Source organism: Pseudomonas putida (genome assembly GCF_022627325.1).
GTDB classification, from domain to species: domain Bacteria; phylum Pseudomonadota; class Gammaproteobacteria; order Pseudomonadales; family Pseudomonadaceae; genus Aquipseudomonas; species Aquipseudomonas putida_X.
On record NZ_JAETZZ010000008.1, the window covers coordinates 57,395 to 113,332 of the forward strand.

Annotated in this window: 55 protein-coding genes and 3 pseudogenes (2 of these 58 only partly in view); 24 read left to right on the forward strand and 34 right to left on the reverse strand. The window is 58.9% G+C overall.

Going from position 1 to position 55,938, the window contains the following annotated elements; all coding sequences use genetic code 11:
- The 8 genes from JNA92_RS13955 to JNA92_RS13990 form a co-directional block, all read right to left on the reverse strand.
- Window positions 1-89, reverse strand: partial view of a DUF4381 domain-containing protein gene (locus JNA92_RS13955; RefSeq protein WP_241805242.1) — the start only. 421 nt of this gene lie to the left of the window's left edge; 89 of the gene's 510 nt are visible here — the first part of the coding sequence; its start codon is at window positions 87-89; the stop codon falls past the left edge of the window.
- On the reverse strand, window positions 86-1,027 hold the full coding sequence (locus tag JNA92_RS13960; RefSeq protein ID WP_241805243.1) for a DUF58 domain-containing protein: 942 nt from the start codon (window positions 1,025-1,027) through the stop codon (window positions 86-88). The genes JNA92_RS13955 and JNA92_RS13960 overlap by 4 nt, the downstream gene beginning before the upstream one ends.
- A 13-nt stretch (window positions 1,028-1,040) precedes the next feature.
- A complete protein-coding gene (locus JNA92_RS13965; protein WP_241805244.1) occupies window positions 1,041-2,015 on the reverse strand; it encodes an AAA family ATPase in 975 nt (324 codons plus the stop codon).
- A gap of 105 nt (window positions 2,016-2,120) precedes the next feature.
- A complete protein-coding gene (locus JNA92_RS13970; protein WP_241805245.1) occupies window positions 2,121-4,475 on the reverse strand; it encodes a tetratricopeptide repeat protein in 2,355 nt (784 codons plus the stop codon).
- Window positions 4,476-4,551: 76 nt separating this feature from the next.
- A complete protein-coding gene (locus JNA92_RS13975; RefSeq protein ID WP_241805444.1) occupies window positions 4,552-5,319 on the reverse strand; it encodes a transporter in 768 nt (255 codons plus the stop codon).
- Between the two features lie 91 nt (window positions 5,320-5,410).
- Window positions 5,411-5,944 carry a hypothetical protein gene (locus JNA92_RS13980; protein WP_241805246.1) on the reverse strand — a complete coding sequence of 178 codons (534 nt, stop codon included), beginning with the start codon at window positions 5,942-5,944 and terminating at the stop codon, window positions 5,411-5,413.
- Window positions 5,945-6,022: 78 nt separating this feature from the next.
- Complete coding sequence (locus JNA92_RS13985; RefSeq protein WP_241805247.1) at window positions 6,023-6,691, reverse strand: DUF3313 domain-containing protein; 669 nt, start codon at window positions 6,689-6,691, stop codon at window positions 6,023-6,025.
- Between the two features lie 46 nt (window positions 6,692-6,737).
- A complete protein-coding gene (locus JNA92_RS13990; RefSeq protein ID WP_241805445.1) occupies window positions 6,738-8,000 on the reverse strand; it encodes an OmpP1/FadL family transporter in 1,263 nt (420 codons plus the stop codon).
- Between the two features lie 508 nt (window positions 8,001-8,508).
- Between JNA92_RS13990 and JNA92_RS13995 the strand changes: the two genes are divergently transcribed.
- The 4 genes from JNA92_RS13995 to arsH are packed head-to-tail and all read left to right on the forward strand — an operon-like array spanning window position 8,509 to window position 11,373.
- A complete protein-coding gene (locus JNA92_RS13995) occupies window positions 8,509-8,856 on the forward strand; it encodes a metalloregulator ArsR/SmtB family transcription factor (protein WP_241805248.1) in 348 nt (115 codons plus the stop codon).
- A gap of 21 nt (window positions 8,857-8,877) precedes the next feature.
- Entirely contained in the window at window positions 8,878-10,161 is a 1,284-nt protein-coding gene (locus JNA92_RS14000; RefSeq protein ID WP_241805249.1) for an arsenic transporter, read from the forward strand.
- Window positions 10,162-10,188: 27 nt separating this feature from the next.
- A complete protein-coding gene (locus JNA92_RS14005; RefSeq protein ID WP_241805250.1) occupies window positions 10,189-10,659 on the forward strand; it encodes an arsenate reductase ArsC in 471 nt (156 codons plus the stop codon).
- A 12-nt stretch (window positions 10,660-10,671) separates the two neighbouring features.
- The gene (gene arsH, locus JNA92_RS14010) at window positions 10,672-11,373 is read left to right on the forward strand and encodes an arsenical resistance protein ArsH (protein WP_241805251.1); all 702 of its coding nucleotides are present in this window, start codon (window positions 10,672-10,674) and stop codon (window positions 11,371-11,373) included.
- Window positions 11,374-11,808: 435 nt separating this feature from the next.
- On the opposite strand, the gene JNA92_RS14015 is transcribed toward arsH, so the two are convergent.
- From JNA92_RS14015 to gcvA, 5 genes are all read right to left on the reverse strand, one after another.
- The gene (locus JNA92_RS14015) at window positions 11,809-13,446 is read right to left on the reverse strand and encodes a BCCT family transporter (protein WP_241805252.1); all 1,638 of its coding nucleotides are present in this window, start codon (window positions 13,444-13,446) and stop codon (window positions 11,809-11,811) included.
- Window positions 13,447-13,758: 312 nt separating this feature from the next.
- The gene (locus JNA92_RS14020; RefSeq protein ID WP_241805253.1) at window positions 13,759-15,255 is read right to left on the reverse strand and encodes a CoA-acylating methylmalonate-semialdehyde dehydrogenase; all 1,497 of its coding nucleotides are present in this window, start codon (window positions 15,253-15,255) and stop codon (window positions 13,759-13,761) included.
- A gap of 45 nt (window positions 15,256-15,300) precedes the next feature.
- Window positions 15,301-16,458: an iron-containing alcohol dehydrogenase gene (locus JNA92_RS14025; protein WP_241805254.1), complete on the reverse strand. Its 1,158-nt coding sequence runs from the start codon at window positions 16,456-16,458 to the stop codon at window positions 15,301-15,303.
- Window positions 16,459-16,583: 125 nt separating this feature from the next.
- Window positions 16,584-19,082: a CoA transferase gene (locus JNA92_RS14030; protein ID WP_241805255.1), complete on the reverse strand. Its 2,499-nt coding sequence runs from the start codon at window positions 19,080-19,082 to the stop codon at window positions 16,584-16,586.
- Window positions 19,083-19,288: 206 nt separating this feature from the next.
- Window positions 19,289-20,218: a transcriptional regulator GcvA gene (gene gcvA, locus JNA92_RS14035; protein WP_241805256.1), complete on the reverse strand. Its 930-nt coding sequence runs from the start codon at window positions 20,216-20,218 to the stop codon at window positions 19,289-19,291.
- A 173-nt stretch (window positions 20,219-20,391) separates the two neighbouring features.
- Here gcvA and JNA92_RS14040 point away from each other — a divergent pair, with 173 nt between their 5' ends.
- A complete protein-coding gene (locus JNA92_RS14040; RefSeq protein ID WP_241805257.1) occupies window positions 20,392-20,931 on the forward strand; it encodes a TetR/AcrR family transcriptional regulator in 540 nt (179 codons plus the stop codon).
- 47 nt (window positions 20,932-20,978) lie between these two features.
- Window positions 20,979-21,962, forward strand: coding sequence for an MDR family oxidoreductase (locus JNA92_RS14045; protein ID WP_241805258.1), 984 nt, complete (start codon window positions 20,979-20,981; stop codon window positions 21,960-21,962).
- A gap of 336 nt (window positions 21,963-22,298) precedes the next feature.
- On the opposite strand, the gene JNA92_RS14050 is transcribed toward JNA92_RS14045, so the two are convergent.
- Together JNA92_RS14050 and JNA92_RS14055 are read right to left on the reverse strand one after the other, a co-directional pair.
- A complete protein-coding gene (locus JNA92_RS14050; protein ID WP_241805259.1) occupies window positions 22,299-22,928 on the reverse strand; it encodes a LysR substrate-binding domain-containing protein in 630 nt (209 codons plus the stop codon).
- A complete protein-coding gene (locus tag JNA92_RS14055; RefSeq protein WP_347269621.1) occupies window positions 22,810-23,208 on the reverse strand; it encodes a helix-turn-helix domain-containing protein in 399 nt (132 codons plus the stop codon). Before JNA92_RS14055 ends, JNA92_RS14050 begins: the two co-directional genes overlap by 119 nt.
- On the opposite strand from JNA92_RS14055, the gene JNA92_RS14060 reads away from it, so the two are divergent.
- Entirely contained in the window at window positions 23,207-24,754 is a 1,548-nt protein-coding gene (locus JNA92_RS14060) for an amidohydrolase family protein (protein WP_241805260.1), read from the forward strand. The two genes, JNA92_RS14055 and JNA92_RS14060, sit on opposite strands and share 2 nt — an antisense overlap.
- A gap of 11 nt (window positions 24,755-24,765) precedes the next feature.
- Window positions 24,766-25,239: a DMT family transporter gene (locus tag JNA92_RS14065; RefSeq protein ID WP_241805261.1), complete on the forward strand. Its 474-nt coding sequence runs from the start codon at window positions 24,766-24,768 to the stop codon at window positions 25,237-25,239.
- A 418-nt stretch (window positions 25,240-25,657) separates the two neighbouring features.
- Here the strand turns inward: JNA92_RS14065 and aroQ are convergent, their stop codons facing one another.
- The 6 genes from aroQ to JNA92_RS14095 are packed head-to-tail and all read right to left on the reverse strand — an operon-like array spanning window position 25,658 to window position 29,938.
- Window positions 25,658-26,095, reverse strand: coding sequence for a type II 3-dehydroquinate dehydratase (aroQ, locus tag JNA92_RS14070; protein WP_241805262.1), 438 nt, complete (start codon window positions 26,093-26,095; stop codon window positions 25,658-25,660).
- A 4-nt stretch (window positions 26,096-26,099) separates the two neighbouring features.
- Entirely contained in the window at window positions 26,100-26,918 is an 819-nt protein-coding gene (gene aroE / locus JNA92_RS14075) for a shikimate dehydrogenase (RefSeq protein ID WP_241805263.1), read from the reverse strand.
- On the reverse strand, window positions 26,915-28,147 hold the full coding sequence (locus tag JNA92_RS14080; RefSeq protein WP_241805264.1) for a CaiB/BaiF CoA transferase family protein: 1,233 nt from the start codon (window positions 28,145-28,147) through the stop codon (window positions 26,915-26,917). The genes aroE and JNA92_RS14080 overlap by 4 nt, the downstream gene beginning before the upstream one ends.
- Window positions 28,144-28,599: a MaoC family dehydratase gene (locus JNA92_RS14085; RefSeq protein ID WP_241805265.1), complete on the reverse strand. Its 456-nt coding sequence runs from the start codon at window positions 28,597-28,599 to the stop codon at window positions 28,144-28,146. The genes JNA92_RS14080 and JNA92_RS14085 overlap by 4 nt, the downstream gene beginning before the upstream one ends.
- The gene (locus JNA92_RS14090; RefSeq protein WP_241805266.1) at window positions 28,596-28,994 is read right to left on the reverse strand and encodes a VOC family protein; all 399 of its coding nucleotides are present in this window, start codon (window positions 28,992-28,994) and stop codon (window positions 28,596-28,598) included. Before JNA92_RS14090 ends, JNA92_RS14085 begins: the two co-directional genes overlap by 4 nt.
- Complete coding sequence (locus JNA92_RS14095; protein WP_241805267.1) at window positions 28,991-29,938, reverse strand: ketopantoate reductase family protein; 948 nt, start codon at window positions 29,936-29,938, stop codon at window positions 28,991-28,993. Before JNA92_RS14095 ends, JNA92_RS14090 begins: the two co-directional genes overlap by 4 nt.
- 93 nt (window positions 29,939-30,031) lie before the next feature.
- Between JNA92_RS14095 and JNA92_RS14100 the strand changes: the two genes are divergently transcribed.
- The 3 genes and pseudogenes from JNA92_RS14100 (at window position 30,032) to JNA92_RS14110 (ending at window position 32,265) form a co-directional block, all read left to right on the forward strand.
- Window positions 30,032-30,946, forward strand: coding sequence for a LysR family transcriptional regulator (locus tag JNA92_RS14100; RefSeq protein WP_241805268.1), 915 nt, complete (start codon window positions 30,032-30,034; stop codon window positions 30,944-30,946).
- A gap of 236 nt (window positions 30,947-31,182) precedes the next feature.
- Window positions 31,183-31,605: a hypothetical protein gene (locus JNA92_RS14105; protein ID WP_241805269.1), complete on the forward strand. Its 423-nt coding sequence runs from the start codon at window positions 31,183-31,185 to the stop codon at window positions 31,603-31,605.
- Between the two features lie 222 nt (window positions 31,606-31,827).
- Window positions 31,828-32,265: pseudogene (locus JNA92_RS14110) on the forward strand (GNAT family N-acetyltransferase).
- A gap of 105 nt (window positions 32,266-32,370) precedes the next feature.
- Here JNA92_RS14110 and JNA92_RS14115 read toward each other — a convergent pair.
- Window positions 32,371-33,024, reverse strand: a complete 654-nt coding sequence (locus tag JNA92_RS14115) for an NADPH-dependent F420 reductase (protein WP_241805270.1) — start codon at window positions 33,022-33,024, stop codon at window positions 32,371-32,373.
- Between the two features lie 137 nt (window positions 33,025-33,161).
- Here JNA92_RS14115 and JNA92_RS14120 point away from each other — a divergent pair, with 137 nt between their 5' ends.
- Entirely contained in the window at window positions 33,162-34,070 is a 909-nt protein-coding gene (locus tag JNA92_RS14120) for a LysR family transcriptional regulator (protein WP_241805447.1), read from the forward strand.
- A 608-nt stretch (window positions 34,071-34,678) separates the two neighbouring features.
- On the opposite strand, the gene JNA92_RS14125 is transcribed toward JNA92_RS14120, so the two are convergent.
- Complete coding sequence (locus JNA92_RS14125) at window positions 34,679-35,380, reverse strand: type 1 glutamine amidotransferase domain-containing protein (protein WP_241805271.1); 702 nt, start codon at window positions 35,378-35,380, stop codon at window positions 34,679-34,681.
- Window positions 35,381-35,474: 94 nt separating this feature from the next.
- Window positions 35,475-36,095 carry a TetR/AcrR family transcriptional regulator gene (locus JNA92_RS14130; RefSeq protein WP_241805272.1) on the reverse strand — a complete coding sequence of 207 codons (621 nt, stop codon included), beginning with the start codon at window positions 36,093-36,095 and terminating at the stop codon, window positions 35,475-35,477.
- Window positions 36,096-36,197: 102 nt separating this feature from the next.
- On the opposite strand from JNA92_RS14130, the gene JNA92_RS14135 reads away from it, so the two are divergent.
- Window positions 36,198-37,634 carry a coniferyl aldehyde dehydrogenase gene (locus tag JNA92_RS14135; RefSeq protein ID WP_241805273.1) on the forward strand — a complete coding sequence of 479 codons (1,437 nt, stop codon included), beginning with the start codon at window positions 36,198-36,200 and terminating at the stop codon, window positions 37,632-37,634.
- Between the two features lie 160 nt (window positions 37,635-37,794).
- Window positions 37,795-38,802, forward strand: coding sequence for an acetoacetate decarboxylase (ADC) (locus tag JNA92_RS14140; protein ID WP_431312462.1), 1,008 nt, complete (start codon window positions 37,795-37,797; stop codon window positions 38,800-38,802).
- A gap of 61 nt (window positions 38,803-38,863) precedes the next feature.
- On the opposite strand, the gene JNA92_RS14145 is transcribed toward JNA92_RS14140, so the two are convergent.
- Window positions 38,864-39,304 (reverse strand): MerR family transcriptional regulator, encoded by a 441-nt coding sequence (locus JNA92_RS14145; RefSeq protein WP_241805274.1) that lies wholly within the window; start codon window positions 39,302-39,304, stop codon window positions 38,864-38,866.
- A 329-nt stretch (window positions 39,305-39,633) separates the two neighbouring features.
- On the opposite strand from JNA92_RS14145, the gene JNA92_RS14150 reads away from it, so the two are divergent.
- Window positions 39,634-40,566, forward strand: coding sequence for an NAD-dependent epimerase/dehydratase family protein (locus JNA92_RS14150; protein ID WP_241805275.1), 933 nt, complete (start codon window positions 39,634-39,636; stop codon window positions 40,564-40,566).
- Window positions 40,567-40,604: 38 nt separating this feature from the next.
- Here the strand turns inward: JNA92_RS14150 and JNA92_RS14155 are convergent, their stop codons facing one another.
- Window positions 40,605-41,684, reverse strand: coding sequence for a saccharopine dehydrogenase family protein (locus JNA92_RS14155; RefSeq protein ID WP_241805276.1), 1,080 nt, complete (start codon window positions 41,682-41,684; stop codon window positions 40,605-40,607).
- 403 nt (window positions 41,685-42,087) lie between these two features.
- On the opposite strand from JNA92_RS14155, the pseudogene JNA92_RS14160 reads away from it, so the two are divergent.
- Window positions 42,088-42,345, forward strand: a pseudogene (locus tag JNA92_RS14160) (aldehyde dehydrogenase family protein); the annotation flags it as partial.
- 227 nt (window positions 42,346-42,572) lie between these two features.
- Window positions 42,573-43,428 (forward strand): annotated as a pseudogene (locus tag JNA92_RS14165) (IS1182 family transposase); the annotation flags it as partial.
- Here JNA92_RS14165 and JNA92_RS14170 read toward each other — a convergent pair.
- Window positions 43,383-43,535, reverse strand: coding sequence for a hypothetical protein (locus JNA92_RS14170; protein WP_241805459.1), 153 nt, complete (start codon window positions 43,533-43,535; stop codon window positions 43,383-43,385). The pseudogene JNA92_RS14165 and the gene JNA92_RS14170 overlap by 46 nt on opposite strands.
- 91 nt (window positions 43,536-43,626) lie before the next feature.
- Here JNA92_RS14170 and JNA92_RS14175 point away from each other — a divergent pair, with 91 nt between their 5' ends.
- The 3 genes from JNA92_RS14175 (at window position 43,627) to JNA92_RS14190 (ending at window position 45,063) form a co-directional block, all read left to right on the forward strand.
- Window positions 43,627-43,911, forward strand: a complete 285-nt coding sequence (locus tag JNA92_RS14175) for a hypothetical protein (protein WP_241805277.1) — start codon at window positions 43,627-43,629, stop codon at window positions 43,909-43,911.
- 501 nt (window positions 43,912-44,412) lie between these two features.
- Window positions 44,413-44,655, forward strand: coding sequence for a hypothetical protein (locus JNA92_RS14185; protein WP_241805278.1), 243 nt, complete (start codon window positions 44,413-44,415; stop codon window positions 44,653-44,655).
- A 144-nt stretch (window positions 44,656-44,799) separates the two neighbouring features.
- Window positions 44,800-45,063 (forward strand): DUF3077 domain-containing protein, encoded by a 264-nt coding sequence (locus JNA92_RS14190; protein WP_241805279.1) that lies wholly within the window; start codon window positions 44,800-44,802, stop codon window positions 45,061-45,063.
- Between the two features lie 422 nt (window positions 45,064-45,485).
- Here the strand turns inward: JNA92_RS14190 and trbK are convergent, their stop codons facing one another.
- The gene (gene trbK / locus JNA92_RS14195; protein ID WP_241805280.1) at window positions 45,486-45,731 is read right to left on the reverse strand and encodes an entry exclusion lipoprotein TrbK; all 246 of its coding nucleotides are present in this window, start codon (window positions 45,729-45,731) and stop codon (window positions 45,486-45,488) included.
- A 915-nt stretch (window positions 45,732-46,646) separates the two neighbouring features.
- Here trbK and JNA92_RS14200 point away from each other — a divergent pair.
- From JNA92_RS14200 to JNA92_RS14210, 3 genes are all read left to right on the forward strand, one after another.
- Window positions 46,647-46,889 (forward strand): hypothetical protein, encoded by a 243-nt coding sequence (locus JNA92_RS14200; RefSeq protein ID WP_241805281.1) that lies wholly within the window; start codon window positions 46,647-46,649, stop codon window positions 46,887-46,889.
- A 145-nt stretch (window positions 46,890-47,034) separates the two neighbouring features.
- A complete protein-coding gene (locus tag JNA92_RS14205; RefSeq protein WP_241805282.1) occupies window positions 47,035-47,298 on the forward strand; it encodes a DUF3077 domain-containing protein in 264 nt (87 codons plus the stop codon).
- A gap of 419 nt (window positions 47,299-47,717) precedes the next feature.
- Window positions 47,718-49,106, forward strand: coding sequence for an FAD-binding oxidoreductase (locus JNA92_RS14210; RefSeq protein ID WP_241805283.1), 1,389 nt, complete (start codon window positions 47,718-47,720; stop codon window positions 49,104-49,106).
- Between the two features lie 36 nt (window positions 49,107-49,142).
- On the opposite strand, the gene JNA92_RS14215 is transcribed toward JNA92_RS14210, so the two are convergent.
- The 3 genes from JNA92_RS14215 to JNA92_RS14225 all read right to left on the reverse strand — a co-directional run bounded on the left by JNA92_RS14215 (window position 49,143) and on the right by JNA92_RS14225 (window position 53,329).
- Window positions 49,143-50,399, reverse strand: a complete 1,257-nt coding sequence (locus tag JNA92_RS14215) for an NADH:flavin oxidoreductase/NADH oxidase family protein (protein WP_241805284.1) — start codon at window positions 50,397-50,399, stop codon at window positions 49,143-49,145.
- Window positions 50,400-50,586: 187 nt separating this feature from the next.
- Window positions 50,587-51,066, reverse strand: a complete 480-nt coding sequence (locus JNA92_RS14220; protein WP_241805285.1) for a MerR family transcriptional regulator — start codon at window positions 51,064-51,066, stop codon at window positions 50,587-50,589.
- Between the two features lie 211 nt (window positions 51,067-51,277).
- A complete protein-coding gene (locus JNA92_RS14225; RefSeq protein WP_241805286.1) occupies window positions 51,278-53,329 on the reverse strand; it encodes a TonB-dependent receptor in 2,052 nt (683 codons plus the stop codon).
- Between the two features lie 471 nt (window positions 53,330-53,800).
- On the opposite strand from JNA92_RS14225, the gene JNA92_RS14230 reads away from it, so the two are divergent.
- Window positions 53,801-54,838 (forward strand): GGDEF domain-containing protein, encoded by a 1,038-nt coding sequence (locus JNA92_RS14230; RefSeq protein ID WP_241805287.1) that lies wholly within the window; start codon window positions 53,801-53,803, stop codon window positions 54,836-54,838.
- Window positions 54,839-54,927: 89 nt separating this feature from the next.
- Here JNA92_RS14230 and JNA92_RS14235 read toward each other — a convergent pair whose 3' ends face one another.
- The 3 genes from JNA92_RS14235 to JNA92_RS14245 form a co-directional block, all read right to left on the reverse strand.
- On the reverse strand, window positions 54,928-55,347 hold the full coding sequence (locus tag JNA92_RS14235) for a DUF6691 family protein (protein ID WP_241805288.1): 420 nt from the start codon (window positions 55,345-55,347) through the stop codon (window positions 54,928-54,930).
- A gap of 2 nt (window positions 55,348-55,349) precedes the next feature.
- Window positions 55,350-55,784 carry a YeeE/YedE family protein gene (locus tag JNA92_RS14240; RefSeq protein WP_241805289.1) on the reverse strand — a complete coding sequence of 145 codons (435 nt, stop codon included), beginning with the start codon at window positions 55,782-55,784 and terminating at the stop codon, window positions 55,350-55,352.
- Between the two features lie 94 nt (window positions 55,785-55,878).
- On the reverse strand, window positions 55,879-55,938 hold the final stretch of the coding sequence (locus JNA92_RS14245) for a serine hydrolase domain-containing protein (protein WP_241805290.1). It continues 1,260 nt past the right edge of the window; 60 of the gene's 1,320 nt are visible here — the last part of the coding sequence; its start codon lies beyond the right edge, outside the window — the gene reads right to left on this strand; it ends in the stop codon at window positions 55,879-55,881.

The window sequence follows — 55,938 nt, forward strand, 5'->3', positions numbered from 1 at the left end:
CAGGTTTGCGGGGCATAACTGAACGGTGGCACCGGCAACGGCAGCTCCTTGAGCTGGTCGATGGCGGCAGGCGACGGCCGGGCGCTCATCGGCCACTGCCCCCAAGCCGCCCCAGTTCACGCTGCACCTGGCCCAACACCTCATCGCCGGTACTGATCATCATCAGCGGTATCTGGCTGCGGCGCAGCAACTGCGCCACTTGCTCAAGGCGCCCGGAGAGAAAATCGCCCAGCGGCCGGTGCACCTGGCGCCGCCCGATTTCAAGGTCGATCTGCATCTCGCCCTGGGTCACGCTCAAACGCCCCTTGTCGGGGACATCCAGCGCGATAGGGTCATACACCTGCATGGCGATCACGTCATTGTGCGCGCCCAGTTGCCGCAACAGCTTCAAGGTCTGTTCCGTCACCCCGGCAAAGTCACTGATGATGCACACCAGCGCATCATGCCCGGCCAGGCCGATGACGTTGCGCAGCGCAGTGTCGAGTTGCCCCTCTCGCTCGCTGTCCGGGCCTGACGCGCTAAGGCGGTTGTTGCTGCGCACCACTGCCGCGCACAGGGCCTGCACCCGTGCGCGGCTGCGCAGCGGCCTGATGTGCACCACTTGCTGATCATCGAATACCAGCCCGCCCACCCGATCACCGGCCTGCAGGGCTATCCATGCCGACAATGCGGCAAGCTCGGCAGCGGTGACTGACTTGAAACTGCGCCTGGAGCCGAAATACATGTTCATGCGTTGATCGACCAGCAGCAGTGTCGGCCGGTCGCGCTCTTCGGTGAAGGTGCGCACGAACGGCTTGCCGTAGCGTAACGATGCGCGCCAGTCGAGGTGGCGCAGATCATCGCCAGGTATGTAACGGCGCAGCTCGTCGAAGCTCAAGCCGCGGCCACGCAGGCGTGAGGCGTGATTGCCCGCCAGGATGCTTGCCAGCGGCTGACGCGCCAGGAAGCTCAAGCCGCGCACGCGGTATTCGAACGCCATCAGCTGGCTGAGCGAGGCGTAGACGAAACCATCCTGGGTCGGTTGCATGGGCTCGCTCCGTTCAGGCCGGGATGGCGACCGTGTCCAGCAGCCGGTCGATCACCTGGTCGGCGCCGATGCCATCGGCAACCGCGTCGTAGGAGAGCTGCAATCGGTGGCGCAACACCGGATGGACCACTGCTCGTACATTGTCCGGGGTGACGTACCCCTGCCCGGCCAGCCATGCGTGGGCACGCGCCACTCTGTCCAGGCTGATCCCGCCACGTGGGCTGGCGCCGATCTTGATCCACCGCGCAAGGTCCGGATCATGCTCGACCGGGTGGCGGGTGGCGTTGATCAAGTCGATCAGGTAACGATCGATCGCCGGCGACACTTCAATGCCCGCGATCGCACTGCGTGCGGCGAACACCACGTCCTGGGGCAGACGCCCAGGCGCCTGGTGCGGGTGGCCTGCCTGTTGTTCCTCGTTGCGCACCAGGCGCAGCACCAGGGTTTCATCCTCCACCTTGGGATAGTCCAGTTGCAGCTTCATCAGGAACCTGTCCATCTGCGCCTCGGGCAACGGGTAGGTACCCTCTTGCTCGATGGGGTTCTGGGTCGCCAGCACCATGAACAGGTTTGACATCGGGTAGCTCTGACCGGCCACGGTAATCTGGCGCTCCTCCATGGCTTCAAGCAGGGCCGCCTGAACCTTGGCCGGGGCGCGGTTGATCTCATCGGCAAGAATCACGTTGCCGAACAGCGGCCCGGGTTGAAACTTGATCTCGTTGCCCTGTGCGGTCTGCTGGAGGATTTCGCCACCAGTGATGTCCGACGGCAGCAGGTCGGGGGTGAACTGGATGCGCCGCATGCTGGCCTCCAGGTGGGTGGCCAGCGCCTTGACGGTACGCGTTTTGGCCAACCCCGGCAGGCTTTCCAGCAATACGTGACCATTGGCCAGCAAGCCAAGAATCACATGCCGGATGGTGTCGGCCTGGCCCAGCACGCTCTGCGCCACACTGGCTTCGAGTTCAGCAATCTGCTCGCGTATATCCACTGCTCGGTCCTTGTCAGTCGGAGCATCGACACGAGGCCCCACGGATGTTCGCAACTGCTCGAAGGCGACGAGGTAAATCTAGCCGCTCACAGCGCCATCGCCAGCTCAGTTGGTGCTTTCGTACTTTTGCCAGTAAGGCTCTATGCCTTGCAGGCGTGAATCGTCAGGGGCCGCTTTGCGCATCCGTTGCACATAGGCATAGGCTTCGCTGCGTTCACCGGCCAAGGCATGCAGGTAGATCAACGAGTACAGAAGGTCGGCGTTATCCGGTGCCTGCTCAAGGCCACGCTCCAGCGCCGCCAAGGCCTCATCGCGACGGTTCATGCGCGACAGCAGCAAACCTTGGTTGTAGCGAATCCGCGCATTGCCTGGCAGCGCGACCGCTGCCGACTCCATCAAGCCCACGGCCTCTTCGGGCTGGCGTCGTTCCACCAGCAGCAGGGCCAGCATGTACGCCAGGTTGCCGTGATCGGTCGCCGGCATCTTTTCCAGCGCCAGGCCTGCGCGCAGTACGTTTTCCGCTTCATCGAGCTGGTGCTCGGCTGTGGCGAGATTGGCCAGGTTGACCCGCGCCGGCACAAAGTAAGGGTCAAGGCGCAGTGCCTGACGGTACTGCTCCATGGCTTCTTGCTGACGCCCCTGGCGGCTCAACAGAACGGCCAGGTTCAAGCGCCCGCCTGGCAGGTCTGCATTGCCACGCAGGCGCGCCTCGTAGTCTGCCAGCGCGGTGCTGAACGCCTCCTTCGCCTGGGCCGGCAACTGCGTGCTGGGCACATCCGCAAGCGCCCGCACTGCCTCATCGCGCACCGCCAGGTAGGGGTCTTCGAGCAGGGGCAACAGTGGCTTGAGGCGCTGCTCTGGCGGCACGCTCGAGAACCCAGACGTGGCATAGGCACGCACCAATGGGCTTGGATCGTTCAACGCCCAGCCCAGGCTGATGAGGGCTTGAGGGCCCAGGTCAGCCATCTGTTCGGCGGCAGTGGCGCGCACGATGCTTGGCTTGGTCTTGTCTGCCAGCACCGTGCCCAAAAGGCTCAATGGGATACCTTGGCCATTGCGCACCGCCTGGAACGCCTCGCCAAACAAAACCGGGCGCTGCGGCTTGCCAAACCACTGCTCGATCGCCTTGGCGGCCCAAGCCGGTTGCTGGTCTTGGTGGCAAGCCGTGCAGGCATCGGGGCTGTCGACCTTGCTGGCGAGGTCCGGACGCGGGATCCGCAAGCTGTGGTCGCGCCGGGGGTCGACGACCATGTAGGTCTTGGTCGGCATGTGGCAACTGACACACTGGGCGCCAGGGCTGCCGGCGACGTGGTGATGGTGCGCGGGCGTATCATAGTCCTTGGCCTGCAGGGTGGCGAAGCGGGCTACCGGTGGGTTGCCGTTGTGGCATTGCAGGCACAGCCCGTTGCCTTCGACCTTGACCTTGGCGGTATGAGGGTTGTGGCAGTCGGTGCAGCCCACCCCTGCGTTGTACATCTTGCTTTGCGTAAAGGAGCCGTACTCGTACACCTCACCGTCGATCTGGCCGTCTGCGTGATAAAGCCCCGCGCGCAATGTTGCCGGCAGGCTCTGGTCGAGCTGCGGATGACCGGGTAGCTGGCCCACGCCAAGGGTCTGCCGCCGGCTGTGGCAGAACGCACACTGCTCGACCAGGCCCTGACTGCCCAACGCCTTGTAATCGACAGCCAGGCCCATGTCCTTGGCCGACGCATCGGCTTGCTCAGCGGATGTGGCGTTGTTCGCCCAATCGACATGGGCCTGGCCAGGCCCATGACAGCTCTGGCAGCCAACGTTCTGCTCTTTCCAGGTGGACGCAAAGCTGTCCTGGCGATCGTCGTAGTGCTTGATCAAACGCGTGGAATGGCAATCGGCGCACATGCCGTTCCAGTTCTGGTAGCGACCGGTCCAGTGCAAAGGGTCATCGGGTGCAAAACGTTGCCCAGGGTAGAGCGAGAACCAGCGTTGCCCGCCCTCGCCCTTGGCTCTGCTGTCCCAGGCGATGGTCAACGCCTGCAGGCGGCCCCTGGGCAGTGCAACCAGGTACTGCTGCAGCGGATAGTGGCCGAAGGTGTAGATGATTTTAAAGTCTGCCGGCTGGCCATCCTCACCTTCGGTATTGACGTAAAAGCCGCCGTGCCTGCGAAAGAAACGCGCCGAGACCCCGGCCTCGTCGAAGCGCGCGTCGTTGAAATTGCCAAGCACATTGGCCTCGTTGGCGTCGCGCATCGCCCAACCGTGATCCGAGTCCTTCCAGGCCTTGGCCTGGTCAACGTGACAGCCAAGGCAAGTAGCGGCAGCCACATAGCCTTCGGATTCGGTCGAAAAGGCGGGTGCAGCCCCCGCCTGCTCGGCACACAGCGCAGTGCCCACTGAGCCAACCAGGCAGGTGATCAAAACTGCAGACCAGGACAAGGCCTTCAATGCCAAGCCCAGAATATTGCCTTTGTCGCGACGCCCCATCCTTAGCTCCGTGATCAATAGAATCAGCAACCCTTGCGGGTTGTTCTTGCAGGCGTATGAGCGATGCCGGCGTGCATTACCTTGGGAAAAGCAGCGTTACAGCAAACCGAAAGCCCCAGCCTTCGGGGCCATTATCCGGTGAGTCGAGCCAATAACGCGGGCCCGCCTGGACGGTAATGGGGTGCCCACCCACTTTTAGTAGTTGGGTCACCATCAGGTTGATTGGAATTGACCATTGTTTGGATTGCCAGTCGTAGGTCGACTCACTGTTGATGCCAAATGTGGTCAAGGCGCTGTTCGTGTAGGAAAGAAACGGCTGCATGAACGTCTGGTTGACCTTCTCCTTGCCATCTGCAGGGCTGCCCTCCAGCCCCCAGATATGGTTCGCCAGTATCCCGTGCGTCCACCCGTTGGCTTGCTTCAAGGCTACCGCTGTCGGTCCGAGCCCCCACTGTTCACTGCTCAGCACATCGTTGCTGCCTGTTGGTATCAACAGCGCCGGCCCTGCGCCCAGTATCCAGCCACTGGCCGTGGGTTGTTTCGGTGAGAAGAAAAAGCTTTGGGTCACATCGCCCACACCGGAGGTGTCCGCCGCGCCACCCAAACCGTGTTGATCGACGACGGGCAGGATGGTCCTGGAGATCAGGTTCCAGTCATCATTCAGGCTGAACGGCAGCACGGGCTGGATATTGGTCAGGCTGCGCTTGCCCTCGCCATTGGGGCCCAGTTTCTGGTCCCAGTTATATTGCACCGGCAAGCTGTACATGGCCGCAACCGGGTTCAGCGCCTTCTTGGCAAGCTCTGCCGAATCCTCTGCTTGGCCTTGGCCGGTGTGCGCCAACAAAGCAAGCGCGTAAAGCGGGTAAACGTTCTTTTTCAACGCGGTGTCTCCCGTCAACGGCAAGCCTAGTGGCCAAACCGGATCCGTCGTTCGGCTATCCGCTGTGTTTCGGCATGTCGGGCTGCTTTGGCGGCAGCGGACCAATGAACATGCGTTTAAGGCGCTCGCGACCAATAACGCGCGCCAGTTCAGCGATGACGCAATACATGAATATCAAGGTGATCAACAGGATCTGAACCGCCCAGAAGCGAGGCCAGTTAATGGATGACCACAACAGCGCATTGGCATCCATCACGCCAGCCGCCTCTTTCCAATACTCGTACAGACGCTCCAGGTAATGGACGATCAGCGCGACCAAGGCATACATGCAGGTCTTCCAGGCGACGTTCCAGATCAGCGGCTTGTCGGGAAAGCGATTGATGAAAGGCAGCATATCGGCCACCAGCACAGACTTGCCCAATATCAGCGCGGCGATCAGGACCGACGCTGAAACAGGCAGTTCCACCCCTGACCCTTTGATCATCAGCGCACGAATCAGCGCAACGATGTGCAGGATCACGAAAAAAAACACGGTGGGAGGAAGCACTTTAAGGAATTCATGTTTGAGCTTGAGCATGACCGTTTTCATGGGGGCATCCTTGAAACTTCGAGTCCGTGCATCAAATGCCGATGCCCCTGCCGCAGCCACGGCAGGGGAACATTCGGGCTACTTTTTCAGGGCCTTGAATGAACTGACCATGTCCTTGGCCCAGCCATCGAGCACGGCACGTGCGTCCGTGGCCTGCATGACCTGCGAGGAGTTCTCCAATTCAGTACCTGCTCCTTTGCGTACCACCTGGGCCACCACCTCATTGGAATTTCCGTCAATGAATGCGGCCTCGGTGGCCACGCTGGTGTCTTGATCGCGGATCCCCGTCGCCGTGCTGATGCCGGCGGCCACCAACGCGATCGGGATAACTTCATACGGGCGCAGCCCCTTGGTTTTAGCGCTTACCCCAGTGATCGCTGGGCGCACCACCAGCACACCTGGCCCAGGGCTGGTCGCCAGCGGCAGCACGGTGGAAAACTGGTTTTTCAGCGCCTGATCGTAGTATTGGGTAATGCCTTGCAAGGTTTGCTGCGGAATTTTCGCAGTGGGTTGCGGCTTGGGATAAAACTGGCTGGGTTCGATATAGACGCTGGTAAATTGGTTGGCAGTGATGCCCGGCTTGATCCAGCGCATAACCTCCGCACCTGACGGTGATTTTTCCTCTTTGAGTTTGCTGTAGTCCTTCAGAAACCCGGAGTAATCATCAGGCTCCACGTATTTGCTCGCACAGCCATGCAGCAACAGCGATGCGAGGCACACGGTTGCAATAAGCGACCTACTTTTCATGCAACTTCTCCTTCCACGTTGAAGCGGTTATCGAGGATGAAATCCATCAGAATCGCCACGTTGCACCGCCGCCGATGACGTGCAAGGCGGCGTTATCGAAACTGCCTGACAACGTATCGCCGGAGCGTGCCTTGGTCTGCTCCACGTCCATATCGCCGAGCCAGACCAGCGTGTAGGCCAGGTGCAGGTCCAAGCCTTCTTCAACCTGATAGTTCACCCCGGTCGCGAAGCGCCACGTCTCGCCCATCGGGTTGTCCACGGTGCGGTCCTTGTCATCGACGGCCGAGCTGTCATACCCCACCCCAACGCTCCAGCGCAGCTGGCGGGTCATTTGGTACTGCGCGCCGAGTGAGGCGTGCCAGGTATCCTTGTACTTGCGATCGACCGTGCGGCTGACACCGGCGGCATTGGCATCGACCTCCACGCCGATATCCCCGAAATCGCTCCAGTCCTGCCAACCCACGCTGCCAAGCAACGTCCATTGCTCGTCCAACTGGTGGGCCATGCTGAACGTCGCGGTCTGCGGCACGTTCATGTCCAATTCCAGGGTGTCCACCGCCAAGCGGTTGAGCGCGGCGTTGATGAGGGGGTTGTTGATGCCGCTGACATGCGGGCTGTCCTCGAACTCCAGCTTCACCTTGCTGGTGTAGGCCAGGCCAATACGCGTGCGGGGGTCGACCTGGTAGAGCACGCCCAGGTTCACACCCATGCCGAAGTCGGTGTCCTTGTATTCGAGTTGGCCATCGGGCCGCTCGACCAAACCCAGCAGGCTGTTGTTGATGGCCACCTCAGTGCGGTAATAGCCCAGCATCATGCGAGGGCCGATGCCGACAGTGAGGTCATCGGTGAACTTGTAGGCAAAGGTGGGTTGAAACGAGACGCCGATCACAGCCGCTTCCTGGGTGAAGTACCGCCCTGCCCAGTCGTCGTCGTAGTTCAGTGCCAAGCCGAAGTTGCCGTACAGGCCGAATCCGATCGCCGAACGGTCATCGAGTTGGTGGCTGATGAACAGGCTGGCGCCCGGTAGATACTGCAGAGCATTGCCGCCCTCGTTGCCGTCGAACTGGTTGTTGCTGTCGCGTGAGTAACGCAGGTCGCCGAGGATGACCTGTGCGTTGGCGCTGACCTGCGTGCCGGGCAGCAAGGCGATGCCTGCCGGGTTGCTCATCAACACGCTGGGGTCTGTGGCGAGCGCCGCCGAGCCCGCGTTGGCCAGGCCGTTACTTTCCTGGCCGGCCTCATAGATGAAGATGCCTCCCGCTGACACGCCACTACTGTGCAAAGCCAATACCGTTATCGCCGCGGGCATCCACCCTTTCGCGTGCGCGATACGATTCGAAGTGGTCATCGTTCCTTGCTCCACACTTGGAATGGAACAGGACACCGATTGCTCAGTGCCCCGCCTGGCGCAGTCTGCGTCAACAGAGCAATCAGGGCGTCAAGGTCGGAAACCAGCTGTCTGGGTCTCTCATGCGTTATTTGAGAACAGCCATTTCCAGTCCCTTTTGACCAATGCCCTACATCGTTTCGGCATAGCCTCTATGACGACTAGAGAGAGTAGACCGTGGTTTAGTACTTCGCTTCTCAGTGACGTCGTGTTTTACGCAAGGCATCGATACTCATCATTGGCTTGAGGTCGCACGCGAGCACAACTCGCTGCTGTGCTGAACGTCGGCAGTGGTTAAGTCGGCAAATGGCTAGATCACAGCAAGTGTTTTCAAACAGCCTGGCCCCTTATCGCCCGCTCAGCCCTGAGAAGCTTGCACAGTACATATGGGAATACGTATATTCGGCTATCCACATGTTCTGGTGCTGCCATGTTCACCCCGCCTGATGTCTTCAAATGCCTCTCCGACGAAACCCGTGCTCGGGCCACACTGTTGATTGCCAGTCTCGGTGAACTTTGCGTCTGCGAACTGATGTGCGCGCTGAACGACAGCCAACCTAAGATCAGCCGCCACCTCGCGCAGCTTCGCAGCAATGGCATGCTGCTCGATCGCAGGCAGGGCCAGTGGGTGTACTACCGCCTGAACCCGGAACTGCCCGCCTGGGTGCATGAAATGTTGCAGGTGACCTTGCAGGCCAACGCACAGTGGTTGGCAGATAACGCTCTGCGGCTGAAGAACATGGACGGCCGGCCCGTCCGTGATGCTGCCTGCTGCTGACCTACATCGAGCGAGGTATTCATGCTGGTCGCCATTGCAGTCTTTGTATTCACGCTCATCCTGGTCATCTGGCAACCGAGGGGGCTTGGTGTTGGCTGGAGTGCCACGCTCGGTGCGCTCATCGCCCTGGCAGCGGGTGCCGTTTCGCTGCACGATATCCCGACCGTGTGGGCCATTGTCTGGAATGCCACCGCCACCTTCATCGCCGTCATCATCATCAGCCTGCTGCTGGACGAGGCGGGTTTCTTCGAATGGGCCGCGCTGCACGTCGCGCGCTGGGCAAACGGCAGCGGCTACCGCCTGTTCGCCTTCTGCGTACTGCTGGGTGCCGCCGTGTCGGCGCTGTTCGCCAATGACGGTGCGGCACTGATCCTCACCCCTATCGTGATGTCGATGCTAGTGGCGCTACGCTTTTCGCCCGCCGCTACGCTGGCGTTCGTCATGGCCGCAGGCTTTATCGCCGACACGGCGAGCCTGCCGCTGGTAGTCTCAAACCTGGTGAACATCGTCTCCGCCGACTACTTCAAACTGGGCTTCAGCGAATACGCCTCGGTGATGGTGCCCGTGAATTTCGCCAGCGTGGCCGCCACCCTGCTGGTGCTGTTCCTGTTCTACCGCCGTGACATCCCTGAGCAGTACACGGTCGCTGCCCTGAAAGCGCCAAGTGAGGCGATCCACGACCGCGCCACCTTCAACGTCGGTGGCTGGGTGCTGCTGGTGTTGCTGATCGGGCTGTTCGCCCTGGAACCCCTGGGTATCCCGATCAGCGCGGTAGCCGCGGCCTGTGCGGCGATCCTCTTCGCCGTCGCCGCTCGCGGGCATCGCATCTCGACCCGTCGTGTGCTGCGCGAAGCGCCCTGGCAGGTGGTGATCTTCTCTCTCGGTATGTATCTGGTGGTCTACGGGCTGAAGAACGCCGGCCTCACCGATATGCTCACACAGCTGCTCGATCGCCTTGCGCAACAAGGGCTCTGGAGTGCCGCCATCGGCACGGGGTTGATCGCTGCAGTGCTGTCCTCGGTCATGAACAACATGCCCAGCGTGCTGGTCGGCGCCTTGTCGATCCAGGCCAGCGAGGCGCAAGGGCTGGTGCGCGAGGCAATGATCTACGCCAACGTCATCGGCTGCGACCTCGGCCCGAAAATCACCCCGATCGGCAGCCTCGCCACGCTGCTTTGGTTGCACGTGCTGGAGCGCAAAGGCATGCGCATCACCTGGGGTTACTACTTCAAGGTCGGCATTGTGCTGACGCTCCCGGTTCTGTTGATCACCCTTTCGGCTCTGGCATTGCGCCTGAGCCTCTGACATCCGCCACGAAGCGGAGGAGCCTCTATGCGAGTCCTGTTCATGTGCACGGCCAACAGTTGCCGCAGCATCCTTTCCGAGGCCATGTTCAATCATTTGGCGCCTCACGGATTTGAAGCAGTCAGCGCCGGCAGCTTTCCCAAAGGCCAGGTGTTGCCTCGCAGCCTGACAACCTTGCAAGACGCCGGCATCTCGACCGATGGGCTGAGCAGCAAGGGCAATGACGCGTTCGAGGATTGCCCTCCTGACATCGTCATTACCGTTTGCGACAAGGCAGCCGGCGAAGCTTGCCCGGTCTATTTCGGCCCGGCCTTGAAGTCGCATTGGGGGCTGGAGGACCCGTCCGATGTCGTGGGTGAGGCGGCGGCGGTCGACGCTGCGTTCCGCGCCACACTGGCGCGCATCGCCTCACGCTGCCAGGCATTCTTCGCACTGCCTTTCGATCACCTCGACCGTGACCAGCTCAAGCATGAGCTGGATCGCATCGGCACGCTTTGAGCGGGAGGAAACATGTCTGAGCACCTGCCCAATCTCGACCTGGCGCTGCTCGATGGGCCGCCAGCGGTAGCCCGTTCCAGCGAGCACAAACCGCGCATCCTGCTGCTGTATGGATCGACCCGTGAACGCTCCTTCAGCCGCTTGCTGGTGGAAGAAGCCGCACGCTTGCTGGAGCACTTGGGCGCCGAGACACGGGTCTTCAATCCGTCGGGGCTGCCGCTGCCTGACGATGCACCTGCCGAGCACCCCAAAGTGCAGGAACTGCGTGAGCTGATGCAGTGGTCGGAAGGCCAGGTCTGGTGCTCGCCAGAACGCCATGGTGCGATGTCTGCGGTATTCAAGGCGCAGATCGACTGGATTCCTTTGGCACTGGGTGCGGTGCGCCCTACTCAAGGCAAGACCCTGGCGGTCATGCAGGTGTGTGGCGGCTCGCAGTCGTTCAACGTGGTCAACCAACTGCGCGTGCTTGGGCGCTGGATGCGGATGTTCACCATCCCGAACCAGTCCTCGGTGCCCAAAGCCTACCTTGAGTTCGACGACGCCGGGCGGATGAAGCCCTCGCCGTACTACGATCGCGTGGTGGATGTCATGGAGGAACTGGTCAAGTTCACCGTCCTGCTGCGCGACCGCCAGGCGTTCTTGGTAGACCGTTATTCGGAGCGCAAGGAAAACGCTGAGCAACTCTCTGCCCGTGTGAACCAGCGCTCGATCTGAGGCTTTGAGCGGCATGGACGAGACTGGACAACGCCGCGTTTCTTTGGGTCGACAACAGTTGCTCGCCAATGGCAGCAAACACCCGAAGCCGGCGTTGGTAACCGGGGCCGCTTCGCAGCCCATCGCCGGCAAGCGCGGCTCCCATAGGTTCAGCGTATGCCCGAAGGCTGGTGATATGTTGTGAGCCGGCTTGTCGGCGATGAGGCCGGAACTGACGAGAGCGCTTTGAATCGCTCCCTGCCCTTGGGCAGGGTTTTATTTATGGCGCCTTGACATGAACTCACTCGCCCGCGATTCAAGTCAACGAGCGACAGAGAGCTTCGGTAACTCAGCGTCTATCAGCCACCCACCTCAACATGCTGTCAACGGTCCCGCTCCGCAGTGGAAGTAAAAAACCTAGGTAGCCCTAGGTTTTCCGCATGGATGATATCCGCTTTAACACTTGGCCTCTGCATGCGTCGCGGCTGAATGAATGTCCGCAGCCGGCGACGCATCAAGTCCCGGCGTACTGGGAAGCCTGACCGCGTCGTCCAAAACAATTTCCGTCGTTACCCGTTCACACCCAAGATCTGCACGAATCATGCGCAGCAGTGACCAGGCCAACACGCCCAGCACCGGTATCAACGGCAGCGCGACGACAATGGTAGACGTTTGCACGGCCTTCAGCCCACCTACCTTGAGCAAACCAATGCCGATCACCGCCAGCAATAATGCCCAAACGATTCGTAGCCACCGCTGAGGCTCTTCATAACCGCTTAGTTCATGAGATGTCACTGACGCAAGCACGTAAGCCGCCGAATCAAGCGTCGTCGCCAAAAACACAAAGCAAAGAACAACGAAAATACCAATAACGAGACTTGAGAACGGCATTGTTTTCAAGATGGCGAGTACTGCCGCCGGAATACCCTGCGCTGAAAGAACAGCGCTGACATCCAGCTCGCCTGTAAGCTGAAGATTAAGCGAGTAGCCGCCCCAGACCGCGAAGAACACCCAGCAACCCAGGCTCCCCCAAACCAGCTCAGCCAGAATGAGCTCTCTGATTGTCCGACCTCGAGAAATCCGAGCAACAAACAATCCCATCATGGGTGCATAGGCGATCCACCAGGCCCAATAGAAAATCGTCCAGTCCTGAGGGAACGTACCTTTTGCAACAGGATCAGTCCACAAGCTCATGTGAATGAAATTATTGATCATCAGGCCGAGGCTGTTTGCCCAACCATTGACGAGCAGCAAGGTTGGGCCAACGACGGCAGCGAACAAGAGAAGCGCAAAAGCCAAATAGACGTTGATATCGCTGAGAATCTTTATCCCTTTGCTCAGTCCAAACCAGACACTCATGCCGAACATCAATGTCCAAAGCGCCAAGACCCCCATGTCAAACGCGAAGGACTGCTGTATTCCAAAAATGTCGCCAGCCAAGGTTGATACAAGGGGCACGGCCAAGCCAAGGGAGGTGCCCACCCCGCCAACAATCCCGAACACCACCACCGTATCGAGCGTAAGCCCCAACCATCCGTTGGACTTATCACCCAACACACCACGGGCGGCTACGGACAACCGAACCCCGGGCTGTCTGCGCACATACATCGAATAGGCAATCGGCAACGCCGGCAGGCAATAGAATGCCCACGGGGTCAGCCCCCAATGAAACTGGCCATAGGTCAACGCCCACTCTGCCGCTTCCCGGCTCTGAGCCGCCACATTCAAAGGAGGTCCGTTAAAATAATAAATCGGCTCAACCCAGGCCCAGTTGACAATGGCAATGCCGATACCGCCACAAAAAATCATGGCGACCCAGCTAAAATAGGAAAACTCGGGTGCATCACTCTTTCGACCAAGGCGTATATTGCCGTAACGCCCGAACGCTATCCACAACAGGAACACCACCGTCATCAGGCCGGAAACCAGATAAAGCCAGCCAAATTTACCGGTCGCAAATGCGAACATCTGATTAATCACCGCATTCCCGGCGTCAGGAAATACAATAAGCGGGACCGTGACACCCAGTATCACAGCGATCGATGGCCAAAACACACGCCCATCCAGCGACGCCCCTTCTTTTACCATACTCATTTGGCATATCTCCTCAGAACGTTCGACTCAACACTCAACATCTGTTGAATACAAATAGGTCAAGCACGAACAGTGAACCCCATTCGAACAGACCTCGTTCCTTGAAGAAATGAAAGGCCGCCGGCCTTTCCCGAACAGATCGTGTGCTTATTATTCATATTCGCCTCTAGCTATATGTAATTATTATTTGAGCGGCACAGCAAACAACCCTAAAACAGCACATCACCCCTCTGGCAGTCCAACGACGACTCACTTCAATGCCACACAAAAATGTGTGCCTGGCGGCAGTCAGGCACACGTCTCCTCCAATCGTTACTTCATGGTCGGCATGGAAAACTCAACGCCTTCCCGAACACCTGACGACGGCCATCGCTGGGTGACGGTTTTGCGTCGGGTGTAGAACCGGACGCCATCCGGCCCGTAGGCATGCAAGTCACCGAACAACGAGCGCTTCCAACCACCGAAACTGTGGTAAGCGACGGGAACAGGCAGAGGAACGTTAATACCGACCATGCCCACCTTGATGTTGTCGGAGAAGTAGCGAGCGGCTTCTCCGTCTCGGGTGAAAATGCATGTGCCATTGCCGTACTCGTGCTTGTCGATCAACGCCATGGCTTCCTTCATGCTGTTGACGCGTACTACCTGCAGTACCGGGCCAAAGATTTCTTCCTTGTAGCTCTGCATGTCTGGAGTAACGTGATCGAGCAGGGTGCCGCCGACGAAGAAGCCTTCCTCATAGCCAGCAACGTTCGGCTGACGACCGTCGACAACCACCGTTGCGCCCTGCGCTTCAGCACTGTCGATATACCCGACCACCTTCTGCTGATGCTGGCGGGTGATCACCGGGCCAAAGTCATTCTTGCTGTCGGTGTAAGCCCCTACCTTCAGGTTCTTCATGGCTTCTTTCATTTTGGCGATCAACGCATCGGCTGCCGCATCACCCACTGCAACGGCGACTGACAGTGCCATGCAACGCTCACCGGAGGAGCCAAATGCAGCGCCCAGGAGCTGGTTCACCGCATTGTCGATATCGGCGTCAGGCATGACGATGGCGTGGTTTTTCGCCCCACCCAATGCCTGACAGCGTTTGCCGTGGGCCGTGGCAGTGGTGTAGATATACTCGGCAACCGGCGTCGAACCCACGAAACTGACCGCCTGAATGCGCGAGTCGCGCAGCAGGATGTCAACCGCTTCCTTGTCGCCATTTACCACGTTCAACACGCCCTTGGGCAGACCTGCTTCCTGCAGCAGTTGGGCGATGAACAGCGTTGAGCTCGGGTCGCGCTCGGAAGGCTTGAGAATGAAGCAGTTCCCCGCCGCAATAGCCACCGGGATCATCCACAGCGGCACCATCACCGGGAAGTTGAACGGTGTGATACCTGCCACGACGCCCAGAGGCTGGAACTCGCTCCAGGCATCGATGTTCGGCCCGACATTCTTGCTGTGCTCGCCTTTGAGCAGCTCGGCGATCCCGCACGCGTACTCGACGTTCTCAATGCCACGCTGCAGTTCACCGGCAGCGTCATGGGAAATCTTTCCGTGTTCTTCACCAATCAGTTTGCAGATCGCATCAGCGTTCTGCTCCAGCAGTTCCTTGAAGCGGAACATGATACGGGCCCGCTTGATAGGCGGCGTATCGCGCCAGTCCGGGAAAGCAGCTTCAGCAGTAGCAATGGCGTGCTCTACCGTATGGCTCGATGCCAAGGCAACTTGGCGCGCAACCTCGCCGGTGGCGGGATTGAAGACATCCTGAGTGCGCTTGGATTCGACAACGACTTCGCCGTTGATCAGATGACCGACAGTATTCATGTGTAGCTCCACTTTTTGTTATTCAAATAATGCGTTGAGGCGGCATTACCAAAGGCTGCGATACAACTCGACCATCTCGGCCTCGGTCGGCACACGCGGGTTATTGCCAGGTGAACCGGAAGCAAGCGCTTGAGCGGCCATGGTTGGCATCAGTTCGAAGAATTTTTCACGATCAATTCCGAACTGCGCAGGGCTCGGTACATTGAGCTCATCATTGATTGCCACCAGCTCATCCAGCAGTTTCTCCACCGCGGATTGATCGTTGTCGCTTTGCGTGGCGACACCCATGGCACGCGCACAATCGGCGTACCGATCACGTGCAGCGGGTATGGAGAAAGCCGTCACCTCGGGCAGCAGCATGGCGTTCGACAAGCCATGGGGTACATGGAATGCCGCGCCGATTGGCCGGCTCATTCCATGCACCAAGGCAACAGAGGCAGCAGAGAAAGCCAGGCCTGCCAAGGTCGACCCCAGCATCACGGCCTCACGAGCAGCACGGTCGCTACCCTCGTGGTAGACCTTGCGAAGGTTGGGCCCGATCAGGCGCATGGCGGCCAGTGCCTGGGCATCGCTGAACAGATTCGCTTTTTTGCTGACGTAAGCCTCGATGGCGTGCGTCAGCGCATCGATGCCGGTGTCCGCCGTTACGCGAGGCGGCAATGAGAGCGTCAGCTCATAATCGACGAGGGCAGCGACAGGCATGAAGCCTGCGCCGACGCACAGCATTTTTTCGTCGGTAGACTCATCGGTGATGATGGTGAAACGGGTGACTTCGGAACCCGTGCCAGCAGTGGTCGGAATGGCAATGATCGGCAAGCCCGTTTCGGTCACATTGCGCGGGAACTTGTAATCGCACATGACTCCGCCGAACTTGGCCAGGATACCAATCGCTTTGGCACTGTCGATGGGGCTTCCGCCGCCGAGCGCGATGATGCTGTCGTAGCCCCCCTCCCTGGCGGTGGCCACGCCTGCTTGAATTGACGCAACGGTAGGCTCAGGGACGGTTTCGGAAAACACGTCGACAGCGATTGCGTGCGCTGCCAGCACGGCGCTGATACGACCGGCATAACCCAACTCGACCATCATTCGGTCAGTGATGATGAGTGGCTTGCGGCAACCGAGGCTGGCCAACACCTGGTGGATTTGCTGGCTGGCACCGGCACCGGTTTGCAGGATACGTGGGAGGATGCTGTTGTAAGTCATGGCTCTATCTCATTTCCTGGGCATGAACGCGCCCGCGAGCAGCCTTTGGGCTCGTGTTCGCTTGATCGGTTGAATCGGCAAACAAGGGGGCGCTAACAGGCCGCCCCTTGACCTGCCTTCAGCAGTCAGCTCGGCAGATATTCCTCGCTCCAGGACTCGCCGATTGCGCCAGCGTCCAGAAGCGATTGAACCTGTGCGTCGGTATAGCCGTAACGGCCCAGCACCTTGCGCGTCGAAGCGCCAAACTTCTCAGCGGGTGACAGTGCTCGAATTTGCGCTACCCGTGGGCGAATGGCGTAGGGATCGAGCTGCGTAACCCGATGGCCGCTCGGATGGTCGCTGTAGATGCTGAAGGAGTAGCTGCCATTCTGGGTACCCGGTAGGCCATCAGCGGTTCGACTGTATTGGCTGCGCAGGTGATCGATGTTGTCCGGTACCGCGGCAGCGATGTTGGCAGCCTGCAGACGCTCTTGAAGGACCGAACTGCTCATGCGGCCGAGGGCAGAGTTCAGGTAGGCCACCCGGTCAGTTGCGGTTACCACCCCACTGAGTTCGGCGATGGCCGCGAACTTGTGCAGCTCCTGTTCGCAGGCATCCAGGTAGATCCAACCATCCGCGGTCTTGTAGAACCGGGAAAGGTCGCTGTAGCCGACCACGTCCCGCCCGGACGGCTCATCGAATGGCGCCCGGCCTGCGTAGTCGTAGCAGAATGGAATCTGTACCAGATTACCCAGTGATGCGAGCGAGGTGCGCGCCCGGTGAGCTTCGCCGCTGCGATGCTTGCGATAAAGGGCTGTTGCCACGCCCAGGGCGGCAGCAAAACCGCACATCACATCGATGGTGCCAACGTGAGCATGTTCCTCTGGCGTCTCCATCCCTCCGCCGAAGCGCAGCATGATCCCGGTCGTGGCCTGGATAAGATCGTCATACCCCAAATAATCCGTACGAGGGCCGCGACGTGGCCCGCCGAAGCAGTCCAGCTGGCAGAAGATCACACCGGGATTCACCGCTTGCAGACTGGCCTCGTCGAGGCCCAGCGGTGCCAGTTGGCGATCAGGCGCGTTCATGACGATCACGTCGACTTCCCGCACCAGGCGATTGAAAACGTCCCGCCCTTCGGGCTTGTTCAGATCAACCAGAACACTTTCCTTGCCACGTGCCGACGACATACCGAAGACCACGGTATTCCACGGATCATAATTGGGTACGACAGGGTCCAGCTTGATGACGTCTGCCCCGAAGCGGCCGAGGAAGGATGTGGAATGGGGGCCGGCGATGACGTTCGTCAGGTCGAGAATCTTGACCCCCTCCAGCCAACCGGTAGGCTGGTCGAACCTGGCCGGCGGCAATGCAGGTTCAGGTCGTTCGGACAGCGTTGCCAGTGCTTCCTCGAAGCGCACATCGCGGCGCGAAAGCGGCTTGAGCATGGGCTCTGAGCACCCTTCCAACCAGGCGATCGGGCCAGGCTGCTTCATGACGCCGAACTCGCGATCGTCGACCTCTACGATCAAGCCAGCGGTGTTCGAGTGCTCGTCATGCAGCCACTCTTGGGTAGACCTGTGAGGCGCACCGGGGAAACGCCCCTCACCGAAGATGGCCTCCCACTCGGCCGCCGTTTTGGTCAGGAACACCTCTTTCATCCGGGCCGAGATACGTGCAGCCCAGTCGGCAGGCAACGGATAAACGCCGAGGGATGCATTGCCATCCCACTGGTCGATTGGCATGTAGGGGTCATCCACCTTCGGCAAGCCGGCGGCAACCATTTCTTCATAGATACCCATTGCCTGCAGGCAGCGCTTGGCATGCTCTCGGTGCGACGGGCAGACGGCGTAGAACTTGCGGCCATCGGCACATTCATAGGTACGGTAGAACGGGTCGAGGAACTCCTGCAGATCCTGGTAGCTCAGGTTCATCGGCAGGTTCTGCGCCCGACGGCGCTCGCTCTCCTTTTCACGCAAGGTCTTGTAGCGCAGCGGGTACCCATCGATCTTGATCGAGTTGTACGACAGGCCTTCCATCACCGCAGAAGCCAAGGGCACTTCGATCTGATCGCCAACGCCATGCGTTTCACGCGCCTGGAGCGCAAGCACTACAGAAGACACAGCCAGCATGGTGCCGTATGCGGATGCCAGGGGGAGTGGCGAGAAACTTGGGTTGATGCCCATCAGCACACGGTTTTGGCCCATATCGGTGAACACACCGGAAGCAGAGGCAATCACCGACTCGGTCGCACGCCATTGCGCCCGCAATTCGTCATCGCTGGCAAAGCCCGGAATCGACAACGTGATCAACTCAGGGCGCGCACGTCTCAGCTCTGCGAAATCAAGACCCAACCTGGACAGCACCCCGGGCCGGAAATTTTCTATCACGATATCGGCACGGGAGATGAGTTCGCGCGCTTGCTGCAGCCCCTCCTGAGCCTTCAGATCCAGGCGCATGCACAGCTTGTTGCGGTTGAGCGTGGCATTGGCCGGGCTGTCCCAGAGGGGCCCACCCAGCGGGTCGATGTGAACGACTGTCGCACCGAGATCGGCGAGGATCATCGCGACTGCCGGGCCTGCGATGTACTGCCCAAGATCGATGACATTGACGCCTTGCAAAGGCAATTGGTTGATTTGCTGCATGAGGGTAACCCTTAGGTAGCCCGGACCGACGCGATTCGGCGGCACGGTTATTTTTGTTATTGAGACCTCGTACTGACCGGTCCCTGGACGGCTGCACCATCCAAGGGCTTGCGATGTGCTTGCTACTTTCAGAAATTCGACGGCAACGCGAAAGCAATAAAAAATGGCCCTAAGGGGCCATTTTTTTTATTGCTTGAGCACTCGGCTTATTGCTGGGGAAGTTCGCCGTGCTGCGCGCCGGCCTCTTCCTTGAACGATTGGGCCTCTTCGCACAGCCACTGGGCGAAGCCCGCCGCATCGGGATTGACCAGGCTGTGGCTCGAATACACAAGGTAAAAAGCTTCCTTGGTCGGCACCTGGCAACCTAAGGGGGCGATGAGTCGGCCTTCGTCCAGCAGGTGCTTGACCAGTGAGGAGCGCGCCAATGCGACGCCTTGCCCCAGTTCAGCCATCGTCAGTGCCGAAATAAGGGTGTCGAACTGCATTCCCTGAGAGGAGTCAACGCGCTCTGCATTGTTTTTTTGAAGCCAATAGCCCCACCCTTCTTCATAGCCCAGCACGTGCAGTAACGGGTGCCTTGCAAGGTCCTGGGGGCACTGCAGCGGGCGGTCTGCGCTAATCAACGCCGGTGAACACACGGGCACCAGGGTGTCCCACGTCAGGCGCTCGGCTTTCATCCCAGGCCAGCGCCCTTGCCCATACCTGATTTCCAGGTCGGCATCGAACTCTGTTTCGTCCACCCAGATGTTGCTTGCAACGCGGATGCTCACGTACGGATGTCGTGCCTTGAATCGGGGTAACCGGGGGGCGATCCAGTGCGTGAAAAATACCAGGCTGCTGCGGATGCTCAGCACACTTCGGTGACCTTGCCCAAAGATTTCATCCGTGGATGCCGCAAGTCGCTCGACCGACTCCCTTACCACTGGAAAGTAGGATTTACCGGCCTCGGTGAGTTCAAGCCCACGGGGCAAGCGCTTGAAAAGCGCTACGCCCAATTGCGACTCCAAGGCCTTTACCTGCTGACTGATCGCCGCTTGCGTGAGATTGAGCTCTTCAGCGGCATGCGTGAAATTCAACAGCCGGGCCGAAACCTCGAAGGCCCGAAGCCAGTTCAAGGGAGGTAAACGCTTTTTCATGACGCATCCAACGCTAGGCTCATCGGGTATCGAGTCGCTTCACGGTTGACATTAGAGACGAACAGTCTAAATTACAACGCATGAATAGCGCCCAACCGACGCCTCGAAGAGGCCGACCGCCGAAAATCGCCCGTGAGCATGGCGAAACCCTTGAGCTCCTGCTGCGCTGCGGCATGGAAATCCTCACCGAACAAGGCTTCGCTGCCACCGGCATCGATACTGTGCTCAAACGCGTGCAAGTACCCAAAGGCTCGTTCTATCACTACTTCGACAGCAAAGAAGCCTTTGGCCAAGCGGTACTGCAACGCTATGCAGACTACTTCGCTCGAAAGCTCGATCGAAACTTCAACGATCAGAGCGTGTCGCCGCTACGAAGGCTTTGCAATTTCGTGGAAGAAGCGAAGGTGGGAATGGCCAAGTACCAGTTCCGAAGAGGCTGCCTGGTTGGCAATCTTGGTCAGGAGGTGTTGGTGCTGCCTGAAAGCTTCCGCGAACAACTGGAACGGGTGCTGCAGGACTGGGAGCAGCGCTTGTCTGCATGCCTGGAGGATGCAGTCAGGCTAGGCGAAGTTTCTTGCGAGCACGACTGCAAGGCGCTGGCTGCCTACTTCTGGGTTGGCTGGGAGGGTGCTGTGCTTCGGGCACGACTGACGCAGCATGTCCGCCCCCTAGACATTTTTTTTCAAGGTTTTCTGACAGGAATCACCCGGTGATTTCTTTTGGGCAATTTAAAGACAAACGGTCTAAATGAGGATGAAGCATGTTCAAAGCGATTCTGATCGAAAAGCGGGAAGACAACTATTTGTCTCGAGTCACTGAACTAGAAGATGACCAGCTCCCCCCCGGGAACGTGACCGTGAAGGTGGCCTACAGCACCTTGAACTACAAGGATGCGCTCGCGATCACCGGCAAGGGGCCGGTTGTTCGTCAGTTCCCAATGGTGCCGGGCATCGACCTGGCGGGCACCGTAGAAGCGAGTGACGATCCACGATACAAGGCTGGCGAACGCGTACTGCTCAATGGCTGGGGGGTGGGTGAAAGCCATTGGGGCGGGCTTGCACAAAAGGCGAGACTGAACGGCGACTGGCTTATTCCCCACCCCGTAGGCCTTGATGAACGCCAAGCCATGGCCATCGGCACCGCTGGCTACACCGCCATGCTGTGCCTGATGGCGCTGGAACGCCATGGGTTGAAACCCTCCAATGGACCGGTGCTGGTCACAGGCGCCACAGGCGGCGTCGGCAGCTTCGCCATCAGCCTTCTGGCCAGTGCCGGGTATACCGTCACGGCAGCCACAGGCAAGTCTAGCGAAGCGGCGTACCTGAAAAGCCTGGGAGCGACAGCCATCATCGACCGAGCCGAGCTCTCAGCCCCGGGGCGGCCCTTGGCAAAAGAAAAATGGGCGGGCGTGATCGATTCGGTCGGCAGCCATACACTGGCCAACGCGTGTGCGGCCACAATGTCCGAAGGCCTGGTGGCGGCCTGCGGATTGGCACAGGGAATGGATTTCCCGGCAACCGTTGCACCTTTTATTCTTCGAGGGGTCAGCCTGCTCGGCATCAACAGCGTCACTCAGCCATTCGAACGACGCGTCGAGGCTTGGGAAAGGCTCTCCGATCAGCTGAACCTCGACGCACTGTCATCAATGAGCAAAGAAGTTCGCCTTGAGGACGCGATTGGCGCCGCCTCTGAACTGATGGACGGGAAGATCCGAGGCCGGTTGATTGTGAATGTGAACGCCTAGCCTTGGCGTTTTGTAGCAATCATCAGAGGATCAATTCAGCGAGGAAAATACCGGGTGAACATCGTGATGAAGGCGTGAACAGAGTCATAGCCTAGAATGCCTGCAACCCTGCACGGATACCCCTGCGCCAAATGGCTCAGTGCAGTCATCAAATGCGACTGGTGACGCGAGCGTCCTAAGCTCAGCCCGATCGCGCATTCTACCGGCCGGGGCAGCGTTCATTGACGCGAAGTCCTCGAGCCAGCTCATTCAGCCCGGCAGACACTGGCCTCAGGCTGAAACAAGAAGGAGTGGGCGAAGCAGCGTGATTCAAACGCCTGAGAATCGCAGCTCTGCTCAGCAAGTGGCTGAATCGCGGTCGCGAACGAGCCCAGCGACCCAGTCAGCGAATGCACTCACGGCTGGAGAGAGAAAGCGCTGATGCGGGTATAGCAGGTGTACGGGAACCGAGCCAGGCTGCCAGTCAGCAAGCACTTCGACCAGCCGTCCTTCCCGCAGATGCTCGCTGACCACGTTCTCGGCCAACTGCACCAGCCCAAAACCTTCAAGACACATTTTTATATAGAGCCCCGTCTCGTTGACAGCTGCCGTGCCGTTTACCAGGACTGAGATCTTTTCAGTGCCGCGGGCGAAGCGCATTTCGCCCGCTTGCCTTGCGCGGCCTGAGAAGTAATGAATGGCACGGTGGTAAGACAAGTCTTGCGGTGTTTGCGGCGTACCATTTTCTTCGAGATAGGCGGCAGACGCACAGGTCACCCAGCGAAAGCGGCCGAGTGGGCGCGCAACAAGCGTTGAATCATTCAGCTCGCCTGTACGAATGACACAATCGACACCCTCTTGAACCAGATCAACCTGCCGATCGTTGACGCCTATCATCAGGTAAATATCTGGGTAGCGCCGATAAAAGTCGTGCAGGTTCGGCATGACGATGAAGTGTGCGATACCGCCCGGCATATCGACCCGCAAACGACCCTGTGGCCGTTTTACTGAGTCCGTCAGGCTCGTTTCCGTATGTTCGATCAGCGCAAGAATTTCTCGGCATTGCCCCAGATACTGCGCCCCCCTCTGGAGTAAGGCTGACCCGACGTGTTGTTCTGTTCAGCAGGCGCACCTGTAGGTATTTCTCAAGATTCTTGACGCTGCTGGTAACCGTCGATGCCGGCAAAGACAGCGTCTGTGCCGCCTGGATGAAGCTGCCTGACTCAGCCACACGAACAAAAACCTGCATCGCTTGAATACGGTCCATGACTGTTTGCAGCCTCAAATCAATGGTGGAGGGAGCCCGTCATTATTCGTCATCATTGAATAATAAAACCAGTTTAACCGCCTTTTTCCCGCAGTATCGCCTCGCGTACATTTCTTTCATCGTAATTTGGAAGGGTGTACCGAAAATGGCTGAATACAACCGCACTATCGTGAATACCCCAGCTGGCCCGGCCGGCCGCACACTCATCCGCGACGCTACAGTGCTGAGCATGGATGGCGAGATCGGCAATCTGGAGCGCGGCGACATCCTTATTGAAGGCAACACCATCACGGCGATTGGTGAGGACCTTGAGGCCGGCGACGCTATGGTGATCGAGGCATCCGGCATGATTGTCATGCCGGGCATGGTCGATACGCACCGTCACTCTTGGGAAGGGCAATTGCGTCGAATCAATCCGAATGCCGAGACCCTGGAAGACTACTGCAACGCCACGCACTTCTCCTTCGCCAAATACTATCGCCCGGCTGACATGTACATCGGCAACCTGCTGACTGCATTGGGCTGCATCGATGCAGGTATCACTACCCTGGTGGACAACTCCCATAACAGCCGCACCGGGGCGCATTCCGATGCGGCGGTCGAGGCGCTGCTCGATTCAGGCATACGCGCCGTACACGCCTCGGGGGCGCCAGTGGCGGGAGATTGGGACAAAACCCACTGGCCCGGCAATCTGGAGCGTCTGCAGGAAAAATACATCAAGAATGGTGAAAATCCGCTGCTCTCGCTGGCAGTGATGGCGCAGCTGGAGCCGGAGCTATGGGCTGAGGCCAGACGCCTGGGACTACCGATCATCACCGAGTTTTTTGGCGGGGACATGGCCGCTGAGTTGGAAGGCTTGCATCGCAGGGGCCTGCTGCTCTCCGACAACATCTTCAACCATTGCACCGCGCTTCCGGACGCCGGCTGGAAGATACTTCGCGAGGCTGGTGTGCGGGTCAATCTATGCCCGCGTTCAGATGCCCACTACGGCATTGAAGATGGAATGTTTGCCATGCAGTCTGCCCAGCGCCATGGCATCAGCCCAGGACTGAGTGTCGATAACGAAACCTCCTACAGCGGTGACATGTTCATGGAGATGCGGGTGGCGTTCTACCTGCAACGTGTCATGGGCATGCACCAGCAGCGCTGCTGCGGTGAGGGCCACAGTCCAGTGGTGACCCTGCCCGCCCATGGCCTGCTCAAAGCCGCGACTGTCGACGGCGCCACCTGTGCCGGCTTGCAGGACAAAGTCGGCAGCCTGGTTCCCGGCAAACAGGCGGACGTGATCTTTATCAACGTCCAGGACCTTAACCTTTACCCGTCAGGCAACGCCTACGGCACCGTGGTGCATGCGGCTGAGCGCAGCAATGTCGATACTGTCATCATTGGCGGGCGTATCGTTAAGCGCGGCGGCAAGGTGCTAGGCGTGGACAGCGAAAAGCTGCGTGCAGCGATCGACGAGTCCCGTCAGCATCTGTTTGCTGCTGCTGGCTACCAGCCAGATATTTTTGCCGAGACATTCCTGCCGCTTGAATCCGCCAAATAAGGAGGCGTGAGATGAACGCAGCCTACTACCTGCTGGCCGTCTGTGCTGGGCTTGGCATCACTCTGCAGACCACGCTGAATGGCCAGCTCGCTAAAGGTGTGGGTGGAGACTCCGTAGCGGCGGCGTTGTTTTCTTTTACTGCCGGAGCGGTATGCCTGGGCATCTTTTCATTGATGCGCGGCGGGATATGGGCTTCACTGGCGGCTATACCTGCTCAGCCTTGGTGGAGCCTGCTTGGAGGCTTGCTGGGTGCAGGCGCGTTGCTCAGCTACGTAGTGCTTGCGCCAAAAATCGGTCTATCAGCCCTGCTTGGTCTCGCCATCGCCGGACAGATTACATCGTCCTTGGTGATCGATCATTTGGGATTGCTCGCGGCTGTTGAGCGGCCAGTGTCCGCCGTCAAATTGGGCGGTACGATTATGATGCTCGCAGGCCAGACCATCGCTTTGTTCGGTGATAGGTTGACAGCACATTACTCCCACTAAGGCCGGCTTGGCCCTTGTGTCAGGGAGGTATGAATAGGCGCTGCTACCGCGTTTTCTCGTATGCGGTCGGCGAAGGCCCGCTCTGGGTTGATTGCAGCCATTCGCGACCGGCTGCAATCAACGCTTAACGCCGTTCTCTACCCACCGCGTCAGAGGCCACTCAAGCACACTACGAAAGAAGGCTTCGTGCGCCCATCGCTTTCTGCTTTTTTGCTCTGCTGGTCCACGCCGGGTACCACTGGCTGTGGGAGCCGCGCTTGCCGGCGATGGGCTGCGAAGCGGCCCCGGTTGAAAATGCCTGTTATAGGTCGTTGGCGGCCAGTCGCAAAAGTTTGCCAACCACCCAACCGACAAGCACCCAGCGCGGGTCACCTATCGTCAATCTCGCTTTTTAGAGATCCGAGCCATGCTGCCCTGCTCAAAGCATGTTGATTGCCGCACGCAACGCCAGCAGGTAGGTTTCGACACCAAACCCGCAGATCTGCCCTCGCACCACCTCGGCAAACACCGAGTGATGGCGGAACGGCTCCCTGGCATGGATGTTAGACATGTGCACTTCAACCACCGGCACTTCGATAATGGCCAGTGCATCACGAATGCCGTAGCTGTAGTGGGTCCAGGCGCCGGCATTGATCAGCACCGCATCCACCCGGTCCTCATAGGCCTGATGGATGCGTTCGCACATCGCGCCTTCGAAGTTGCTCTGAAAGCTCTCGACCTGCGCCCCCAGCTCCTCGCCCAGGGCCTGCAACGCCTGGTCGATGTCTGCCAAGGTCGCCGTGCCGTACTGGCGCGGGTCGCGCTTGCCGAACATGTTGTGATTGATGCCATGCAGCATCAGTACTTTGGCGACCATCGACCTACTCCAGGGGAATCGTCAGCTGATCGATCACCGCACGTGTGTCGGGCCGCACCCCGCGCCACCAGGCGAACGCCTCGGCGGCCTGCTCCACCAACATGCCGACGCCATCGGCCAGGCGCGCCTGGCCCTGCTCGCGAGCCAGGCGCAGGAACGGCGTGAGGCCTTTGCCATAGGCCAGCTCATAGGCCAGGCGCGCTTCGCCCAGCACATCCGCCGGCAGTGGCGGCAAATCGCCGGTCAGGCTCGCCGAGGTGGCGTTGACCACAATGTCGAACGATTGCCCTTCCAGCTCTTCGTAGCGGCTGATGCGCAGACGCGGGTGATCGAGTTCGTTACGCAGCGTCAGCGCCTTGGCCATGTCACGGTTCGCGATCACCAGCTCACATGGCCCCGCCTGCAGGAACGGCAGCAACGCCCCGCGCACCGCACCGCCGGCGCCCAGCAGCAGCACACGGCGGTTGCGCAGCGGCTCGCCAAGGTTCTCCTCGATGTCGCGCAGCAAACCGATGCCATCGAAGTTCTCGGCAATGATGCAGCCGCCCTCGAACTTCAGCGCATTGGCCGCCCGTGCCAGTTGCGCCCGCTCACTGCGCTGGCTGGCCAGTTCGAAGGCACGCAGCTTGAACGGGGCGGTGATGTTCATGCCCTTCCCGCCTTCACTACGAAACTGCAGCACCTGGGCTTCGAAGTCATCCAGCGAGCCTTCGATAGCCCCGTATTCCATCTGCTGGTTGCTGACCTGGGCGAACAGGCCATGAATCAACGGGGATTTGGTGTGGTTGATCGGCCGGCCGATCACTGCGTAGCGGTCGCTCATCGTGCATCTCCGTGGGTAAACAGCACACCATCCGCCTGCAGGACGGCGATTTCTTCAGGGCTGAAGCCAAGCCCGGCAGCCACTTCGGCGTTGTGCTGGCCAAGGTCCGGGGCGACTTGGTGGATCGTGGTATCGCAGTCGGAAAAGCGGAACGGCAGGTTAGGCAGGCGCAGCGTGCCGTAGCGTGGATGCTGCTGCTCGATGACCATGTTGCGTGCCTGGATCTGCGGGTCGGCCAGCACTTCGTCGATGCGCTGGACCTTGGCACTGGGGATGTCGATGGCATCGAGCAACGCCAGAATCTCAGCCACCCGACGCGCGCCGACCCAGTCGCGGACCACCGCCAGGATCGCCTCGCGGTGGGCGTTGCGGCCGTTGAGGCTGTGGTAGCGCTGGTCGCTGCCGAACCCGGGCGGGCCGCCGTTGGCTTCGAGCATGGCCGCGAAGCGCCGCCAGGCATCGTCGACCTGGGCGGCGATCACCAGGTCGCCGTCGGCGGCGCGGAACACGCCGTAAAGGGTCGAGGTGGGCATGTCGTGGCCAGTCTGCTGGGGCAATACCGTGCCACCGGACAGCGTGTAGCACTGCACCGCGTATTCGTGCATCGACACCAGGGTGTCGTACAGGGCCATGTCGATGTGCTGGCCACGGCCACTGTTCACGCGGCCGAGCAGCGCGGCATTGATCGCCGCCACCGCGTGGATGCCGGTGTACATGTCGCCTAGGGAAATACGCAGCAGCGGCGGCGCCTCACCCGGCACGCCAACCATCTGCATGATCCCGCTCTTGGCCTCGGCGATCAGGCCGAAGCCGGCGCGGTGGGCGTCCGGCCCGGTGTGCCCGTAGGCGGAAATCGAGCAGTACACCAGACCCGGGTTGCGCGCCGACAGCTCGGCGTAACCCAGGCCCAGCTTGTCCAGAGCGCCGGGGCGGTAGTTTTCGATGAACACATCGGCCGAATCGGTCAGGCGTTGCATGAAGGCTTTGCCACGCGGGTCCTTCATATTGACGCTGACGCCCTGCTTGCCCATGTTCAGTTGCAGGAAGTAGCCGCTCTGCTGGTCATCCAGGGTAAACGCATGCTGGCGGCCGGCATCGCCGCTGCCCGGCCGTTCGACCTTGATCACCTCGGCACCCAGCGCGGCCAGGCAGCGCCCCACATAAGGACCGGCGAGGAAGTGGCTGTAGTCGATGACGCGGATACCCGCCAATGGCAATGCCTGGCTCATGCGTCTGCCCTCCTCGGCACCATCAGGCGGTGCTCGCCGCGCTGCACGACCTCGCCATTCTGGTTGATCAGTTCCGACGGCAGTACCACGATGCCCCAGCCCGGGCGGCTTTTGCTGGGACGCATCGCCCCCACGCGCATGCGAACATGCAGCACATCGTTGACCTTGATCGGCAGCACGAAATCCCAGGTCCAGCCCAGCGACATACCCGGCACGAAGCGGTATTCACATTGGGTCTTCAGGCCGTCGGCGATCGACAGCCCGAACAAGCCGTGGGCGACCAGGCAGCCGAAATGGCTGGCATTGGCGTATGCCTCATCGACATGGACCGGGGTGTGGTCGCCGGTAAGGTCGGCGTAGGCCAGGATGCGCTCGCGAGTTACCGTGTAGGTGGGGCTGAGGCATTCATCGCCTTCGCGGGCATCGTCCCAGAATTTTTCCACTACGCTCATGCCGATACCTCCGCACGCGGGTCGATGGCCAGTGCCTGGGCGACGCATTTGGCCGGCGAGGCCTGGATGAACTCAACCGCCAAACCGTCGGGCAGGCGCAGCCAGTTGCGGCCCTGAGGCATTTCGCTGACGCCGAAGCGCTGGGCTGTGGCCAGGGCGGCTTCCAGGTCCTCGCACATGATGCCCAGGTGCGCCATGCGACCCTCCGGCCCGGCGAAGTCAGGCTGGTGAATGAACTGCAGGCCGCCCAGCGTCCAGTACTGCGTCGGCTGCTCGACGTCGCCCTGCACTTCCCGCATGGTCATACCGCACACTTCGTTGAAGAAACGGATATGCCACTGAATGTCCCGCACCCAGAAGGCAGCGTGTTCGAGATAGGCTTTCGGCTGGCTCATGGAGTGTCCCTTTTCTGGTGATCGGCCATCGCGCGTTCGATGCCCTTGATACAGGCCACCAAGGTCGCGTTGACGGGGGTGGCAACGCCATGGCGCTGACCCCAGCGCACGACGGAGCCGTTGATGAAATCGATTTCGGTGATCGAGCCCTTTTCCAGGCTTTGCAGCATCGAGGTACGAAAGCTTGCCGGCAGGCCCTCGGCAGCCAGCGTCCATGCCGCTTCGGGACTGGTCAGGCTCAGGCGAATGCCCGCCCGTTCGGCAACGGCGATGGCCTCGGCCACGGCAGCCTTTGCCGTGCTTTCCAGCAACGGCTCGCTGTACAGCTGCCCATAGCTGAGCATGGTGATGCCGCTCAACGCGCCTGTCGCGACGTTGACCAGCAGCTTGTCCCACATGGTGCCGAGGATGTTGTCACTGACCGTGGTGGCCAGCCCGGCGTTGTTGAAAGCTTCGGCGATGGCCTGCACGCGCGGGGTCAGCTGGCCGTCGAGCTCGCCAATGAAGGTTTGTTTACCGACGACACCGGCGCTGATCGAGCCCGGGGCGAGCAGCACGCCGCCGACATAGGTCTTGCCAGCAAGCACCCGCTCGCGGCCCACCGCCTCGGCCAGGATGTCCTCGTGGCCAAGGCCGTTCTGCAGCGACAGCACCAGCGTCTGCGGCCCGATCAGCGCGGCGGCACCGGCGATGGCCTCGGCGGTGTGAAACGACTTCACCAACACCACCACCAGGTCGGTCACGCCGACGTCCTCGGCTTCGATGGCCGCGTTGACCGGTACATAGCGCTCGCCCCGCTCGTCCTGCACCCGCAGGCCCTGCTGGTTCATCGCCTCGACGTGCGCGCGGCCGCGGTTCAACAGCCAGGTTTCATGCCCTGCCTCGCTCAGGGCCGCACCGATGGCGCAACCCAGTGCACCGGCACCCAGAATGCAGATTTTCACGTCGCAGACCTCCTGTGATTTGCGATCACCTTATGCAGCGGGGATTATTTGCGCTATACAATGACCTCAATAAGCCTATTGAGATTGTTAATAATGACGACCCTGGAGGCCCTGCCCGAGCCCAAGCTGCTGCAACTGTTCGACGTGCTGTACCACTGCCGCAGCGTGACCCGCGCCGCCGAGCAGTTGGGGCAGAGCCAGCCGACCATCAGCATCTGGCTGGCGCGCCTGCGCGAACAATTGAACGACCCACTGTTCGTGCGCACGCCGGGCGGCATGGCCCCTACCCCGCGCGCCGACCAGCTGATAGGGCCGTGCCGCGAGGTGCTGGAATCGCTACGGCGGCTGACCGCCTGGGAGCCGCAGTTCATCGCCGCCACCGCGCAGCGGCGGTTTCGCCTGTGTGTCAGCGATGCCAGTCACATCACCTTGCTGCCCAGCATCCTCAACCATTTGCGCAAGCATGCGCCGGGCATACGCCTGGAGGCGGCGCGGATCGATGGCAATACCGAGAGTGCCCTGGAATCGGGCGAAGCGGACCTGGCCATCGGCTTCGTGCCATGGCTGGGAGGGGGGATGTATCAGCAGGTGCTGTTCGAGCAGGACTGGGTGTGCCTGAGCAACCCGCAGCATCCGCGCCTGGGCAAGGGCATGAGCCTGGAGCGGTATCGGGCCGAGGGGCATGTGCAGATCAGTTTCGGCACCGGGCAGAAGCTGCTGGAAGCGGGATTGGCGCGGGCCGGGATCGAACGGCGAATCATGCTGGAGCTGCCGGCGTTTCTCGGCTTAGGGATGATAATCGGGACTACCGATCTACTCGCCACCTTGCCGCGGCATATCGGCCGGACACTGGCCGACATGCATGGGCTGCAGGTCCATGACTGCCCGTTCGAAGTTGAAGGGTTCACAGTCAAACAGCATTGGCATGCCCGATATCATCAGGACAGTGGAAACCGGTGGTTGAGGGAAGTCGTTCGCGGATTGTTTCAGTCCGCAAGCCAGGCATGACGTTGTTTCGACTTAGCGCGCGCATGTGGTTCAAGCAGTGTGCTTTAGCCGTAAGCGGATCTTCGCGAAAGACGGATTTAGGTCGAAAACAGTCAACCCCGACCGGCACCTTTCGCCCCATAGCAGACCTCCGGTTTTCTGAGGTTCCACTGAGCTTTACTGCCCCTGTATTCTCACCACGTTCATATCGGGCTCATAGCGGTCCTGGAAGATAATCATGGAAGAAGGGAAGAGCAATGGCTGCTGAATATAACTGGGTACTGGTCCTCGGGGCTGTGCTGAGCCTCATGGCGGCAACGCTGCATGTGGTCGCTATCATTATGGGGCCCTCGGGTTATCGGCTGTTTGGCGCCGGCGAGCGTTTCGTCCGCGCTGCCGAAAAAGGCAAAATTCATCCGCCTCTCATCACGCTGGCCATCGCACTGGTTCTCGTCTCTTGGGCTGCCTATGCACTCTCCGGTGCTGGGATAATCAGGCCGCTGCCGCTGCTGCGTCCGACGCTCGTCGGGGTAACGCTCGTCTACCTGGTGCGGGGATTAATAGGGCCGTTTTTCCTGGCGGGTACGGGGCGCACGATACAGTTCATTGCGGTCAGTTCAGCGGTCTGTACCCTCTTTGGTCTCGTTCATCTCGTGGGAGTGATTCAGATTGGGTCCTGATGGCACAACGGATGGCTACCAGTTCTGGTATGGGGCTCTGGCCCAGTTCGCCTTTTACTTGATTGCGGATATGGATCGCTCAGGGGGCAGTCCACTACCACAAAACGCCGCTGCATTCACTGGCCGCTTCGGGTCGAAAGCTGCCATTTGCGCGTCTACTGCCCGCCCATCAAGATCTCGTGGCAAAGAAGACTTCGCACCAATTCAAGGAGGATTGACCCCATGAACCTTCAACAACTCACGCACCTGCCGCAACAAATGGCTAACCTTGAGAAAGAGGCAGTTGCAGAAGGCTTTAGGTTTCTCACCAGACTGATTTCAGAACGGAATTCCGGCACCAATCGCTTCGATGCGCCCGACGAATTCCTCATGGCGGCCTATCTGAACCAGCGCTTGGTGTGCATTGCAGGTTTGTCTGTTGATCCGTTTACGCATGACCGTACAGGAAGGTTGTGACGTGTGTATGTGGCGCCTGCATCGCGCGGGCAGCAGGTTGGCCGCAGACTGGTAAGCGCATTGCTTGCCCACGCCGCGTTGCACTTTGAAAGTGTGCGTCTGTACACCGACACCTCAGAGGGGAGCGCTTTTTATCTGCGCTGCGGCTTCACTCGAACAGACGACGCTCACGCGACCCACATAGTCCAGATCAAAAACCCCTGAGGTTTTTGGCTATCGTCCAGAATCTAACGGGCGCGACCTTAGGCCTGGAAGATTCTTTACGTGCAGTCTGTCCAACTCGCTCAGACCTTCGCGCCACAGTCTTCATCACATTCTCCATGCACCTTGAGGCTGATCGGGCCCATCGTCGGCCAAGGCTTCGCGCAGGCCAGCGATGTCCAGCGGCCGGCAGTAGGCCGGACGAGCCCGCTCGAAACGACGACCTTCTGCGAGGACACCCGCATCGACCACATCAAACCCGAACCGCTCATGCAGATTGATGACCCTACGCTTGGCGTACGCGTCATCACCCGCAATCGGCAATGCCCGGCGCCACATCGAACTGTCCGGATGTGAATGTGCAATGAGATCGCGCTCCAGAATGGCGTTGAATGCCTTGACCACCCTGGCACCGGAGAGATGCCGCGCCAATATCTCGCTGGTGGTGCTTTCATGGTTGTCCAGTTCGGCGATCTGACCGTCACGCTGGGGATAGTAGTTACCAGCATCCAGCACGATCGTGCCGGTAAACGCCTGTACTGGCAGCTCTGAGTAGCGGCCAAAAGGAATAGCGAGTAACACCAGGTCGCCAAACGTTGCGGCCTGCTCGACCGTTCCGACCTGACATCCCAGCGATGCGACAGTGCTGGTCAATGTATGGGGCCCGCGCGAGTTGCTGAGCATGACCTCGCACCCATTTTTCATGGCGAGGGCAGCGATTGCCCGGCCGATAAATCCCGCTCCGATAATGCCGATTCGCATTGCTCAACTCCTGCTTTCCAGACAGATATTGCTGAAAGGCCCTTGCCCATCAGCTCGATAGTCAGGATGCTATTTGAAATCGGACGGATTAAATATTGGCTTTAGATTGCGAGAGTCGAAACCATGAGTACTGAATGATGGACCAATTGCAAAGCATGGCCGTGTTCATCAAAGCCGCAGACAGCGGCTCATTCTCCGCGGCCGCAGAAGCTCTGGGCATGTCTTCGCAGATGGCTGGCAAACACGTCAGCTCTCTGGAAGAGCGTCTGGGCGTGAAGTTGCTGAATCGCACGACACGTCGGCAAAGCCTGACCGAGATCGGCCAGCAGTATTACGAACGCTGCAAGCGGGTGCTGGCCGAAGCCCAAGCCGCCGACGCCGTGGCCGAGAACTACACAGAAGCGCCACGCGGCCGGTTGCGCATCAGCGCCCCTGTGACCTACGGGTCCTACTGCCTGATGCCACTGTTGAACCGCTACCTGCGTCGATATCCGGAGGTAAAGGTAGAACTGTCGCTCAATGACCGCTTCGTGGATCTTGTCGATGATGACTTCGAGGTCGCGATCCGCATCGGGAAGCTCGACGACTCCAGCCTGATCGCTCGTCCATTGGCCCCCTACCGGCTGATTGCCTGCGCCGCCCCAAGTTACCTCGCCGAGCACGGCACCCCACTGTCGCCCGACGACCTCACCGGTCATCATTGCCTGGGATCAAACGCCTGGCCCGCGACGGTGTCAGGCGAGTGGAGAATGCTGGGTGGAGAAAATCTGCAACAGCTCGCCCGGCAAAGTCGGCTTCAGGTCAACGACGCGCGCGCACAGCGTGCTGCGGCCTGCGACGGTTTGGGCATTATCGTGGGGGCTGAGATCATGCTCGCAGACGATATTCGTGAAGGTCGCCTGGTACGCCTCTTTCCCCAGCTCCAGACACCAGCACGACCGGTTCACCTGTTGTATGCGAGCGACCGGCGTATGCCGCCCAAGCTGCGCAGCTTTATCGAACAAGTGGTGGCAGAACTTGAAATTGATCCGGGTTCAATGAGGTGATGGTGTAGACGGGGCGCAGCCAGCGTTTGAGATCCGGCGCCGCCGATAAAGCCACCAGGCTTGGTTGGCCAATCGATGCATAGCGAAAAGGAAGGCTCAAGCGGCAAACTGCATGAATTTTATCTGGCCCATTGGTTAGCATCAGCAGTCATCGACAATGTAGGCCGGGCAAGCACCGACAAAGTTCGTCCTGCGGTAAAACCCTGATCATGAATTTTTCCGGTTAGATGCAATGGCAGCGGCTGCAACATTCATGAAGGTTCTGGCGATAGAGTTGGCTGCACAGCTCTGCCATCAAACAACTCCTTAATCCATCATGGCATCATGGTCGGTCAATCTCCGCTAAATGCAAAGTCCGCTAAGGGTCGATAGCGGTCACTCTTGACCGGCTACAATCGCCCCAGGCTGTGTGAAACGTTCGGGACGCTCCGGCTAGTTAGAAAATGCCGGGGGTTCGCGTTCCTACGCGAAATCTGGGTTAACTGAATAACCAAGCCATCACAAGTTTCACGTACGCTCGCGCCCTTAAGTGATGCGTTTGGCTTTTCACACAGCCTGGACCCAAAGCAGTCATTTTGGTCTTCGGCGAACGATCAGAAAAGCCGGCACTATAAGACCAGGGGCGGTTCAAGCAATGCCACTACCTGTCCAGCAGTCGCTCTGGCAGACTGCGGATTCTGGCCTGTCACCAAGCGGCCATCGACGACCACATGCGAAGTGAATGGCAAGAATGCTTTCTCGTAGCGCGCCCCCCGACGTTTCATTTCTTGCTCAGCGTTATAGGGAACCTTGCTCGCAACGCCCGCAAGCACTTCTTCGATCCAGGCGTAGCCAGTCAGACGACGCCCCTCTACCAGAAGACGACCATCAGACAGCCGCGTATTCAGCAGCCCGCAATACCCATGGCAAACCGAAGAAACGACCCCACCCTGCTCATAGATTTCGCGAGTCAGCCTCTGCAGCCCCTCGTCCTCAGGGAAGTCCCACATCACCGCATGGCCGCCGGTAAAATAGATGGCGTCGAAGTCGCAGGACACTAATGCCTGCGGACTTGAGGTGTTGGCAAGACGTGCCATTGACACCGGATTGTTCAACCAGGCTTTGCCGCTACTATCGAGCAATGGCCATTTGAGCGAGCGAGGTTCGAGGGGGGATTTCCCACCCAGTGGGCTCACCAGGTGCTGTTCATATCCTCTGTCAGCGAACACATGCCAGGCATGCGTCAACTCACCCAACCACAGCCCTGTGGGATGACTTGGGTCGCTGTAATGGGCAACGTTGGTAACGACGTGCAAGATGCGTTTGGTCATACCTGAATACCTGATCGGTGGTCGTTAGGCCAAGCATCGCCTTTATGCAGGCGAGAATTACTTTGTCATAAGCGCTGGATCCAGCGGCAGGCCATCAGGTCGCCGGATCACGTACCAAACCATCAAGCAAGGTCGTCAAGGCATCTTCAATGGCGTGGTCGCCGACCTTCGCCGGCACCAACCGGCTATCGATCGAAAGCAGGGTCAACCCATGGAGATGCGCCCAGCTCGCGGTCGCTTGTCCCATGGCAGAGCGGGCCCGGATAGTACCTTCCTCCTGACCTCGCTCCAAAACCTCGATCACCAGGTAGAAAGGTGCCTGGGCTCGGGGATCGACATGTATGTGCGCGGGGTCGCCCGCCTGTGTCGAGAACATCAACCGGTATAAATCCGGATTCTCCTCACCAAAAGCCAAGTAGGCATAGGCCATTGCCTGTAAGCGCTCCGGCGCCGACATCGTGGGTCGCATCGAGTCGTTCATCGCCGCGTTCAATCGCTCGAAGCCTAGTAGTGCCAACTCGTACAGCAGCGCCGCCTTGTCTGGAAAATGACGATACGGAGCCGAGTGACTCACTTGGGCTCGCCGGGCTATTTCGCGCAGGGTGAATTGCCAGCCTTGCTGTTCCTCTAGCGTCGCCAAAGCAGTATCGATGATGGTGCGACGCAAATCGCCATGGTGGTAGGGCTTTGCTTCGCAAATTTCATCAGATGACATACGGCTGCTCCACTCATGTTGACAGTGAACACATTGTCTTCCTAAGATCGGCTCAAATCAAGTTTACAGTGTCTACATTGCAATGACCTTGAGAGGTGCAAGATGACCATCGCCGTAACATCCATCCCTGCTGTCGACGCCGAAACCACGCTGGAGCAACAGCGTCGCGCATTTATCAATGACGGACCACCCGGCGTTGAGCTACGCAAAGCCAACCTGATCAAGTTGCGCGCGGCGGTGCTTGCCTGCCGACGTGATGTGGAGGAAGCGATCAGCGCCGATTTTGGCAACCGCTCAAGGCATGAAACAGACGTCATGGAGCTGCTTGGCGTGGTTCAGTCCATCGATTACCTGGTGCGGCACCTCCGGCGTTTCATGAAATCCGAGCGGCGCCACGTCGCGGCCTTTCACCGTAATGGCCGTGCTTATGTGGAGTACCAGCCTAAAGGCGTGATCGGCGTCATGGCACCGTGGAACTACCCGATAGCTTTGACCTTCATCCCCCTGGCCACCGCACTGGCTGCTGGCAATCGGGTGATGATCAAACCCTCTGAACTGACGCCACGCACCAGTGAGCTGATTCAGCGCATTTTGGCGAGTAGTTTCGCCGCCGATGAGGTCGCGGTAATACTCGGCGGTCCTGAAATAGGTGCAAGCTTTAGCGCTTTACCCTTCGACCACCTATTGTTCACCGGCAGTACGCAGGTTGGCCGAATGGTGATGCGGGCGGCTAGCGACAATCTGGTGCCGCTGACGCTTGAACTGGGCGGCAAAAGTCCTGTGGTTGTGGCCCCGGGGCATGCCGGACGCAATACCCTAGACAGCATTGTCTTTGGCAAACTCGCCAACGCTGGCCAGACGTGCGTCGCGCCGGACTACGTCCTGGTCTACGAGGATGATCTGGGTGAGTTCATCTCCCAGTACCGCGCTGCTGTCGCCCGTGCTTATCCGCAAGGCCCAACCAGCCCGGACTACACCTCCATCGTCAGTGACAGGCATTACACGCGGTTGCAGTCACTGATCGAAGACGCCCGCGCCAGGGGCGCCAAGGTAATTGAGGCTGGCGTGACGCCGGAGCGTGCGGTCGAGCGACCGCGAACACTGGCTCCGGTGCTGATCGTGGGGGCTGGTGACGATGCACTGGTCATGCGCGAAGAAATCTTCGGGCCTTTGCTACCTGTGCGCACCTACCGCTTCCTCGACGAAGCTATCGCCTATATCAATGCCAGGCCACGTCCGCTAGCGCTCTACTACTTCGGCAACGTGGGAGCCGACAGCGAAGCGCTTCTCAAGAGCACCACCTCCGGCAACGTCGGCATCAACAACACCCTGATGCACGTCGCGGTGGACGACCTGCCGTTCGGCGGCGTGGGCCCCAGTGGAATGGGTGCTTACCACGGTATCGAGGGTTTTCGGTCGATGAGCCATGCCAAGGGCGTGTTCGTTCAAGGTCGTTGGAACTTGCCAAGGCTGCTCCGGGCACCGTTCGGAAAACTGGCTGATTTTGCCCTCGCCTTCACCCTGCGGCCCCGGCCCTAGCAGCACGCCGAGTAGCTGAAAAAACTGATCATTGACGCCTTGACATTAAAGTTAAGTTTAACGTTAAGGTGCGTATGTAAGGTCCACCTAGCTCGGCGCCAAGCGAGATGCCTGGTCGCATTCATCAATGCGTGATGCAATTCACCGGAGAGACTGAATAGTGAAACTCGGAACCGTCGCCGCAGTGGCAGGTGCACTCCTGACGCCCATTGCCAACCTCACCATGGCGGACACTACCGGCATCCCCAAACATGCCGAAACCACGATGATAGATATCGCAGGGCACCAGGTACCCGTCGTAAAAGACGGCTTGTACGACCGATACCGCTCCAACCCTCCCCTGTCGGTGATCCAGGCCGAAGCGCCAGGTATGGACCTCAGTTGGTTCAAAGGCCTGAAAAAAACCAAGGTCGACATAGGCTTTGAGTCGTACTCGCCTAACTTCTACTACATGAACAGCAGGATTACAGCCGTTTACACGGCGGATATTGATCGGCTGCGCGCCTTGATGCCCGCTGAAGTGCTCAACCAGGTGCAACCCCTGCAGGTATGGCCGGGCCGCGGCCTGATAGCGTTCACGGCTTACACCTACGATTATTGCGACAACGACAGCTACAACGAAATTGCCTTGTCGATCATCACCAACAAACCAGGTAAGTCCAATCTCGGGCCATTCAGCTTGATCGGACAATCCATGTCCAAGGACTTCTGGGGTTACGTGCTCAAATTGCCGGTGAATACCGAGCTTGCCCGTGTCCGCGGTGTAGTGGGCTACAACCTGCCGAAATGGCTGACAGAGATCAACCGCCGAGAGGATGCCTCGAGCGTGTCCTATGACATCGTCGACGCGCAGACTGGCAATATCGATGTCGTCTTCAAGGCAAAAAAGCTCGACGACGTATCCAGTGAAGCCGGCCTGGTGACCAACAGCTTTACCAACCTCAACCATGCCGGCCAGTTGAGCTATGGCTATGCGACGTCTCGGCAGACCCGTCATGGGTCGAGCATGAACGCTGACTCCGCCGACCTGGTGCTGGGCGACGGTAGCCTGTCGACTTATATCCGCGCTTTGAAGCTGGGCAAGATGGTGAAATACGAATATGTGCCTGAGTTCCAGAGCGCCCTCTATGCTCCGAAGCCGCTGGCAGCATTGAATAGCGGTGACTGACCGCTACAGCCGCGCCGGCCATTGGGCCGGCGCTTTACTTCCCAGCAGACGTTGGCATGCCTCATTTGGTAGATGAAGCGCTCACTTTGTTCAAAGCGATCTCCTCGCGCAGACGGCCAAGCACACGTTGGGTGTTATCTACGCACTGCATGCCGTCTGGCTTGCTTTCAATGCCGTCGATTACCATCAGCAACTGCTCCTTGTTGCGAACCAAGCGCTGCTGTAACACCTCGATCTCCTCGACCTTGCGCTTTAGCCCGGAAAGTAGTTCGTCATGACGCCATCCTTGCGAACTCACCGGCAACAGGTTGCGGATTTCATCCAAGGTAAACCCTGCTGCCTGGGCGCTGGTAATCATCTCCAGTATCCAGACTGCATCATCTGAATAGTCGCGGTAGCCATTGGCCTTGCGCTCAACGGATTGAATCAGTCCGCTTGCCTCGTAAAAACGGATGCGCGAAGGGGCAAGGCCCGTGATTTTCGCAAGCGCTCCAATTCTCATACCACACCTTTACGGAAGTTCTGACCTTAAAGCTCACTTTAACCCCGTGATCACTAAAGAGCCAACTTGATTACGGATCTACGATCATAGGCTTGATCAAATCGGCCCAACCTATCACCACCCTGCGCCTACTCTGATCGGATAAACGTACGACAAGGCCTTGACCTTAAGGTTTACTTTAAGCTTAAGGTAAGTACCTAGGCTACGAGGCCCTTGCTCTGTCGCGCTCAAGGACGGCAGCCATAGCGTCGCGGCCGGCACAAGCAAGCGGGCCATCATCATCGCAGTTAGTAGAGAGAAACCTTCTATTGAGGTTTCCAGGAGACCAAATGCAAACCGTTTTAGGCGCAACTGGCCAGATTGCCATAGAGCTGGCACGAGAACTGAACCGGACTTTCACCGAGGATATAAGGCTGGTCAGCCGAAATCCGCGCAAAGTCAGCGACTCTGACACGCTGGTTGCAGCTGACTTGCTCGACGCTAGCCAGGCGGCCAAGGCCGTCCAGGGCAGCAGCATCGTTTATTTCACAGCCGGACTTCCGCCAGACACACAACTCTGGGAAACGCAGTTTCCTGTGATGCTGCGAAACGCTCTTGATGCGGCTCGCGCATCTGATGCCAGGTTCGTCTATTTCGACAACACTTATATGTATCCGCAGGATGATCGTCTACTGACGGAGAACACGCCCTTCGAACCGGTCGGTCGTAAAGGACAGGTTCGTGCGCGAATGGCATCGATGGTGTTGCAGGAGATGGAGCGAGGCGACATTCCTGTCGTCATAGGGCGAGCTCCGGAGTTTTATGGGCCAGGCAAGACGCAAAGCATCACTAACACCTTGGTTATCGACAACCTGAAGGCCGGCAAGCTACCTCGGGTCCCCGTGCGGGACGATACTCAGCGCACACTCATCTGGACTCCGGATGCAAGTCGGGCACTGGCAGCATTGGGGAACACGACAGACGCATACGGGCAGACCTGGCACCTTCCTTGTGACGACGAACGGCTGACCTACAAACAGTTTGTCACGCTCGCTTCTCAGATTTTTGGCAAGGACGCTACTTATAAAATTCTAGGTAAATTGACCCTGACAGCGGTAGGCCTGATATCCAAGCAAGTTCGTGAGCTGCGGGAGCTGTTGCCACGTTACGAGCACGATAACCTGTTCGACTCCTCGAAGTACAAGCAGCGTTTTCCGGATTTCAAAGTCACGACCTACCGTCAAGGGCTCACACAAATCTTGAATGAGCTTGGTAGCAGCTGAGACGGACTTCTAGTCCGCCTGGGCTGTAGCATTCTGAGCTAGCTGATCTGGAGAGGGCTCGATTCCGGCAGCTGGCTTACCAACCTTGAGCCAACCAGTTTGGCAGGTGTGTAGGTGCCAGGCACGGGTTCAGACTTCATGAGATATTCCACGACTGCCAGTGAGCCAGTAATCGTCAAACTGTAGCCATTTGCTGTGCATAGTCTGGCGGTCCTCTTTTCTCCGCGCGCGTTGACAACCTCACCCCAGACGAAAGTAGGCTGAAGGGCACGCTTTTCCTCGCTAGGCCCTTTCACCGTCCTGGCGATACGCGACTTGATCAACCTTTGCACCCAGGCTAATCCAAGCACCGGACGGAAATAGTTAGCGCGTTTGGCGTTGGTGATCATGCTTGGTGAGCCTGGAATGAATACTTCAATGTTGGGAATTCCGGTGGTGTGGTACGCGGTGGACACATCGCCCCAAGGAATAGTCATGGCATCTTTCTCGCCGTCGCCAAAGTCTATCCTGCGCACCTTGTAGGCGAGCGGCACACTTACTATTCTGCCGTCGCGGCGCACTTTACCGCCTTGCGCCAAGCCTTCGACCGAGGTCTTCGCAGTTCCTGGAGAGAATCCCGATCGAGAGTCAAACCCTAGCGATAGGTGCGTGGCGTCGGGAAGCGCCGCTTTCAACGCGGCTGCCACGCAGTCGGTCGGGATAACGTCAAAACCCACGCCAGGGCAAAGTACGACACCGGCTTGCTCGGCTCGCTTGCCCAACGATTGTGCCAACTCGAATACGGCAATCTCACCTGTAATGTCGAGATAGTGGGCGCCAGCGCGCAAGCAGGCGTCCATCATGGGTGCCGCAGTAGCCGAGAATGGGCCGGCACAGTTCAGAACTAGCAACTGGCCTTGGATGTGATCAGCCAGAGCTGAAGCCTCACCAAGCCCGAATACACAAAACGCCAACCCCAATTCAAGAGCAAGCGCTTGAATGCTTTCCTGGTTACGTCCGGCCAAAACAGGCCTAAAGCCTCGCCGTACGGCCTCCCGAGCAATGAGCTCCCCGGTATAACCGTTAGCGCCGTAAATCATCCAGCGCATCTCTGCTGGCGTATTTATTTTTGTTTCCATGCCATCGTTTCCTGATTCGTTCATGACCAACAACGTAGTAGCTGACCATCATCGATAAATTCGCTTCTCACAACTCGTCCGGTCTGCTCGCCACAACCTGAACGGTGACCATCCTGCGGATGCCTGTTAGAGGCATAGCGATGATGCACAGTCGCATAGCGACCGATTGCAGGCCTCAGCAGTGCTGGGAGCGTAACGTTCAAGCAAGCTTCAATGTCAACCGAAGTTTTCACCAGCGTCGGTGATGGTGCTCAAAACAGGTTGTGTCTTTCTCTGCTGATACGTTTGTGTTTTTTGGTTGGCTGAACCAGTGGACATGCGCCGGCTTTGAGAAATTGGGCAAGACGGTTGCTTCCATAGGTAATGCGCGGGCCTGAAGAACTGCGCGGTCGCGGTGGGTACCGCCGAAGAATCCATCGCCATCGCCATCGCCAACGACACGCCATATGGCCTGGCCGCTGGTATCTGGACCTCGGATATTTCCAAGGCCCACAAGACCGCCCGTGCCGTGCGCGGGGGCAGTGTCGGGGTCAACCAGTACGATGGCGGCGACATGACCGCGCCGTTCGGCGGCTTCAATCAGTCGGGCAACGGCCGTGACAAGTCGCTGCATGCGCTGGAGAAGTACACCGAGCTGAAGGCGACCTGGATCAAGCTGTGATTCCACGGGCCGCGAAGCGGCCTCGATTGTCGAGTCGTGTAAAGGAGCGTTGAACCCGTTCTGAGCCTCACAAGAACATTGAATCGCCTCTGCATTCACAGATACCTTTGAGCGTCCGGTTTTGGCTCATAGCTGCCCCTAGCAAACGGCAGCTATGGGTCCAGGCTGTGTGAAAACGCCCGCAGTTGTCTAACCTTCTGACCGTCGTGATCGTGGCGGGGACAATCATGAAGCGGTTCATCGAAGGTAAGGCTCGGACGCACGTCACATTGCTGCCAGAGTGCCTGGATGACTACATCACCGATGAAAACCCAGTGCGAGTGGTCGATGTTTTGTCGATGAACTCGACCTGAGCGCGCTCGGTTTCGCAGGCGTCGATCCGGCAGCAACAGGTCGCCCGGCCTACCATCCAGCGGTCCTGCTGAAGATCTACATCTACGGCTACCTAAACCGCATTCAGTCCAGCCGCCGGCTCGAGCGTGAAGCTGAACGCAATGTCGAGTTGATGTGGCTTACGGGGCGTCTGGCTCCAGATTTCAAAACCATCGCCGACGTTCGCAAGGACAACGGTAAAGCCATTCGCAGTGTCTGCCGTCAGTTCGTGATCCTCTGTCGCAACCTCAACCTGTTCTCCGACTCAATCATTGCCATCGACGGCAGCAAGTTCAAAGCCGTGAACAATCGCGACCGTAACTTCACCCAGGCCAAGGTGAAGGCCCGTATGCAGCAAGTCGAGCAGAGTATTGAGCGCTATCTGACAGCGATGGATTCGGCGGACCGGGCAATGCCGGAGGTGGCTGTGGCCAAGGCCGAGCGACTGAAAGAGAAGATCGAAACGCTGAAACAGCAGATGCAGAAGCTCAAAGACATTGAGCGCAGCTACTTCAAACCCCAGACAAACAAATCTCTCTCACAGATCCCGATGCTCGCTCCATGTCATTTGGTGGTCGGGGCAGTGGCACCGTTGGCTATAACGTGCAAACGGCCGTTGACGATCAGCAGCATCTGATCGTTGCGCATGAGGTGACGAATGTCGGTCATGATCGCGGCCAGTTGAGCAACATGGCGAAGCAAGCACGTGACCCTCCATTTGGAACGCTCAAGTACTGGATGGGGGCGATGCGTGCAAGCCCGGAAAAGACGTAGATCATGTAGCCGAGCAACATGAGCGGCATATCGACGGGAATCATGGATGTCCTTGTGAACCCTTACGTGGACGCCGCAGAATGTACCCATTGGCAGTGATGCCACAAGCCCGGACATAGAAGGACATCCCACGCAATGACGCCCGACGAGGCTTTGAAATTCACCCGCACGGTGGCTGGCCTTTCGATCACAACAGTGATCCTTGGCCCGATCCTGGCGCTTTACGTACTTCAGTCGCCAACCACTTCCCCCGTCAAGATCTCGGGCATTCTTGCGTTTGCGATCCTGGCGCTCACCAACGTGATTTCAATGATATTCAACGCGGTTTACTGGTTTATCCGGCGGGAGCCCAAATGGCTCTCGGTCACGCTCTTGGTTCAAGCCGGTGTCGCAGTTGCCACGTTAATTCCATTCTTATAACCCGTTCATTGCTTCGGCTGAGCAGCCTCAACAATGCTCATGAGGCCAATCCCCGCAACCGACTGGCAGGTCACCATCCAAGCGCTCGAATCCAAAATACCGAGCGTCACCGAGCCGCTCTTCCAGCCATGGGTGAAAGTGCTGAGCCATGACCTGTGGGGTTTCAAAACTCCGTCACCCACCTCTTGAGCGCTGGAAACGCCAAGAAATCAGATTTTGCCTCTTCCTTGTAGTCCATTTCCCAAACATACTCTCGCCGCACTTTTTCCGTTGCCGTCGCTTGGGCTGCGTTCTAGTCTCGGCGGGTCGTTGCTCATCAACGATACAGCTTTGACAGGCTGTGACGGCAAATAGTGTGCGGCCCCCTTATGGTGGCTGTACGTGCGGGCACGCTTGCGTGCGCCGGAACTTAGCTATTTCCGCCGGTCTGTCAACCCACGTACAGCTGCCACCCTTCTGTTTGACAGCAGATAGGTGGCAGCACAAAAAAGGTAAATAGCTATGTTAAAGGTCGTCCCCGATCCACCCCACAACCACCACTCCCTCGAAGACACGATCATCCAGGCTGCGGAGTTCGCCCTGTGCGCGCAGAGCGTGGCGCAGCAGGCTGTTTCGCTACAGCCCAGAACGCCCGCCTCGGTTCTGATGATGGCCTCGATGCATGAGCTCGAGTCGCTACGCGTGCTGCTCGAATCAGCCCTGATCCAGCTGCAGATGCCGAACGAACCACGCACCCTGCACTAGGCCGTTAAGCCTGTGTTGCCTGGGCGGGCGCTGTAGCCGGCAAGCCCGTACGCACAGCGCGCTGCGTGAGACCGGTGCTGAGCTAAAGGCGGGTTGTCCGTCATGACGTTCGCCCAGGCCCTAAACCTTCAGGGAGGCAACGCAATGACCCCAGATGACACCAAAGTCACTGTCGGTAAGACCACGTTCTACCAGGGTGAAAACCAGACCCACCCACTGTTTCGCATCGAAGCGGGCATCCCTTGCCAGAATGCCCGCGAACAGGCTTCAAAGCTGATGGGCTATGTGCGGGACCTGACCATCGAAGGCTTGATGGACGGTAAACCACAGCTGATCTGGGCCTCGCACTACCTGAGTGCGTTGGCCAAAGCACTGATGGATGATGCCGAGCTGGGCATGATGCACTGAGGGCTGAACTGCCTGACCATGGCGGACATCTGCAACCGGGGCCGCTTCGCGGCCCATCGCCGGCAAGCGCGGCTCCCACCGCGACCGCGCAATTCTTCAGGCCTGCGCTTTACCTATGGAAGCAACCGTCTTGCCCAATTTCTAAAAGACTAAATCTGTAATTTTTCTCACTGCTGCGCTTGCTTCAGGTTTCGCCATGGCGGTCGATGAGGCTGATTATTCAGTGTCAGAAGAGCATTGCACTCCTGAGTACTGGGAGACGCTACCAGATGGCAAAAAAACGGAAGATCTCATCGATAAGTGCGATGATCTGGAGCCATCCGAGAACGGCGGTTCTGGGCAATAGGTCCGCTGAGCGCGATCCGAAAGATAAGGAGCCCGTAGGCTCCTTATTGGCCGAGGTGGCTTGTCAGGCTAGATTCTCAGAAATTGTCTTCTGGGCTTTTCTTGAATTCCCAATTGGTCATTTTCTTCGCAGCGAGGAAACTCTTGCAGTTTGCGATGAACTCGTTACGGTTCGACTCTTTCGATAAGCTCGACAGATTCTTTTCGTACATCACCGGAGCACAGTTGTCTGCTGTCGGCTCGGGCACTTTTTCCTCCGAGCAAGCTGCCAAAACCACGGCCAATCCCATGGCTGCACCCAGCCGAGCCAATTTAATATCCATATTTTGATCCTTCAGTCATTGCGTTTAGCGTGGTAACGGACTCCCTCGAGCCCGGCGGTAGCCTAAAGCGTGGGGACGTGAAACGCCAGGTGACCATTTCCCTCGCCATACACCAATGGCCGTTTTGGGTCGACTCCGTTGCGCCGTGGTACATGCCTCCAGGCAATCAAATTGGTTGGCCGCAACGGGTCGAATGCGGTCACCATCAACTCATGGATCTGGCAATTTCCGCCGCCCCAGTCCAACCGATTTCCTTAGAGAGCGATGTGCCCGTCGCGGTGGCGTGCAGGACAGCGAAGGTGATTCCTCGGCGAGCGAACTCGGCATCAACAGCTTGCATCACGGCCAAGGCTAGAACTCAGCGGCGATAGGCCGGATGGACAAACACATTCAACTCCCTCCCCCGCTTACCCAGGGTTGGGTGCGATGGATAGGAAGGCCGGGCAATGCTCATAAGGCCAATCCCCGCAACCGACTGGCAGGTCACCGTCCAAGCGCTCGAATCGATGATACCGAGCGTCACCGAGCCGCTCCTCCAGCCATGGGTGAAAGTGCCGAGCCATGACCTGTGGTGTTTCAAGACTCCGTCACCCACATCTTGAGCGCTGAAACGCCAAGAAATCAGATTTTGCCTCTTCCTTGTAGTCCATTTCCCAAACATACTCCCGCCGCACTTTTTCCGTTGCGGTCGCTTGGGCTGCATTCTAGTCTCGGCGGGTCGCTGTTGTTCAGCGATCGGCTTTGACAGGCCGCGACGGTATTATGCATACGGCTTGCCTTCAATGGCGGCTGTACGTGCGGGCACGCTTGCGTGCGCCGGAACTTGCATAGTCCGCCGGTCTGTCAACCCATGTACAGCTGCCACCCTTCTGTTTGACAGCGGATAGGTGACCGCCTAATTGAAGGTACTATGCAATGCTCAAAATGGTCCCCGATCCACCCCACAACCACCACTCCCTCGAAGACACGATCATCCAGGCTGCGGAGTTCGCCCTGTGCGCGCAGAGCGTGGCGCAGCAGGCTGTTTCGCTACAGCCCAGAACGCCCGCCTCGCTTCTGATGATGGCCTCGATGCATGAGCTCGAGTCGCTACGCGTGCTGCTCGAATCAGCCCTGATCCAACTGCAGATGCCGAACGAACCACGCACCCTGCACTAGGCCGTTAAGCCTGTGTTGCCTGGGCGGGCGCTGTGGCCGGCAAGCCCGTACGCACAGCGCGCTGCGCGAGACCGGTGCTGAGCTAAAGGCGGGTTGTCCGTCATGACGTTCGCCCAGGCCCTAAACCTTCAGGGAGGGCAACGCAATGACCCCAGATGACACCAAAGTCACTGTCGGTAAGACCACGTTCTACCAGGGTGAAAACCAGACACACCCACTGTTTCGCATCGAAGCGGGTATCCCTTGCCAGAATGCCCGCGAACAGGCTTCAGAGCTGATGGGCTATGTGCGGGACCTGACCATCGAAGGCTTGATGGACGGTAAACCACAGCTGATCTGGGCCTCGCACTACCTGAGTGCGTTGGCCAAAGCACTGATGGATGATGCCGAGCTGGGCATGATGCACTAAGGGCTGAACTGCCTGACCAGGGCGAACATCTGCAACCGGGGCCGCTTCGCGGCCCATCGCCGGCAAGCGCGGCTCCCACGGGTACAGCGCATACCTGAAGGCTGGTGACATTCCTGGACTGCCTCCAGGGGTCAGCTTCTTGGGGGCAGTCCACAGGTGTGGGATTTCCAGGTCGTTAGTTGACGAGCCAACCTGCTGCGCAGGTTTCACGACGCTCGGACGCAAAACTAACATTGGCGAAGGCCTGGTAACGGCCATACTCCGATGTACGGTCAATTCAGCTAGTCTGCTTGGAAGTCCGAACACGCACGGTATTTTCGCTTCATAGCGAGGCAACGCAATTGGTTGACAATACGCAACTGCATAACGTTTCAGCGTCCTCGCCTACTCTCACTCGGCGACATCTACTCCAGGCAGGCATGACCGGGATTGCCGTCAGTGTGTTTGCGCCCTGGTCGTCATGGGCGGCACCATCGGGCGTCTTGGTGAACGATGTGACGATGCTCAATCCGATTTGGGTCAATCGCCTGTTCGCACCCCGCACCACTGGCGAAATACAGCGAGCGCTCGCTATGTCGTCAGGCCCAGTCAGCATCGGTGGTGGCCGTTATAGCATGGGGGGACAAATTGCGACCGAAGACAGCCTGCACCTCGACATGCGGCAGTTTGACCAGGTGATCCGATACTCGCCTGAGAACAGAGTCATACGCGTGCAAACAGGGATGCGGTGGCGTGACTTGCAGTCGGTCATCGACCCAGACGACCTCTCGATAAAAATCATGCAGAGCTATGCCAATTTCACCGTCGGCGGATCGCTCTCGGTCAACGCTCATGGACGCTACGTCGGCGCTGGCCCGGTCATCAACTCTGTGCGTTCTCTGCAACTGGTGCTTGCGGACGGTTCGGCATTAGAAGCGTCCCGCACCACGAATTCCGACCTCTTCTACGCTGCTATCGGTGGCTATGGCGCGATGGGGGTGATCACTGAGGTCGAATTGGACCTGGTGCCCAACACCATAATTGAACGTCAGATACAGCGCATGCCAGCGGCTGATTACCCGAGTTTTTTCAATGACCGAGTGCGCAACAACGAACAGGCCATCCTGCATAACGCCGATTTGACTCCCCCTTTTTTCGACACAGCCACGTCCGTCACTTGGCACACTTCGGACAAAGCGTTGACGGTCGCAGAAAGGCTGGTTGCGCCGGGGCAGTCTTACAAAATCAACCAGACCGTCATGTGGAGTGTGACCAAGCTTCCCGGCGGCCCAATGCTTCGCAAGGATGTGATCGATCCACTGCGTTATTTCAACCAACCGGTGGTACGGCGCAACTACGAGGCCAGTGCGGATGTCGCCTCGCTTGGCCCCATTGCAACCCGGAACGGTACCTACGCATTGCAGGAGTATTTTGTGCCGGTGGCACAGTTCAATGCGTTCGTGAAACAAATGGCCGCCATCCTCCAGGCGCACCGCGTTGACGCCGTCAATATATCCATTCGACACGCACCAGCCGACCCCGACTCGTTTCTGTCCTGGGCACGCGAAGAGGTGTTTTCCTTCGTGCTTTATTATTGGCAGCGCGTGGAGGTGGATGATCGCGAGCAGGTTGGTGTGTGGACACGCGAACTCATCGACGCTGCGCTGTTGCTTGGCGGTACCTACTACCTTCCCTATCAACTGCATGCAACGCAGGAACAGTTCTCAAGTGCCTACCCAAACGCTCGGCGTCTGCTCGCACTCAAAGCACAAGTCGACCCAGGCGATCGATTCCGGAACAAGCTCTGGGACAAGTACCACACGGGATAGTGGAAAGCTTGTGACCAGATTGGCCCTGCGCACGGGTCATCTTGCGTCTCTCAGTCCGTTGTAATGCTCCGACCTTTCACTCCATTTACGATACTGGCGAGTACGAAAAGCCATGTTGAGCTGTTGCAGGATCAGCGCGCGCAGCGGCGACACGCTCGGGTCGGGCTTTTTACCCCGGCTTAGTTTGCGCAATTGAAACTTCACTACCGCCATGTTCGCCAAGGCCGCGATTGCTTTGTTTTTCCAGGTGATCGGCGGTAATTCAGGGGCGTTGTCTTTCCCCTGCAACCAGGCACGAGGCAGGTGCGGATCGATGGCTAACGCCGTTCCCATGCCTACCATGTCCACCCCGCTCTGCACGACGCTTTCAGCTACCGGGCGGCGACGTATACCGCCGGTGACCATCACCGGCATTCTGGCGACGGTTTGGAGATCACGGGCAAACTCGACGAAATACGCTTCGCGAGCCAGGGTGCGACCATCGCGCGCGTGCCCCTGCATGGCAGGTACTTCGTAACTGCCTCCCGACAACTCCACCATGTCGACGCCCAGGTCATTGAGCAGCTCAACAACCTTTTTCGCGTCATCGGTGGTGAATCCTCCGCGCTGGAAATCGGCGGAATTGAGTTTGACCGCCACCGCAAAATCCGCAGAAACCACGGCCCTTACCGCCTTGACGATTTCCAGCAACAGGCGCGCCCGGTTTTCCAAAGCGCCACCCCACTGGTCGTTCCGTTGGTTGGTCAACGGCGAAAGGAACTGGCTCAACAAATAGCCATGGGCGGCGTGGATTTCCACACCGGTGAATCCGGCTTGTTCACCCAGGCGTGCGGTGTTGGCGAAGCGCTGAATAACTTCTTCGATCACGCCAGGGGTCATCGCGTGAGGCATGGCAAAACGCTTGGACATGTTGCCCAGTTCCAGCGGAACGGCTGATGGTGCCCAGGTTTTTTGCCCAAGATTGGACTGCATCTGCCGCCCTGGGTGGTTGATCTGCAACCAGAACTGCGCACCGCCGGATCGACCAATACGCGCCCAGCGCTTGAACTTGTCCAGTTGCTGATCGTCCTGTAAAACCACGCCCCCCGGCCCGGTCATGGCACGGCCGTCGACCATCACATTGCCGGTGATGATAAGGCCGGCACCACCGTCCGCCCACGCTTGATACAAACGCATGAGTGCTTCGGAAGGCGCCTGGTCGGCATCCGCCATATTCTCTTCCATGGCGGCTTTGGCGATTCGGTTCTTGACGGTCGAACCGTTGGGAAGCATCAGGGCGTCGAACACATTCATGGAGCAGTCCTCACCTGGATATGAGGCCACCTTAAGCTTGAAGTTAACTTTAAGGTCAATGCCTTTTTCAAGTTCAGGCGATTTTGAATCGCTCCTTACGGTATCGAAAACGTGTTCAATTGCCCAAAGCCGTGGCTGAGGCCGTGATGGCGGTGCTTTGTGGCGACAACGGGGCGCGCTGAGGCTGTCAGGCCCCGGACGCCTGGCGGGCGTTTTTTCTCGTGGGAGACTTCACCGCAGGTTTGCCGGAGGCTTGGCCAACCCCTTCTTCGCGCAAACGATTGATCAGCATTTGTGCATTGTCGGCACACGCCATGCCCTCGGGCTTATCCTCAATGCCCTTGATGACGAGCAGAAGTTGCGCTTTGTTCTGTGCGAGCCGTTGCTCCAGAACAGTGATTTCCTCCACCTTCTGTTTGAGTCCTGAGAGCAACTCGTCATGCCGCCAGCCACTGGCGTTCATCGGCATCAATTGCCGGATCTGCTGCAAAGAAAAACCTGCCGCTTGTGCGCCGGTTATCAGTTCCAGAACCCATTCGGTATCAGGCGCATAGTCGCGGTATCCATTGGCCTTGCGCTCGACGGAGCTGATCAAGCCTCTGGCCTCGTAGAATCGGATGCGTGACGGATTCAATCCACTGATTTTCGCCAGTTCGCCTATTCTCATGCCTCACCCTGAAATGCCTGTTGACCTTGAAGTTGACTTTAAACCTAAAGCCATCAGGCGGCCAGGCATCAGGTAGGCCCCTGCCACTTGCAACGCTTGCAACGAGCGGCTCGGCTTTTCGCGGCGAAGGGTGAACTGGCTTTTTGATCCCGCAGACCTCTTGAAGGCGTTAGATCGCCCTCAAGAGTCTCTTGGCCAATGCCCTGACCTGTCAAAGACTCATGTTTATCGAAACGAACGCTGAACGGCCTGGTGCTGGCGAGAACATCGCCTGGTCGTCGCCGCCCCAGAAGAAGTTGTCATACCAGACATATTCGTACTCACGGTCAAAGAGGTTTTTCACCTGCAGATCCACGCTGGTTGACGCGGTGATGCGGTAACTGACACTGGCGTCCACGACCACGAAACCACCGTACTTGCCCTGCTCGTTCTGCTCGTCGATGTAGTAGCTGCCTTGCGCCCGCCCCTGCGCCCCGAACTTCCAGTCGTCATTGTATCGGTAGTCCACGCCCAGATTGCTGATGTAGCGCGGGGTGGAAAATACCTCTTTGCCCGCCAAAGACTGGCCGTTCGCCGCGTAGGCCTTGACCACTTTGGCCTCCTGGATCGCGTGGGACGCCCATACCGTCCATTGATCGTCCAGCTGAGCACTGATCTGCATGTCCACGCCACGCCGGCGTGTTTCGCCAAGACCGACCGTGGTGCCAGTGCTGGGCATGTTAGCAACTTCATCGGTCGCATCCTGCTGCCACAGCGCAACCCGCGCTTGAGCCCCAGGGAATGGCTGAAACTTGATGCCGACTTCCTTGCCGGTGTTGATCGACGGGTCGTACGAGGTTTGCCCAGGCACCCTATAAGCTGGCCCGCCAGAGCCGGTAAGAATCTGGAAAGTACGCCCCCAGTTGGCGTAAAGGTCGATCTCCGGGGTGACGCTGTAGATGACGCTCAGCTTCGGCTGGCGGATCCAGCCATAATCCTGCAGGGATCCCTTGACCTCGCCAAGCGTCTCGCTGTTGCCAGAAAACTTGTCGACGCGCATGGCTGGGATGATCTTCAGCGCGTCGGTAGGCTGAATGACCGCCTGCACATAACCGCCAATATTGCGCAGGGTGTAAGTGTCGTCATTCTGCACACGTGCCGCAGGGGCATCGAAGTCGGTCGGGATCCCATAGCTGTAGCGCAGGCGACGATACTCATTGTCCTGCTCCTCGTAGTTGATGCCGCCATCCAGCGTCAGCACATCGTTAGCGCGCCAGGTCAGGTTACTGAGCATCCCGCGCTGCTGCTCATCCCACTGCCGACGCTGGCGTGGCGCGTTGCCGGGCTGGTAATCGGTGAACGTGATGGTTCGGTCATCGTTGTAACTGTTGTAGTACAACTTGCTGCTCAGGCTCAGGTCGTCGGCGAGCTGCCAGTCGGCGTGCAGGCTCAGCTGCTTCATGTCGCGGTCGTCACCGTCATTGGCGTTCTTGGCCGGCGATTGGGTGCGGCTGGCGTGCAGTTGTTCGCGGGTGAGGAAACCAGACTCTTGGGCCTGGTGGTGGTAAAGGCGAGCGATAAGGCCGACACGGAAGTCTTGTTCATCGTTGCTGACGAACCATTTGCCGCCAAGCGCATATTTGTTGGACTCACTGTGGTCGCGGAAACCGTTGCTGTCCTGTTTGGCGAGGATATAGTTCTGGGCGAAATTCCCCTCTTCATGCCCAACTGCCAACTGCACTTCACGCGTGTCGAAGCTGCCGTATGTCACACGGCTATCGACATAGTTCCCGCCTTGGCGGGTCGCGAAATTGATGTTGCCACCGATATTGTGCAGCCCATAGCGCGGATCGTTGGTACCGCGCACGACTTCGATGTACTCGATGTCCAGCGGAAAGATCATGTCAATGAAGCGCTGGTTACCACTGTTCACATTGCTCGGCACACCGTCGATCAAGGTCTTGATGCCGTTGATGTAGCCCTCGCCATTGAATGCGCGGAAGGTGACCTTGCCTGACTCGGCGCCTTGCCCTGTTTCAGTCAACTGGATGCCCGGCATCTGCCCCAACAGCTGCCAACTGTTCATCACATTCTTGTCTCGCACCTGATCGCCGCCCAGGACATCGACCGAGGTCAGCACATTTTCAGTGCTCAGGGCTATAGCGGCAGTTTCGGTGATATTCACATCACCGAGGATGATGGTGGAGTTACCCGTCTGTTCGGCGAGGATTTCAGGTGTGAACATTGCTGTGAAGATGGCTAACGAAGCTGGGGTGAATCGCATGAAGGTTCCTGAGGCGGGGTTGAGTGGTGGTTGGCGATAGCGACAGGAGGCAGGGCCTCTTTTTGCTTTATGAAAACGTTATACCATAACGTTACGTTCTCATGGAACGGGTTCATCGGACCTGTACCGCATCGTTCGCTGCGCTCTAGCGCGTCGATTTGACCTTGATTGCCATGGCCTTTTCGCCGAGCACGAGGGGCCTCTCCTGCCCAAAGCGCTACCACTTCACAACCTGCCGGGAATGGTCCTGACCTGACGTGGCTGGTGGGCCATACTGTTGCCGAACTATCAGGCGTGAATGCGTCCTTGAGCCTGGCCTGCGGATTTAGCATTTGGCCTGGAAATGCTGCAGTTTGCGTCCTATACCAGAACATCCCGTTTTGCTAGAAAATCGCGTGCTGATCCTGTCCTCGCAACGAATGCCGCAGCCTCTGACAGGTGCCGCCCGCACCCCCAGAAAAAGGAAGCCCCATGCCAGCTTGTCCCCTGCCCTCCGACGAAGCAGCCCGCCAACGCACTCTGGATGAGATGCACCTGCTCGACACACCGGCCGAGCATTACCTCGACACCCTGGTACGGCTTACCCAGCAACTGGCGCAAGTGGACACCGTGCTGATCAGCCTGATCGACCAGGAGCGCCAGTGGTTCAAGGCACGTATCGGGCTGGAGGCCACCGAGACGCCGCGCAACGTTTCATTCTGTGGCTACGCCATCCTTGGCGAAGGCACCTTGTTGGTGCCCGATGCCACGCATGACCCGCGTTTCGTCGACAACCCGCTGGTACTCAGCCCACCCTACATCCGCTTTTACGCTGGCCATCCGTTGCGCGCGGGGAATGGCAAAGCCATAGGGACGTTGTGCATGCTCGACCCTCGCCCGCGCACGCTGAACGAGACGCAGCAAGCCAACTTCAAGGACCTGGCCACCCTCGCAGAGGGTTATCTGCAGTTGCGTGGCCTGATCCAGACCAACCGTGACCTGCGCCTGGAAATGGACCGAGAGCAGCGCAAGGCCATGCTCGACCCTTTGACGCAGCTGTGGAACCGCAACGGTCTGACAGCGTTCGAGGACCACGAGCGGCGCCGCGCAGCACAGAGCAGCCTGCGCCTGGGGGCGATCTATGCAGACCTCGACCATTTCAAACGCATCAACGACCGGTATGGCCATGCCACTGGCGATCAGGTGCTGTGCGAATGCGCCCGCCGCCTGCGCGCAGCGCTGCGCCCGGACGATCTGGTGGTGCGCCAGGGCGGCGAGGAATTCGTCGCGCTGGTCATGGTCAACGACAGCGAAGAGCTCAAGGGGATTGCAGAGCGGGTGCGGCAGATGATTGGCAGCGAACCGCTACAACTGCCCACCGGCCCGCTGCGTGTCAGCCTGAGCATCGGCTGCACGCTGCTCAACGATCAAGAGCACCTCGACCGGGCGCTGGAACGCGCCGACTCCGGGCTCTACAGCGCCAAGCAGAATGGGCGTGACCGGGTGGTTTATGTAGCAACCGTTGACTGACCTGGACATCTGTAGACGCAAGAGTTGGCCTGTGCCTGACGTTCGTTTCAGGACAGCGTGATCCATGCAAACAGGCGGCGGGCACCTCCTCAGGGTGTACGCCGCCCCTGCAGCACAGTGAACGCATACATCCCCGCCAGCATGGCCAATACGAATACCAGTATCTGCCAGTGCCCGGTGAGCGAGATAGCGACCGCAGGCCCCGGGCAGATGCCGGCAATGCCCCAGCCTATGCCGAACACCAGGCTGCCACCGATCAGACGGGCGTCCAGCTCTCTTTTCACAGGTAACTGCATAGGGGCGCCCAGCAACGACCGCTGGTGTTTGCGGGCCCAATTCAACGGCGCAGCCGCCACCGCGATGGCCCCGGCCATCACCAGTGCAAGTGACGGATCCCAGGCCCCGGTCACATCGAGAAAAGCCAGCACTTTGGCGGGGTTCGCCATTCCTGCCAACAGCAGGCCCAGACCAAAGATCAACCCGGCGACAAAAGCCGTCAACTTGTTCATTCTCAGGCCCCCAGCGCATGGCGGATGACGTACACGGTGGCAAAACCGCTGGCCATGAAGCACACCGTCGCCACGATGGAGCGGGGAGACAAGCGGGAGACACCACACACGCCGTGGCCACTGGTACAACCCGAGCCGTATCGTGTCCCCAAGCCAACCAGCAGCCCGGCAATCACCAACGCCGGCCACGGGGTATCGATTTCGATTTCCGGCAGCACGGCGAACAGCCCCCACAGCAAAGGCGTAATCAGCAGGCCGAGAACAAACAGCGCCTTCTCACCCCAGCCCTCACTGCCCCTTTGCATCACACTTGCAAGCAGGCCGCTGATGCCGGCGATGCGGCCATTGGCCAGAATGAACAGGCTGGCGGCCAGCCCGATCAAGGCCCCTCCCCCCAAAGCACTCCAGGGTGTGAAGTTGATCCAATCAATGCTCATGTTGCACCTCCGGCGCAGTGAACCTGGTATAGGGCGTTGAACAGCACAGCAAGATGGCACGCATGATAACGATTCGCCGAACGCCCCACACCGCTCAACCCGGCAGCGCCGCCAACACCGCAGTGACCATGCCGTTGAACGTCGCCGGTGAGTC

What these genes read in the sequence shown, in the direction of transcription:
- JNA92_RS13960 (WP_241805243.1), bottom strand. Translation starts at nt 1,027, where the DNA reads ATGCAACCGACCCAGGATGGTTTCGTCTACGCCTCGCTCAGCCAGCTG.
- JNA92_RS13970 (WP_241805245.1), bottom strand. Translation starts at nt 4,475, where the DNA reads ATGGGGCGTCGCGACAAAGGCAATATTCTGGGCTTGGCATTGAAGGCC.
- JNA92_RS13980 (WP_241805246.1), bottom strand. Translation starts at nt 5,944, where the DNA reads ATGAAAACGGTCATGCTCAAGCTCAAACATGAATTCCTTAAAGTGCTT.
- JNA92_RS13985 (WP_241805247.1), bottom strand. Translation starts at nt 6,691, where the DNA reads ATGAAAAGTAGGTCGCTTATTGCAACCGTGTGCCTCGCATCGCTGTTG.
- JNA92_RS13990 (WP_241805445.1), bottom strand. Translation starts at nt 8,000, where the DNA reads ATGCCCGCGGCGATAACGGTATTGGCTTTGCACAGTAGTGGCGTGTCA.
- JNA92_RS13995 (WP_241805248.1), top strand. Translation starts at nt 8,509, where the DNA reads ATGTTCACCCCGCCTGATGTCTTCAAATGCCTCTCCGACGAAACCCGT.
- JNA92_RS14000 (WP_241805249.1), top strand. Translation starts at nt 8,878, where the DNA reads ATGCTGGTCGCCATTGCAGTCTTTGTATTCACGCTCATCCTGGTCATC.
- JNA92_RS14005 (WP_241805250.1), top strand. Translation starts at nt 10,189, where the DNA reads ATGCGAGTCCTGTTCATGTGCACGGCCAACAGTTGCCGCAGCATCCTT.
- arsH (WP_241805251.1), top strand. Translation starts at nt 10,672, where the DNA reads ATGTCTGAGCACCTGCCCAATCTCGACCTGGCGCTGCTCGATGGGCCG.
- JNA92_RS14015 (WP_241805252.1), bottom strand. Translation starts at nt 13,446, where the DNA reads ATGAGTATGGTAAAAGAAGGGGCGTCGCTGGATGGGCGTGTGTTTTGG.
- JNA92_RS14020 (WP_241805253.1), bottom strand. Translation starts at nt 15,255, where the DNA reads ATGAATACTGTCGGTCATCTGATCAACGGCGAAGTCGTTGTCGAATCC.
- JNA92_RS14025 (WP_241805254.1), bottom strand. Translation starts at nt 16,458, where the DNA reads ATGACTTACAACAGCATCCTCCCACGTATCCTGCAAACCGGTGCCGGT.
- JNA92_RS14030 (WP_241805255.1), bottom strand. Translation starts at nt 19,082, where the DNA reads ATGCAGCAAATCAACCAATTGCCTTTGCAAGGCGTCAATGTCATCGAT.
- gcvA (WP_241805256.1), bottom strand. Translation starts at nt 20,218, where the DNA reads ATGAAAAAGCGTTTACCTCCCTTGAACTGGCTTCGGGCCTTCGAGGTT.
- JNA92_RS14040 (WP_241805257.1), top strand. Translation starts at nt 20,392, where the DNA reads ATGGAAATCCTCACCGAACAAGGCTTCGCTGCCACCGGCATCGATACT.
- JNA92_RS14045 (WP_241805258.1), top strand. Translation starts at nt 20,979, where the DNA reads ATGTTCAAAGCGATTCTGATCGAAAAGCGGGAAGACAACTATTTGTCT.
- JNA92_RS14060 (WP_241805260.1), top strand. Translation starts at nt 23,207, where the DNA reads ATGACTGTTTGCAGCCTCAAATCAATGGTGGAGGGAGCCCGTCATTAT.
- JNA92_RS14055 (WP_347269621.1), bottom strand. Translation starts at nt 23,208, where the DNA reads ATGGACCGTATTCAAGCGATGCAGGTTTTTGTTCGTGTGGCTGAGTCA.
- JNA92_RS14065 (WP_241805261.1), top strand. Translation starts at nt 24,766, where the DNA reads ATGAACGCAGCCTACTACCTGCTGGCCGTCTGTGCTGGGCTTGGCATC.
- aroQ (WP_241805262.1), bottom strand. Translation starts at nt 26,095, where the DNA reads ATGGTCGCCAAAGTACTGATGCTGCATGGCATCAATCACAACATGTTC.
- aroE (WP_241805263.1), bottom strand. Translation starts at nt 26,918, where the DNA reads ATGAGCGACCGCTACGCAGTGATCGGCCGGCCGATCAACCACACCAAA.
- JNA92_RS14080 (WP_241805264.1), bottom strand. Translation starts at nt 28,147, where the DNA reads ATGAGCCAGGCATTGCCATTGGCGGGTATCCGCGTCATCGACTACAGC.
- JNA92_RS14085 (WP_241805265.1), bottom strand. Translation starts at nt 28,599, where the DNA reads ATGAGCGTAGTGGAAAAATTCTGGGACGATGCCCGCGAAGGCGATGAA.
- JNA92_RS14090 (WP_241805266.1), bottom strand. Translation starts at nt 28,994, where the DNA reads ATGAGCCAGCCGAAAGCCTATCTCGAACACGCTGCCTTCTGGGTGCGG.
- JNA92_RS14100 (WP_241805268.1), top strand. Translation starts at nt 30,032, where the DNA reads ATGACGACCCTGGAGGCCCTGCCCGAGCCCAAGCTGCTGCAACTGTTC.
- JNA92_RS14105 (WP_241805269.1), top strand. Translation starts at nt 31,183, where the DNA reads ATGGCTGCTGAATATAACTGGGTACTGGTCCTCGGGGCTGTGCTGAGC.
- JNA92_RS14115 (WP_241805270.1), bottom strand. Translation starts at nt 33,024, where the DNA reads ATGCGAATCGGCATTATCGGAGCGGGATTTATCGGCCGGGCAATCGCT.
- JNA92_RS14120 (WP_241805447.1), top strand. Translation starts at nt 33,162, where the DNA reads ATGGACCAATTGCAAAGCATGGCCGTGTTCATCAAAGCCGCAGACAGC.
- JNA92_RS14125 (WP_241805271.1), bottom strand. Translation starts at nt 35,380, where the DNA reads ATGACCAAACGCATCTTGCACGTCGTTACCAACGTTGCCCATTACAGC.
- JNA92_RS14130 (WP_241805272.1), bottom strand. Translation starts at nt 36,095, where the DNA reads ATGTCATCTGATGAAATTTGCGAAGCAAAGCCCTACCACCATGGCGAT.
- JNA92_RS14135 (WP_241805273.1), top strand. Translation starts at nt 36,198, where the DNA reads ATGACCATCGCCGTAACATCCATCCCTGCTGTCGACGCCGAAACCACG.
- JNA92_RS14145 (WP_241805274.1), bottom strand. Translation starts at nt 39,304, where the DNA reads ATGAGAATTGGAGCGCTTGCGAAAATCACGGGCCTTGCCCCTTCGCGC.
- JNA92_RS14150 (WP_241805275.1), top strand. Translation starts at nt 39,634, where the DNA reads ATGCAAACCGTTTTAGGCGCAACTGGCCAGATTGCCATAGAGCTGGCA.
- JNA92_RS14155 (WP_241805276.1), bottom strand. Translation starts at nt 41,684, where the DNA reads ATGGAAACAAAAATAAATACGCCAGCAGAGATGCGCTGGATGATTTAC.
- JNA92_RS14170 (WP_241805459.1), bottom strand. Translation starts at nt 43,535, where the DNA reads ATGATTCCCGTCGATATGCCGCTCATGTTGCTCGGCTACATGATCTAC.
- JNA92_RS14175 (WP_241805277.1), top strand. Translation starts at nt 43,627, where the DNA reads ATGACGCCCGACGAGGCTTTGAAATTCACCCGCACGGTGGCTGGCCTT.
- JNA92_RS14185 (WP_241805278.1), top strand. Translation starts at nt 44,413, where the DNA reads ATGTTAAAGGTCGTCCCCGATCCACCCCACAACCACCACTCCCTCGAA.
- JNA92_RS14190 (WP_241805279.1), top strand. Translation starts at nt 44,800, where the DNA reads ATGACCCCAGATGACACCAAAGTCACTGTCGGTAAGACCACGTTCTAC.
- trbK (WP_241805280.1), bottom strand. Translation starts at nt 45,731, where the DNA reads ATGGATATTAAATTGGCTCGGCTGGGTGCAGCCATGGGATTGGCCGTG.
- JNA92_RS14200 (WP_241805281.1), top strand. Translation starts at nt 46,647, where the DNA reads ATGCTCAAAATGGTCCCCGATCCACCCCACAACCACCACTCCCTCGAA.
- JNA92_RS14205 (WP_241805282.1), top strand. Translation starts at nt 47,035, where the DNA reads ATGACCCCAGATGACACCAAAGTCACTGTCGGTAAGACCACGTTCTAC.
- JNA92_RS14210 (WP_241805283.1), top strand. Translation starts at nt 47,718, where the DNA reads ATGACCGGGATTGCCGTCAGTGTGTTTGCGCCCTGGTCGTCATGGGCG.
- JNA92_RS14215 (WP_241805284.1), bottom strand. Translation starts at nt 50,399, where the DNA reads ATGAATGTGTTCGACGCCCTGATGCTTCCCAACGGTTCGACCGTCAAG.
- JNA92_RS14220 (WP_241805285.1), bottom strand. Translation starts at nt 51,066, where the DNA reads ATGAGAATAGGCGAACTGGCGAAAATCAGTGGATTGAATCCGTCACGC.
- JNA92_RS14225 (WP_241805286.1), bottom strand. Translation starts at nt 53,329, where the DNA reads ATGCGATTCACCCCAGCTTCGTTAGCCATCTTCACAGCAATGTTCACA.
- JNA92_RS14230 (WP_241805287.1), top strand. Translation starts at nt 53,801, where the DNA reads ATGCCAGCTTGTCCCCTGCCCTCCGACGAAGCAGCCCGCCAACGCACT.
- JNA92_RS14235 (WP_241805288.1), bottom strand. Translation starts at nt 55,347, where the DNA reads ATGAACAAGTTGACGGCTTTTGTCGCCGGGTTGATCTTTGGTCTGGGC.
- JNA92_RS14240 (WP_241805289.1), bottom strand. Translation starts at nt 55,784, where the DNA reads ATGAGCATTGATTGGATCAACTTCACACCCTGGAGTGCTTTGGGGGGA.